This window comes from Nocardiopsis sp. YSL2 (genome assembly GCF_030555055.1).
In the GTDB taxonomy this organism is placed as follows: Bacteria; Actinomycetota; Actinomycetes; order Streptosporangiales; family Streptosporangiaceae; genus Nocardiopsis.
The window spans coordinates 6,007,579-6,065,249 of record NZ_JAMOAO010000001.1 but is presented as its reverse complement, the minus strand read 5'-3'; the positions used below and the strand labels follow the sequence as shown (position 1 = coordinate 6,065,249).

The following is a 57,671-nucleotide window of genomic DNA, read 5'->3' as shown; positions in this document are numbered from 1 at the left end:
ATGAACACCTCCAGGTCCGCCCAGGTCGGCACGATCTTCTCGATCCCGACCACGGAGATCAGCGTCTCGGGCAGGGTCAGGCACATCCGGCCGTTGCCCTCCGACTCCAGGACGACCAGCGTCCCGGAGTCGGCCACCGCGAAGTTCGCGCCCGAGATGGCGGTGCGGGTGCGCAGGAAGCGCTCGCGCAGGTGGACCCGGGCCGCCTCGGCCAGCGCCCGGGGGTCGTCGGTCAGCCCCTCGGGGGCCGCCACGCCCCATTCGGCCATCTGGTCCAGGAAGATCTCCCGGATCTGGGACCGCCCCAGGTGGATGGCGGGGACGAGGATGTGCGAGGGCAGGTCGTCGCCCAGCTGCACGATCAGCTCGGCCAGGTCGGTCTCGTAGGCGGTGATGCCGGCCTCGGCCAGGGCGTTGTTGAGCTCGATCTCCTGGGTGGCCATCGACTTGACCTTGACCACGTCGGTCTCGCCGGTCGCCTGCACCAGCCGGGTGACGATCGCGTTGGCCTCCGCGGCGTCGGCGGCCCAGTGCACGTGGCCGCCCGCGCGCTCGACCGAGGACTCCAACTGCTCCAGGTAGTGGTCGAGGTGGCGCAGCGTGTGGCTCTTGATCGCCGCGCCCTCGGAGCGCAGGCGCTCCCAGTCCTCCTCCAGTTCCGTGACGACGGCGCCGCGCTTGTCGCGGATGGTGTGGGTGGCCTTGCGCAGGTTGTGCCGCAGCCGGGAGTCGTCGACCGCCGCGCGGGCGGCCTCGGGGAAGGGCGGAATGCCCAGGAACGTCGCGCTCATCGGAGGGCGCCCTCCTTCTCGGTACTGGCCAGGATCTCGGCGATGTGCGCCACCCGCAGCCCCGAGCGCTGCCGGGACAGGGTGCCGCCGATGTGCATGAGGCAGGAGTTGTCCACCGCGCACAGGACCTCCGCGCCGGACTCGACCGCGTGGCGCGCCTTGTCGGCACCCATCGCGGAGGAGACGTCGCCGTTCTTGACCGCGAACGTGCCGCCGAACCCGCAGCACTCGGTGGCGCCGGCGAGTTCGACCAGCTCCAGGCCGCGCACGGCGCGCAGCAAGCGGTAGGGCCGGTCGCCCAGGCCGAGCATCCGCAGGCCGTGGCACGTGGGGTGGTAGGCGACCTTGTGCGGGTAGTAGGCGCCCACGTCGGTCACGCCCAGCACGTCCACGAGCAGTTCGGTGAGGTCGTACACGCGCGGGGCCAGGCCGGCGACCTTGCGGGACAGCCGGCTGCCGCTGCCGCCCAGGCGCGGATAGTTGTCGCGGATCATCGCCGCGCACGACCCGGAGGGCACGACCACCGCGTCGGCGTCCTCGAAGGTGCGCACGAACCGCACCGCGAGCTTGGCCGCGGGCCGCCGGTAGCCGGTGTTGTAGTGCATCTGCCCGCAGCAGGTCTGCCCCTCGGGGAAGACGACCTCGTGGCCCAGCCGCTCCAGGAGGCGGACCACGTGCCTGCCGGTGTCGGGGAAGAGCGTGTCGTTGACACAGGTGATGAACAGCGCGATGCGCATGGGCCTCCTTCGTGCACCCGCCGCCGCGGATCGGCGACCATGATCGGCCCGCCTGCGGGCGCCGGGGTGTTCGACGCGCCGCGAAGCACCCGCGCCACGCCAAGTGGTCAGACCACTTTGACATGGTCAGCGGTGTTTCGGCAAGAATGCAGCGAAATTCGACTGCGGAGTCATGCTTGGGAGGAATTGGTATGATGTCTTTGGGTCGGCGGTTGCCGCCCAGGTCACCCGAACACCAGGAGCCACGCGTGCACGAACCCGACGGCGAACGGACCTCCGTCACCCAGCGGGCCGTCGAGAGCGTCAAGGCGATGATCGCCGCGGGCGAGGTCGGCCCGGGGGAGAGACTGCCCACCGAACGCGACCTGTCCGCCCGCCTGGGCGTCTCCCGCAGCTCCATGCGCGAGGCCATCCGCGCCCTGACCACCCTGGGCGTGCTGGAGGCCCGCCACGGCGCGGGGGTCTACGTCACCGCGCTGCGCCCCGCCGACCTCCTGGAGACCTTCTCCGTCCTCGCCGAGGTCTCCCAGGGGCGGACCCTGCTGGAGGTCCTCCAGGTCCGGCGGATGCTCGAACCCGCCGCGACCGCCCTGGCCGCGGCGCGGGCCAGCGACGCCCACCTCGACCGCGTCGGCGCCCTGCTGGAGCGCATGGACGGGGAGGGGGAACAGGACGCCTTCTGCGCCGACACCGTTTCCGCCGACCTCGGCTTCCACCAGGCCATCGTCGAGAGCACCGGCAACGCCACACTGGCGGCGATCAACGCGGGCCTGTCCTCGCGCACCTTCAACGCCCGCGTGTGGGCCGGGCACCGCGAGGCCGGGCTGACCGCCAAGCTCCGCGAGGACCACGTCCTCATCCACGCGGCCCTGGTCGCCCGCGATCCCGACGCCGCCCGGGCCGCGGCCACCACGCACGTCATGCGCGTGGAGCGCTGGCTCGGCGCCGACCTGGCGCGCGACTCCTGACCGCAGCGGCGCTCCCGGGCCGACCCCTGCCGGTCCGTGCCGCCGGCGCCTGGCCCCACCGGCTCGGTCCGGCCGCGCCGGCGCGCGTACCCGATCGCGCCGCACGGCACCGGCCCCGCCGGTGCGGGCCCCGGTGGTCAGGGCTCCCCGCGACGACGGCGGACGCGCTCGGCGAAGTCCTCCGCGCTCAGGAGCCTGGCCAGGTCCTCGCGGTGGCCCGTCACGCCGCCGCCCCAGCCGTCCTCGGACCCCTCCGACTCTTCGGAGCCCTCGGGGTCCTCCTGCGCGAGCTCCGCCCCGATGCCCAGGGCGTCGTGGTCCTCGATCTCGTCGATCCGGTGGCCGTAGGGGAAGTCCAGCAGGTAGCCCGCCACGGCCGTGTCCTGGTCGGCGGCGCCCACGTCGATGACCGCGTCGACGTCGTCGATGTCGGCGGTCTCGTCCGGGTCCCTCTCGAAGTCTTCGGTGCGTTCCGTCACCGGCCGCCCCCTCGCTTTCGCTTCCTCCTTCGATCATGCCTGGTCACGACGAGCGGCGCCAGTAGGGTCCGGGAGGAGCGGTGCCGGAGGTGAAAGGGGTGTCCCCGCCCGGGGATAGGGTTTTGCGCCATCACCCGATCCCCGAACGGAGCCCCCTCACCCGTGACCGCGCGCGACCGGGTCCGGACCATCGTCGACGCCTCCTGGTTCCAGGCCCTCATCATCACCCTGATCCTCGTCAACGCGCTCATCCTGGGCGTGGAGACCTCACCCCGCGTGATGGCCGCCCACGGCGACCTGCTGCACCGCGTGGACGTGGGCATCCTGGGCGTGTTCGTCCTGGAGCTCCTGCTCCGGCTGTTCGCCCACCGGGGGAGCTTCCTGCGCGACCCGTGGAGCTGGTTCGACGTGGTGATCGTGAGCGTGGCCCTGCTCCCGGCCTCCGGTCCCTTCGCCGTGCTGCGCGTCCTGCGGGTGCTCAGGGTCCTGCGCCTGCTGTCGGTCATCCCGACCCTGCGCCACGTCGTCTCGGGCCTGTTCCGGGCCATGCCCGGCATGGTCTCGATCCTGTTCCTGGTGATGCTGCTGCTCTACGTGTCCGCGGTGATGGCCACCCAGCTCTTCCGCGACGTGTCCCCGGAGCACTTCGGCGACCTGCCCACGTCCCTGTTCTCCCTCTTCCAGGTCTCCACGGGCGACAGCTGGGCGAGCATCGCCCACAGCGTCATGGAGCACAAGCCCCTGGCGTGGATCTTCTTCGTCCTGTTCATCCTGGTGTCGACCTTCGTCGCGCTCAACCTCTTCATCGCGGTCGCGGTGGAGGCGCTGGAACAGGACTCCGGCGGCCGCGACGGCGGCGGGGGAGGGACCGCTCACGCCTCCGGCGCCGGCCCCGACGGCGGACCCGCGCACGGGCAGGAGCTCGTCCTGGCCGAGCTGCGCGCCCTGCGCGCCGAGGTGGCGGACCTGCGCCGCGAGCGCGAACGCGAGCGGTCGAACAGCGGCTGACCGCCGTGGCGGTCGCAGCGGCCACCGACGCGGGTGTCTGTGGAAGGCTAGGACCCACAGCCGCACGGCGGGCGCGGCCCGCAAGGACGACGAGGAGCGACCGGATGTCTGGCAGTACCACCACCTCCCGTGCCGACGGCACCGCGGGACCCACCCCCCTGGACCAGCGGGGCGAGTGGACGGCGCTGGGCAAGCACCGCGCCCAGCTGGGCTCCGCCCATCTGCGCGACCTGTTCGCCGACGACCCCGCACGAGCGGAGCGGTACACGGTCGAGGTCGGCGACCTCTACGCCGACTACTCCAAGAACCTGGTGACCGACGAGACCCTGCGCCTGCTCACCGAGCTCGCCCGGTCCTGCGGCGTCGCCGAGCTGCGCGACGCGATGCTGCGCGGCGACCACGTCAACGTCACCGAGGACCGAGCCGTCCTGCACACCGCCCTGCGCGCGCCCCGCAGGGCGGTCATCGCCACCGACGGGCACGACGTCGTCCCCGAGGTGCACGGGGTCCTGGACCGCATGAGCGCCTTCGCCGACCAGGTGCGCTCGCGGTCCTGGCTCGGCCACACCGGCCGCCCGGTACGGCGGATCGTCAACATCGGCATCGGCGGTTCCGACCTCGGGCCCGCCATGGCCTACGAGGCCCTGCGCCCCTACACCGACCGCGGCCTGGAGTTCCGCTTCGTCTCCAACGTCGACGGCGGCGACATGCACGAGGCCCTCGTGGACGCCGACCCCGAGACCACCCTGTTCATCGTCGCCTCCAAGACCTTCACCACGATCGAGACCATCACCAACGCCTCGGTCGCCCGCTCCTGGCTGCTGGACCGGCTCGGCGGCGACGAGTCGGCGATCGCGCGGCACTTCGTGGCGGTGTCCACCAACGCCGACGAGGTCGCCCGCTTCGGTATCGACACGGCGAACATGTTCGGCTTCTGGGACTGGGTCGGCGGCCGCTACTCCTACGACTCGGCCATCGGCCTGTCGCTGATGGTGGCCCTGGGCCCCGACCGCTTCCGGGAGATGCTCGCCGGCTTCCACCTGATGGACGAGCACTTCGCCACCGCACCGCCCGAGCGCAACCTGCCCTTCCTGCTCGGCCTGCTCGGCGTGTGGTACGGCGGCTTCTTCGACGCCCACAGCCACGCGGTGCTGCCCTACAGCCACCACATGTCGAAGTTCACCGCCTACCTCCAACAGCTCGACATGGAGTCCAACGGCAAGTCCACCCAGCGCGACGGGCGCCCCGTCACCTGGCAGACCGGTCCCGTGGTGTGGGGTACGCCGGGCACCAACGGCCAGCACGCCTACTTCCAGCTGCTGCACCAGGGCACCCGGTTCGTCCCGGCCGACCTGATCGGGTTCGCCCGGCCGGTCCCCGAGCTTCCCGGCGCGCTCGTGCCCCAGCACGACCTGCTGATGGCCAACCTGTTCGCGCAGGGGCAGGCGCTGGCCTTCGGCCGGACCGCCGAGGAGGTCGCCGCCGAGGGCGTGGCCGCCGACCTCGTGCCGCACCGCACCTTCGCGGGGAACCGGCCCACCACCACCATCCTGGCCGACCGGCTCACCCCCTCCGTGCTGGGCCAGCTCGTGGCGCTGTACGAGCACAAGGTGTTCGTCCAGGGCGCGGTGTGGAACATCAACTCCTTCGACCAGTGGGGGGTGCAGCTCGGCAAGGTCCTGGCCAAGCGGGTCGAGCCCGCGCTGACCGAGGGCGCCGACGTGCCGGGCCTGGACGCCTCCACCTCGGCCCTGGTCCGGCGCTACCGCTCCCGGCGGGGGCGCTGACCCGGACGAGACCACGAAGACGTGGGCCGGGGACCGGCGGGAGACCGTCGGCCCCGGCCCATCGGCCGCCCGGGCCCGCCCGCGCCGCCGGGCCTCTGCCCGGGGCCCGTGCGCGGCGCGCGACAAAACCCTTGCGCCTCGCGCGTGAGCCCGGTTAGCCTCTTCGACACCATGCGCAACTGACATCGAGACCCACCGCCGAGCGCGCGGAGCTCGCCTTCCGACAGGCTTGAGCGCACATCCCGCTCGGCGCTTCCACGTCCGAACCCGTGGTGCGGTCTCGATGTCGGCGACTCCCGTCGCTCTCCGGACCCACCGCCGCCGCGTGCGTCCGGGCGCATCGAGGCCCGCCCCAGACGAAGGGTGGTTCCCTCTCTTGACTTTCCACACGACCATGCCGACCACGGCGCACGGCTCCCCGCTGCTCAGCGCGCGCGACCTCGCCAAGGCCTACGGCGCCCGCGTGGTCCTGGACGGTGTCAGCCTGGACGCCGCGCCCGGCCAGCGGATCGGCCTCGTGGGGGAGAACGGCTCCGGCAAGTCGACCCTGCTGCGCCTGCTGAGCGGTCAGGAGGAGCCCGACGCCGGGAGCGTCGTGCGGCCTCCGGACACCGGTTTCCTGCGGCAGGAGCTGCCGCACCCCCCTGACACCACCATGGGGGAGGTCCTGGACGAGGCGCTCGCACCCAGCCGCGACGTGGAGCGGCGCCTGACCGCGTGCGCGGCGGCCCTGGACGCGTCGCCCGAGGACCCCGGGGCGCTCGCCGCCTACGGCGAGGTCCTCACCGAGGCCGAACGCCTCGACGTGTGGGACGCCGAGCGCCGCGCGGCGCTGGTCGTGGCCGGCCTGGGCCTGGAGCCGGTCGGCGCCGACCGGCCCGTGGGCAGCATGTCCGGGGGGCAGCGCGCCCGGCTGGGGCTGGCGGCCCTGCTCATCGGCCGCCCCCGCGCCCTGCTGCTGGACGAGCCCACCAACCACCTGGACGACCGCGCGCTGGAGTTCCTGGAGGGGTACCTGCGCGGACTGCCCGGCCTGGTGGTGCTGGCCGGCCACGACCGGGTGTTCCTCGACGCCGTCTGCACCGGCCTGGTCGACCTCGACCCGGCCGTGGACGGACCGGTCCTCTACGGCGGCGCCTACTCCTTCTACCTGCGCGAGAAGCGCCTGGAGCGCGAGCGCTGGCAGCAGCGCCACCGCGAGGAGCAGGACACCATCAAGGCGTTGCGCGAGGCCGTGCGCGGCACCGCCCGACAGGTCGCGCACGGGCGGGCGCCCCGGGACAACGCGAAGATGGCCTACGACTACAAGGGAGGACGCGTGGACAAGCAGGTCTCGCGCCGGGTACGCGATGCCCGGGCGAGGCTGGAGGAGCTGGAGCGCGACCAGGTGCGCAGGCCGCCGCGCCCCCTGTCGTTCACCGCCCCGCTCACGAGCGATCCCGGGCGTGAGGGAGGGGCCGCGGTCTCGGTCCGCGACCTCGTGGTGCCCGGCCGGCTGCGGGTCGACCGCCTGGACGTGCCCCGGGACGGACGACTGCTGGTCACCGGACCCAACGGCGCGGGCAAGTCCACACTGCTGTACGCGATGGGGCACCGGCTGCGCCCGGCCTCGGGCCAGGCGGCCTGGCGGCGCGGGGCGACGGTGGCGCTCCTGGAACAGGACGTGGTGTTCCCCGACCCGGATCGCACGGCGCGCGAGCTCTACGAGGGCCTCAACGGCACCGTGCCCGGTGCGCCGACGCTGACCTCTCTGGGCCTGGTCGCGCCGCGCGACATGGACCGCCCCGTGGGCGTGCTCAGCGTGGGCCAGCGCAGGCGCCTGGCACTGGCGATGCTCGTGGGCCGGGCCCCGGACGTGCTCCTGCTGGACGAGCCGACCAACCACCTGTCCCTGGCCCTGGCCGAGGAACTGGAGGAGGCGCTGGGCACCGCGCCCGGCGCGGTGGTGGTCGCCTCGCACGACCGGTGGCTGCGCCGCCGGTGGCCGTGGGCGGAGCTGCGCCTCGACCGGGGCCGCCCCGTGGCACGTACGGAATCTACGACGTAAAGGTGGCGCCGTCGGGTTCGTTCGTCCGGCGGCCCAGGGCACTCCGCCGAGGGTCTACGCGCCCGCCCGCGCGGAACACAGGGGCGGCCGACGCGCCGGGTCGGGCGCTCCGGCGTTCAGGGGGCGACCGCGGAGCGCCGACACCGCCACGCCGACACCGCGCGCCCGGGTGTGTCGGCCCTTCGGCGCGGACGCTGGAAACCCTCGCGTGCCTCGTGCACTCTTTGGGTAGTCAGATACTCACGGACGGCGATAATGGGGGTCCCTGGTTCATGACCGCGCCGATGGACGTGCCGGAGTCGTCCCAGCACGCCGAGCCGGAGGCGGTGGCCGCGGGAGCCAAGGGCGCCGCGAGCCGATCCCTCCGCCAGATCGCCTGGCAGCGCTTCCGCCGGGACCGGGCCGGCATGGCCGGCGGGATCGTCGTCGTCCTGCTCATCCTCGTCGCACTCCTGGCCCCGCTGCTCACCGCCTGGCTGGGCCAGCCACCCAACCAGTTCCACCAGGACCTCGTGGACCCCCTCACCGGCGGGGTCCTGCGCGACCCCGACGATCCCGCCCAGGGGCTCGACCCCTGGGGCGGCATGAGCGCCGAGCACCTGCTGGGCGTCGAGCCCGTCAACGGACGCGACCTGTTCAGCCGCATCGTCTACGGCGCCCGGACCTCCCTGCTCGTGGCCACCGTCGCCACGGTGCTCTGCGTGGTCATCGGCACCGTCCTGGGCATCGTCGCCGGGTACTTCGGCGGGTGGATCGACACCGTCATCAGCCGGGCGATGGACATCTTCCTGGCCTTCCCGCTCCTGCTCTTCGCCATCGCGCTGGTGGGCGTCATCCCCGACGGCGCGTTCGGACTGACCGGCAACGGGCTGCGCATCGGCGTCCTGGTGTTCATCATCGGCTTCTTCAACTGGCCCTACATCGGCCGGATCGTGCGCGGGCAGACCCTCACCCTCAAGGAGCGCGAGTTCGTCGAGGCCTCGCGCAGCCTGGGGGCGGGCAGCGCCCACATCGTCTTCCGCGAGATCCTGCCCAACCTCGTCACGCCGATCCTGGTCTACTCCACGCTGCTCATCCCCACGAACATCCTGTTCGAAGCGGCGCTGAGCTTCCTGGGCGTGGGCATCAACCCGCCCACGGCCACCTGGGGCGGCATGTTGGAGGGCGCCCTGCGCTTCTACACCACCTCACCGCACTTCGTCATCGTGCCGGGCATGGCCATCTTCGTCACCGTTCTGGCCTTCAACCTCTTCGGCGACGGACTGCGCGACGCGTTCGATCCCCGCTCCTCCGACTGACCCCCCGGTCCCGAACGGCCGCGCGCGGTCCCGGACGACCCTTCCCGGCCCCGGGGCGTGCGCCGCACGGCTCCGACACCGAACCCGATCAGGAGGCATGGTGAGTACACATCACTTCACACGCGCGGGACGGATCCCGCGCACACGCGCGGGACGGATCCCGCGCACGCGCGCGCGGGCGGTCGCTGCCACGGCGGCCGGGGCCGCGGTCGTCCTGCTGCTGTCCGCCTGCGGAGGGGACGGCGGCGGCGGGGGAGAGGTCTCCGACGCCGAGTTCAACGAGGGCGAGAACAGCATCGTCAACCCCTCGGACCAGACGGGCGGAACCCTGCGCTACGCCATCTCGGCGGACTTCGACTCACCCGACCCGGGCAACACCTACTACGCGTTCAGCTGGAACTTCTCCCGCTACTACGCCCGCACCCTGCTGACCTATGCCGAGGAGCCGGGCGAGGGCGGGACCGAACTCCAGCCCGACCTGGCCGAGGAGCTGCCCGAGCCCAACGAGGACGCCACCGAGTGGACCGTGCGGATCAAGCAGGGGCTCACCTACGAGGACGGCTCCCCGATCACCGCCCAGGACATCAAGTACGCGATCGCGCGCAGCAACTTCGGTGACCAGGCGCTGCCCAACGGGCCCAAGTACTTCCAGGACCTGTTGGCCGACAGCGACGACTACGAGGGGCCCTACGCCGACGTCGCCGATCCGCTGGAGGGCTTCGACGGGATCGAGACGCCCGACGACCACACGCTGGTCTTCCACCTCGACAGGAGCTTCGCGGAGTTCCCCTACGTGCTCATCCAGCCGCAGACGGCGCCGGTGCCCGCCGACGCCGACCGGGGCGAGCAGTACCAGAGCCAGGTGGTCTCCTCCGGGCCCTACAAGTTCGAGGGCGAGTACCGGCCCGGGGTGTCGCTGAACCTGGTGCGCAACGACGAGTGGGACCCGGAGACCGACCCCACACGCCGGGCGCTGCCGGACCGTATCGAGGTGCAGATCGGGGTCGACCAGAACGAGATCGACCAGCGGCTGGTCAACGGCGACCTCGACGTCGACCTGGCCGGCTCCGGGGTGGGGCCCGCGATGAAGGGCACGCTGATCTCCGACGAGGAGCAGAAGCGCAACGTCGACAACCCGCAGACCAACACCCTGCGCTATGTCAACGTCAACACGGTCGTGGAGCCGCTCGACGACCTGGCGTGCCGCCAGGCGGTGATGTACGCGGCCGACCGCGACTCGCTGCAGCGGGCCTGGGGCGGTGACACCGGGGGTGACATCGCCACCCAGATCATGCCGGCGGCACTGCCCGGCGCGGACCCGGAGATGGACCTGTACCCGTCGGAGGACGGCGGGGGCGACCTGGACATGGCCCGCCAGAAGCTGGAGGAGTGCGGGGAGCCGGACGGGTTCACCACCTCGATCGGCGCCCGCGCCGACCGGCCCTCGGACGTGAGCACGGCCGAGGCCCTGCAGGCGGCGCTGGCGCGGGTGGGCATCGAGACCGAGATCAAGCAGTACCCGTCGGACACCTACACCAACACCCAGGCGGGGTCCCCGGACTTCGTGCACGAGAACGATCTGGGCCTGACCGTGTACGGGTGGGCGCCGGACTGGGCCAGCGGGTACGGGTTCATGAGCAAGATCCTGGACGGTGACGCCATCCAGAGCGCGGGCAACGCCAACATCTCCGAGCTCGACGACCCGCAGATCAACGACTGGTTCGACGAGGTGGTCACGGTGGAGGACCAGGACGAGCGCGCGGAGATCTACCGCCAGATCGACGAGAGGGCCATGGAACAGGCCGCCATCCTCCCGGCCGTGTTCGAGCGGACGGTGCTGTACCGGCCCGCGAACCTGACCAACGTGTACTACCACGCGGGTTACTCGATGTACGACTACATGTCGCTGGGGACGACGAGGGAGTAGCCCGGCCGCGGGACGGGAGAGGATGAGGACGTGAGAGGGCGGTGACCGGCGAGGGCCGGTCACCGCCCCCGCGTGTGCGCGGCGCCGGTCAGTGGATGCGGACGCTCGTCAGAACGCACGCCGGTGCCCTCGGGGTGCCCTCGGGGGTGGGAGCGGAGGGTGACCCGGTGGCCGGCCGGCGTTCGAACGATCCGCGGGAACGCCGGTCCGGGTCAGAGCACGAACACGATCGCGAAGACGAGGGCGATGACCCAGGCCACACCGATCAGAAGGTACAGGCTGTCGAGGACGGCCCCCTCCCTGGGGCCGAACACGGGCTTGACCTGCAGGGTTTCGGGCACCTCGGGCCAGTGCGCGTCCAGCTCGGCCTGGACCGCCCGGTGCGGGTCGGGAGCGGCGCCGGTCAGCGCGGAGAGGAGCTGCTGGGCGGTGGGGCGCTCGGACTCCCGCGGGCTCAGCGCCGCCGTGACCACCGCGCGCAGGTCCTCGGGCACGGCCGACAGGGAGAGCGCCTGGAACTCACCGCTGTCCAGGAAGGTGCGCAGGAACCGGCGGAACCGCTGGTCCGTCTCGGCGCGCAGGTCCTCGTCCTCCGCCAGCCGCAGGAACTCCGCGCTGGAGACGCTGCCGTCCTCCTCCCGGGCGATGCGGGCGTCGAGGTGCTCGGCGTCCTCCCGCATCCACCGCAGGATCTCCCCGTCGGGGGCGGTGCCGTCCCCGACGGGGGTGCCGGGCGACGGGTCCCCTTCACCGGGGGCGATCAGGGAGGAGGCGTGCAGCACCAGCAGGCCCCAGGAGAACACGTCGCAGGCGGGCGTGGCCGGGTCGCCGGGGCCGATCTCCGTCGGGAGCCGCGGGTCGGTGGTGTGGACGTCGCGGGGCAGGGCGGGCCCCTCCACGACGTCGCCGACGACCGGTCCCTGCCGGGTGAGGTAGACGTTGTCCGGGTTCAGGTTGCCGTGGACCAGGCCCGCTCTGTGGACGACCACGAGCGCCTCGGCCACACCGGTCGCGAGCATCCGGACCAGGGACGCCGGGAACCGGACTCCCATGTAGGCGTGCAGGCTGAGCGGTGCTCCGTCCGCCATGGGGGCGACCGTCCAGGGCCTGTCCGCCGTCAGATCCATCGCGGCCACCGACTGGATGCGCGGCGATTCCACTGCCGCGATCAGGCGTGCCCGCTCCCGGACCGCCTCCACGCACCAGGAGGAGAGCGGTCCGGCCTCGTCGAGGCGGCGGGCGATGTACCAGGCGCCGTCCTGGTCGGTCACGCAGTAGTCGAGTTCGTTCGAGCCGACGACCGGCAGCACGCGCCGACAGGTGTAGCCGCCGAAGGAGGCGGGGTCCTGGCGGCGGCGCGGTTCGGAGAACACGGGGACATGGGAGCCGGCGGTCTTGGGGGAGGGCTGCATCGGTGTCGATTCCGGTGGGGACGTGCTCGGGGACGCTGTCCCTTCTACCAGTACCGTTGACCGGACCTGCCACGGGAGTGGTGGTCCGCGGGCCGCTCCCCGCGCGGCTCACCGGCGCGGCGGCCGGGAGGCCGGCCGCGGTGGGAGTGCTCTGGCGCGCCGGTCAGGCCCGGTGGTCGAGGCCCTCGGCGTGGTGGCAGACCGGGCAGGTGATGTGCCGGGCCGGATAGGGCAGCTCGCTCTGCCCGGGATTCGCGGGCCGGCGGACGTCCACCGGGGTCTCGTGCGCGTGCTCGGTGCACACCCCGGCGCCGCACCTGATGCACACCGCGACGGCGGGAGCGGCCCGCTCCTGCCGGGCGCAGTCGTAGCACTCCACGTCGGTCACCTCCCCATCTTCCGTCACCTGTGCGACGGAAACCCCTCTTGTCTCGCGTGCCCCGCCAGCACCGGCTCACACCTCGTGGGGGAGATGCGGTCGATCGGCCGCCGCACGGTGTCATGCCCGGCGATGACCGGCCGTGCCGTCAGGGCTGAACGGCACGGACCGCGCTCCGCTGGTGTGCCCGGGGACCGTGTCCGCGTCGGGCGCGCCGTTCTGCGCACGGGACCGTGCGTCTCCGGCATGCCGGTCCACGGGAGCAGGGCGATCGAGTCCGCCACGATGGGGCCGGGTACACGCCGGGAGGGATGAGCGTGACCGATTGATTGCGCTGGGTTACCGTTTGTGCTCAGGCGGGCACGGCTCGCCGAACGGTCCCCGACACCAGGGCCGCCCCCGTCGACAGGAAGACGCGCCTTGCTGACCTACATCCTGCGCCGACTCGGCGCCGGCCTGCTGCTTCTGGCCGTGGTCACGATGGTCACCTTCGCCATCTTCTACGTGGTGCCGCGGTGGGCGGGGCGGACCACCGAGCAGTTGGCGACGATGTACGTGGGGCGCGCTCCCACCCCGGAGGCGATCCAGGCCACCATCGACCGGCTGGGGCTCGACAAGCCCATCGCCGTGCAGTTCTTCGAGTTCGTGCGCGGAATCTTCTTCGGGGCCGAGTACCGGTTCGGCCGGGAGACGATCGAGTGCGCGGCGCCGTGCTTCGGCTACTCGTTCCAGACCTATCAGGAGGTCTTTCCCGAGATCGTGGCGCGGCTGCCGGTGACGGTGTCCCTGGCGGTCGGTGCCGGGATCATCTGGCTGGTCGGCGGGATCGCCGTGGGCGTGGTCTCCGCTGTGTGGAAGGGCAGCCTGTTCGACCGTCTGGCGATGGGTGTCGCGCTGGCCGGGGTGTCGCTGCCGATCTTCTTCACGGGTCTGCTGTCCCTGGCCTTCCTCGTGCACTCCTGGGGCCTGTTCTCCACCCCGGTGTACGTCCCCTTCGTCGAGGATCCGGCGCGGTGGGCCGAGGGCCTGGTCCTGCCGTGGCTGACGCTGGCGTTCCTGCACGCGGCGATGTACGCCCGGCAGACCCGGGCGGGGATGCTGGAGACGCTGGGCGAGGACTACATCCGTACCGCCCGGGCCAAGGGCCTGAGCGAGACCAGGGTGGTGCTCAAGCACGCGCTGCGTCCGACGCTCACGCCGATCGTGACGATCTTCGGCCTGGATCTGGGGCTGGTGCTGGGCGGCGCGGTCCTGACCGAGCAGGTCTTCTCTCTGAACGGGATCGGCCGGTACGCCGTGCAGGCCATCACCCAGAGCGATCTTCCGGTGATCCTGGGGGTGACGCTCTTCGGCGCGTTCTTCATCGTCATCAGCAATCTGATCGTGGACCTGGTGTATCCGCTGATCGACCCCCGCGTCCGCATCCACGGTTGACGGGCCCCGCGGCCCAGAGAGCAGAGGCGTCCCCTATGAGCGAGTCCGCGGCTTCCACCGACACCGTCGTCCGGGTGGACGACCTGCGGGTGGCGTTCCCGACCATGGACGGCGACGTCCACGCGGTGAACGGGTTGTCCTTCGAGGTGCCGGCGGGCGGCGCCCTCGGCATCGTGGGCGAGTCGGGCTCGGGCAAGAGCGTGACCTCGCTGGCTCTGATGGGCCTGCACCGCGGTAGCCGGGCCCGGATCACGGGCGCGATCGAGGTCGTGGGCAAGAACGTGGTCACGGCCTCGGACAAGGAGCTGCGCCGGATGCGCGGCAACGACATCGCGATGGTCTTCCAGGACCCGATGCAGTCGCTGCACCCGCAGTTCACGATCGGCAACCAGCTGGTGGAGGCCTACCGGATCCACCACCCCAAGGCCTCCAAGGCCCACGCTGTGAAGAAGGCCGTGGAGTCGCTGGAGCGGGTGGGGATCCCCGAGCCGGGCACGCGGATCAACTCCTACCCGCACGAGTTCTCCGGGGGTATGCGCCAGCGGGTGGTGATCGCGATGGGGCTGATGTGCGATCCCAAGGTCTTGTTGGCCGATGAGCCGACCACCGCGTTGGACGTGACGGTGCAGGCCCAGGTGCTGGATCTGCTGGACGAGCTGCGCCGGGACCTGGGGATGGGTCTGATCCTGGTCTCGCACGACCTGGCGGTGGTGGCGGGGTCGGTGGACGAGGTCGTGGTGATGCGCAAGGGCGTGGCGGTGGAGCACGGGGACGTGCGCACGGTGCTGTCCTCGCCGGAGCACCCGTACACGCAGGCGCTGCTGGACGCGGTGCCGCGGGTGGAGGTCTCCCGCGCCCAACGCCGCGCCAGCGACCGGGCGGACCGGGCGGAGCGGGCCGAGCGGGAGCGTCGGCGCGGGCGCCCGGGGGAGGCGCCGGCCGCGGAGGGGGCGGCCGGGCAGGACGTGGAGGGGGCGGCCGGAAGGCGGGCCGGACCGGACGCCGTCGCACCGGACCTGGGCGGGACCCTGTTGCGGGTGGAGGATGTGGCGCAGCGGTTCAGGGTGCGTGGGGGCCTGTGGGGGCGTTCCACGGACTTCTGGGCGGTCAGGGGTGTGTCCTTCGAGCTGCGCCAGGGCGAGACGCTGGGTGTGGTGGGCGAGTCGGGGTCGGGTAAGTCGACGCTGTCGCGGATGGTCATGCGCCTGTTGGAGCCCACCCGGGGCCGGGTGGAGTTCGAGGGCCGTGACATCACGCACCTGTCCGACCGGGAGCTGCGCCCGTTGCGCCGGGACGTGCAGATGGTGTTCCAGAACCCGTACTCGTCGCTGAACCCGCGGGTGACGGTGGGGGACGCGATCGGGACGGCGTTGAAGGTGCAGGGCGAGCGCGATGGCAGGAAGGTGCGCGCGCGGGTGCAGGAGCTGTTGGAGCGGGTGGGGTTGGAGCCGGGGCACTACAACCGGTTCCCGCACGCGTTCTCCGGTGGTCAGCGCCAGCGGATCGCGATCGCGCGGGCGCTGATCCTGAAGCCGAAGCTGATCATCTGTGACGAGCCGGTCTCGGCTTTGGACGTGTCGACGCAGGACCAGGTGCTGCGGTTGCTCTCGGAGTTGCAGGACGATTTCGGGTTGACCTATATCTTCGTGGCGCATGACCTGGCGGTGGTGCGCCAGGTCTCGGACCGGGTCGCGGTGATGAGGAAGGGCGAGATCGTGGAGATGGGTGACAGTGACAGTGTGTATGAGTCGCCGCAGAGCGAGTACACGCGTCAGTTGTTGACGGCGGCGCCGTTGCTGGACCCGGACGAGGCGCGGCGGCACCGCGCCGAACGCGAAGCCGCCAGAGGCGGGGCGACCTGACCCGGCGGGGTCCGGGGCGCGCCCCCGCGCGCCCCGGCCCCCGGAGCGTCACAGCCAGCCGCGCTGACCCGCGATCGAGTCGATCCAGTGGTGCAGGTAGCCCGTCCAGTCCTGGGCCTCGCCGCCGTGGGCGATGCTGAACTGGTGGAAGGTGTCCCTGCCCTCGCTGAAGAGCAGCCCCGGCTTCTTGTCCAGCTCCAGGACGACGTCGATCCCCCGCTCGTCGGTGACGAAGGACAGCTCCAGGTTGTTCAGGCCCTGGTAGCGGCTCGGCGCCCGGTACTCGATCTCCTGGTAGAAGGGCAGCTGCTGGCGGGTGCCTCGGAGGCGGCCCTTCTCCATGTCGGCCTGTTGGAAGCGGAAGCCCAGGGAGTCCAGGGCGTCCAGGATCGCCCGTTGGGCCGGGAGCGGGTCCACGCGCACGGGGTCCAGGTCGCCGGGGTCGATGGCCCCCGCCACGTGCAGGCGGGTGTTGACCCCCAGCTTCATCTTGTGCAGGTACTGGCCCTGGTAGGTCGTGATGGGGGTCTCCCACGGTGTGGGGATCTCGAACGGCACCTGGATCTGCTGGCCCGGCTGCAGGTGCAGTTCACCACCGAGCTGGACCCGGTGGAAGTCCATGTTCTGGTGCCCTTCGCTGTCGTCGAACTCGACTTCGACCCGGGCCTGGTAGCCGACGGTGAGCTGTTCGACCCGCTGGTCGACCTCGCCGCCCTGGATGTGGACGGTGCCGCGGACCGAGCCTCCCGGCCAGGTGGGGGAGCCGTCCAACTGGGTTTCGACAGACGCTCCGCCGAATCCGACGCCGGCGAGCAGACGCTTGAGAACCATGCTTCGCTTCCTCAGCCCTCCGGCCGTGAAGGGGCTCCTGGCCGGGGGAATGTGTGGTGTGGGTGATCGGCGCCCCTGCTGTTCGGACGCACGCAACGAACGTTCGGTTGCGTTCGGCGCCGATCGGCTTCGACCCGCCCCGGCCAACGCACCAGGACCGGGGCCCGGGTGGACCGGTGCCCGGAGCCGGTGGTCGGGACCCGCCGACGCGGGCCCGCCCTCGGCCGTCAGCGCTCATCCCCCCGCCGACTCACACCAGCCCCGCCAGCAGCGCCCGCAGACCGAAGCGGAAGCGGGCGTGGGCCTCGGCCGCGTCAGGTGCGTCCTCTTCCTGTTGGTGGCGGACCTGGTGCACGACCGCGCCCAGGCAGTAGGAGTACAGGGCGTCCGCCGCGCGGTCGGTGTCGGGGCCGCTCAGCCCGGCCTCACCCAGGGCGCCGCGGACGAGCGCGTGCGTGGTGAGGCTGTTGGGGGTCCGGGGCGCGCGGTGCGCCAGGAGCGACAGGGCACCCGAGTACTCCAGCAGCCGTGCGCGGTAGGCCTCGGCCCAGGCGGTGATCCGCTCGTCCCAGGGGTCGGGCTCGGCGTCCCCGGGCTCCTGCTGGGCGGCCGACGCCGCTTCCTCGGTGTCCGGCTCGTCCAGGGCGCCGCCCCCGGGCCCGGGGGAGGTGACGTAGGCGGCGATGGCGTTGAACAGCTGTTCCTTGCCCAGGGGGAAGTGGTGGTAGATCGCCATCGCCTCCACCTCCAGGGCGTCGCCCAACCGGCGCATGGACAGCCCGCCCAGGCCGCGGCCCGCGATGATGTGCAACGCCTCGATGATGATGCGTTCGCGGCTCAGGCCCGCGTAGTTCCTGCTCACGCTTGTCCCTTCGGATCTCGGCACCGGTCGACGCGGTACCTCGGACGCGCGGCGGCCGGGACCGCGTGCGGCCAGGGTCGCCGGGTGGTCTTCCGCGACGATTCTCGCGCGAAGGACCGGGCCTGCGACGTGGGGATCGTCGGCCGGCCCGCCCGCTCGGCCCGGCTCCACAGAGTACGCCGACGCGAATCCCCTGGTGCGGCCCAACACTCCGCCCCGGGTTCGTTGGCGTGTTCGACGGTGAAGCCGGGCCGAGCGGGGCTCGGGACGTCCACCTCCCGATTCCGGCCTTCCGTCGACCGGGCGGGCCCCTCCCCGCAGGCCCATGGGCTTCAGCCACGGGGGGTTGACCTCTAGAGTGGCCTTGACCGACGGTACGCGGGTACGGAGCGCACACATGGGACTTGCCAAGCAGAGCATCACACAGGCGCGTGAGAGCCTGGCACATGACCGGGAACTGGCCGACCGCCTGCCCGAGCTGTTGCGGTCGGTGGCCGAGGCCGAGAACGCTCTCGACACCGCCCAGGAGAGCGACGCCTCCGACGAGGAGCTGCGCCGCTGCGGGCTCGCTCTCGACGCCGCCCTGACCGAGGCCATGCGCGCCGCCTACGCCAAGGAGCGGGTGCTGGTGGGGCTGAAGGGTTACACCGACCGGATCTATCGCCGCAAGGTCTCGGCCCGGCCGAAGGTCCGTGCGGCGACGCTGGACGCGGAGCAGCTCCTGACCGCCCGGGAAGCCCACCGTCTGCACGGCATCAAGCGGACGCCGCAGAGGGTGGTCTGAGTCCGGTGCCGGGCCCGCCTCGTCCGCGTTGCGCGGCGCGGCGGGCCCGGCCGCTCCCGCCTGCCCGACACGGTCCGGGACGCCGCGACCCCTGCCGGGCCCCGTGGGGACGGTAGGTTGGTGTTCATCCGGTCGAAGACCGCGCTCGCGACCGCGGGGGCGGACCACTTGGTGGGGAGCGCAGTAGGAGATGGCGGATTTCATCCGCGTGGATCCGACGTCGAAGGTACCGCCCTACGAGCAGATCAGGACGCTGGTGGCGATCGCGGCGGCCAACGGCGACCTGCCGGTCGGATACCGGTTGCCGACGGTTCGGGCGCTGGCGAGCGAGTTGTCGGTGGCGGTGAACACCGTGGCCCGCGCCTACCGCGAACTGGAGCAGGCCGGGGTCGTGGAGACGCGTGGCCGGTCGGGTACGTTCGTGGCCGCCACCGGTGACGACCAGCGCGCCGAGGCTCTGGCGGCCGCCCGTGCCTACGCCGAGGTGATCTCGCGGGTGGGGCTCGACCACGACGAGGCCGTCGAGATCCTGCGAGCCGCGCTCAAGGGCTGAACGGGGCCGCCGGCGGGTGTTCGGCGGCAGGATGCTGAGGGCGTGGTTCCCGAATGGCCGCATGCGGCCGGGATCCCGAGTGGGGCGTCCACGCCGCTGTCCCGATCGTTAGTGTCATAGGGCGTCGCCCTCTTGGCGGCGCCAACGGTCGAAGGAGGCGCTCCATGGGCAAGGCAACCGGCGGAGGACGTTCGGCGGGCGGCGCGGGCGGCGGATCCAAGGGTCGGCCCGGAGGCGGTGCGGGACGGCCCGGCGCGGGGGCCGGGGGCCGGTCCGGTGGGGATTCCGGTGCCGGGCGCGGCGGCCGTGAGGGGGCGGCATCCCGGCCGGGATCCGCGAACCGCGGCCCGGGCGCCTCACGTGCGTCGGGCGGTGCGCCGCGGGACCGGCAGGAGGAGCGGCGGCGCTGGTCGCGGGCCCACCACCGGCACTACCACAACGAGCTCAGCTACCACGGCGACGGCGATTTCCGGCCGCGGCGCAGTAACACCCAGACGTTCTTCGTCCTCGCCGTGTTCGGGCTCATCCTGCTCGGACTGCTGTGGCTGGTGCTCCTGGTGTTCTTCTAGAACCGACCTCGCACGGCCCCCCTCCCGTCGCCCGCCATCGGCCGGGGGACGGGGTCCGGGGGCCTTCCTCCCTCAACGGACGCCTACCGGCGCAGCCCCAGTACGGAGATGGTGTAGAAGAGGACGAGTCCGGCCCAGACGATCGGTACCGCCGCGCCGCCGACCAGGGAGGCGGTGATCGCGGTGAGCGGGATGCTGACCCCCAGGCACACCAGCGACAGTACGAACCGCACGGTGTTGGAGGGCATCCCCGTCCTGGCGGGTGCGGCCTGGGCGGTGGTGTGGGCGATGTGGTGGCGGACGCGTTCCTCGATGGTGTCGTCGATGCGTTCGACGAGGGAGGCCGCCACGGCGTCGTCGTATTCCGGACCGAGCTCGCGGCCGGCCCGTAGAGCTGCGGAGACCTCGTCCGTACGGCGAGATGAGGGAGATGCGGTCATGACGCCATGATCGCACCGCTGCGGGTGGGCTCGGGCACTCTGTATCCGAAACCAGGGAAAACTCCGGGTTTCCCCTGACACGGGGCGAAACCTGCCGGTGGCGGGCATGACGACGGGGCCGCCACCGTGCTCTGCGGTGGCGGCCCCGTCCCGTCTCGGCCGTGCCTAGCTCGCGAAGTCCAGCAGCTGCTGGGCGCGGCTGGGGTGGCGCAGCTTGGACAGCGACTGCTTCTCGAGCTGACGGATGCGCTCTCGCGTCAGGCCCAGGTGCTTGCCGATCTCGTCGAGCGTGCGCGGCCGCCCGTCCATCAGGCCGAAGCGCAGGGACATGATGGTCGCCTCGCGCGGCTCCAGGTCCGAGAGCGCGTTGCGCAGCTGGTCGGCCATGAGCTGGCGGTCGACCACCTCGGAGGCCTCCGAGGCGTCCACGTCCTCGATGAGGTCGCCGATCCGGGTCTCGCCGTCCTCACCGATCGTGGAGTCCAGGCTGATCGGCTGTCGGGTGACGCGCAGCAGCTCCTCGATCTGGGCCGGGGTCTTGTCCAGCTCCAGGCCCAGTTCCTCGGGGGTGGGCTCGCGTCCCAGCGCCTGGTGCATGTCGCGTTCCAGGCGGCTGACCTTGCTGAGCAGTTCCAGCACGTGCACCGGCAGGCGGATGGTGCGGGCGGAGTCGGCGAACCCGCGCTGGATGGCCTGGCGGATCCACCACATGGCGTAGGTGGAGAACTTGAAGCCCTTGGAGTAGTCGAACTTCTCCACGGCGCGGATGAGGCCCAGGTTGCCCTCCTGGACCACGTCCAGCAGGGACATGCCGCGGTCGCTGTACTTCTTGGCGACCGACACCACCAGGCGCAGGTTGGCCTCGAGCATGTGGGACTTGGCCAGGCGGCCGTCCTCGGCCACCCACTCCAGTTCCTCGACCTCGGCCTCGGCCATCTCGAAGGAGTCGTCGACGGCGCCGTGCCGGCCCAGGCGGTACTCCGCGTAGAGTCCGGCCTCGACCCGCTTGGCGAGGTCGACCTCCTGCTCGGCCGTGAGCAGCTGCCGCCGCCCGATGGCCTTGAGGTAGGTGTGGACCGAGTCGCCCATGGCGGGGGACTGGTCGTCCAGGTCCACCTCGCCGGTGTCCGGGTCGGTGGTCTGGGTGGTCTCGGTCTTCTTGGTGCGCCGCGTGGTGCGGGGCTTCCTCCGGGAGGCGGAGGGGCCCTTGCGGGCCGTGACCTTGCCGGTTGCGGCCTTGGGTGCCTCGTCGGTCTCGGGCACCGTCGCGATGAGAGTGTTTTCCAGCACGTCGTCCTCGGCGTCAGGATCGGCCACCAGCACGGAGTCCTCGCCCCCGTTGGCGAGTCGGACACCGTTCTCGGTGAGTTCACGCAGGATGGTGCGGCCGTCAGCAGAGGTGACTCCGGCCGCGGAGAAAGCGGTACGTAGTTCGGAGAGTGACAGGTGTCCCTGAGAGCGACCGCGTTCGAGCAGGTCGGACAGAGCGCCGTCCGCGGTGCCCTCCTGGTGCGGAGCGGTCCCTGTGGATTCGGGTACCGAAGCGGCTAGGGCAGTGCTCGTCATCGGGGCACCTCCCTCCCTTCCAAGACGTGTGGCACGTGGCGGAGGGTTCCCGCCGACTGGACGCGCCAATATGTCCAACGTGTCGCCAGGTCAAATGTTCCCTGTCTCGATCTGATATCAGCGAGAGTGGCGTAAATCACGGTGTGGGAAGTGGCCGGGCGCGGAGTCGAGCGGGTAAAGGGCGCCGTCCGCTGCCGCGTGCGCGGCCCGCGCTGGGAACCGGCCGCGGCGGAGGGCGCAGGGCCTGGTGCGAGTGGACCGATGGCTGTCGCCAACTGCGGACCTCCTTGGGAAGAGGGGCCGAAGGACCGGATACACAAGTAGACGTCGGGGACCTTCCGGAAGTTCCCCGCCTACCGGACACGGCTCGGGGCGACCGTGGCCCGACACCGCCGCCAAGGGCGCGGGGCCCCCAGCTCACACGTGATTCCGGCAGTGCCGGCGGAGGTGACCGCGACACCTGTAGCCGACAGGGTCCCACGGGAACGGAGTGCACCGGTAAACGCCGATTCGCGTGGTGGCGCCCCCCGCGTCCGCGACAGGGGTGGACGGGCCGGACGTGGCGGGCCCGCGGATCGCCCCGCGGGCCGGGCGGATCCCCGCCGGCCGGGACGGGTCGTGCTCAGTCCTTGGGTGTGCGCAGCGCCACCAGGTCCGGCTTGCCCGACGCCAGGAGCGGCAGGCGTTCGCGGACCTCCAGCTCGCGCGGCGCCGCGTAGGCGGGCAACCGCTCGCGCACCCAGTCGCGCAGCTCCTGCAGCGACGGCGGCCGACGCGGGTCGGTCGGTACCACCACGGCGCTGACCCGCTCCCCCCACTCCGGGTCCGCGCGGCCCACGACCACCGACTCGGCGACCGCCGGGTGTTCGGCCACCAGCGCGTTGACCTGGCCGGGGACCACCTTGTGCCCGCCCGAGTTGACCACGTCGTCCATCCGGCCCAGGACCGACAGGCGCCCGTCGGCCTCCCAGCACCCCAGGTCGTTGGTGCGCAGCCAGGTCACACCGTCCCCGTCGCGCTCCAGCGCTCCGGGGGCGCGGGTGCCGGGCGGCATCCGGTACCCGCTCAACAGCACCGGCCCGGCCACCAGGATCCGGCCCGGTTCCCCGGGCGAGTCCGACTCCAGCCGCACCCGTACCCCGTCCAGGGGAACACCGTCGTAGACACAGCCCCCGCACGTCTCGCTCATGCCGTAGGTGGTCACCACCCGCGCCCCGGCCCGGCGGGCCCGCTCCAGCAGGTCGGGTTCGGCGGCGGCGCCGCCGAGCAGGACGGTGCCCAGGTCCGCGAGGTCGGTGCCGGCGGCCAGCAGGCGCCGCAGCTGGGTGGGGACCAGGGACACGTGCGGACCCAGTTCGCGCGCCAGCTCCGCCACACCCTGCGTGTCGAAGTCGGCGTGCACCGCCTCGGTCCCGGTGACCAGTGCCCGGATGATCACCTGCAGGCCGGAGATGTGCCCCGCGGGCAGGACGCACAGCCACCGATCGCCCGGCGCCGCGCCCACGCGCTCCACCGAGGCCAGCGCGGAGGCGCGCAGCGCGGCCGCGGACAGCTCCACGCCCTTGGGCAGGCCGGTGGAACCGGAGGTGGTGATGACCAGCGCGGTGTCGGTGAGCGCGGGCACGCCGCCCTTCAGGGCCGTGACGCCCTGGGGCGTGCGCACCGACTCCGGGCGCATCGCGGCGAGCAGGTCCCGCACCCGCGCCTGGGGCGTGCCGGCGGGGACGGGCAGCAGGGCCGGGCCCCGGCCCCGCAGGGCCCGGGCCACGCGGCGGCCGATCTCGTCGGGCGCCAGCCCGACGAGTGCCTGGAGGGGGCGTCCCGGACCGGGGCCGGGCGCCTGTGATTCCACCGCGTCTGCTGCTCTCACACGTGCCACGGGGACAGGGTATGCCCCTCCCTGCTCCGCGGGAGCTCGGGCCTCGGTGGGCGGGGGCATGCCGTGCGCGGCCACCCCGCCTGGCAGAATGCGTAGGGTTGACGCTTGGACGCGGCCTCGCGGCCGCGTCCGCGCCGTCCCCAGTGTCCCCGTGAGGAGAAGCAGAAGCCGTGAGCAGCGTGATCGACTGGCAGCGGTCGGGCGAGTATTCCGACATCATCTACGAGACCGCGGAGGGCATCGCCAAGATCACGATCAACCGGCCGGAGCGGCACAACGCCTTCCGGCCGCAGACCTTGTTCGAGCTCCAGCAGGCGTTCAACATCGCCCGCGACGACTCCGAGGTCGGTGTGATCATCTTCACCGGTGCGGGCGACCAGGCCTTCTGCTCGGGCGGCGACCAGAAGATCCGCGGCGATGACGGCTACATGGGTGACGACGCCGTCGCCAAGCAGGGCATCGGCCGCCTCAACGTGCTGGACCTGCAGGTGCAGATCCGCCGCCTGCCCAAGCCGGTCATCTGCATGGTCGCCGGGTGGTCCATCGGCGGCGGCAACGTGCTCCAGGTCTGCTGTGACCTGACCATCGCCGCCGACAACGCCAAGTTCGGGCAGACCGGTCCCAAGGTCGGCTCCTTCGACGGCGGGTACGGCTCCTGGCTGCTGGCCGAGACCGTCGGCCTGAAGAAGGCCCGCGAGATCTGGTACCTGTGCCGCCAGTACAGCGCCCAGGAGGCGCAGGACATGGGCATGGTCAACACCGTCGTGCCGCTGGCGGACCTGGAGAAGGAGACCGTGCAGTGGGCGCGTGAGCTCCTGGAGAAGTCCCCGCTGGCCCTGCGCATGCTCAAGGGCGCCATCAACGCCGTCAGCGACGGCGCCGCCGGGATGCAGCAGTTCGCCGGCGACGCCACGATGCTCTACTACATGAGCGAGGAGGCCCAGGAGGGGCGCGACGCCTTCAAGGAGAAGCGCCGTCCGGAGTTCGACCAGTTCCCGCGCCGCCCGTGACCTGGCCCGCCGCCGACCCGGCGGGGTCTCTCGCCGGGTCCCGGGCGTTCGCGGTGGGCCTGCGCAACCGGTTCCGCGGCATCACCGTCCGCGAGGGCCTGCTCGTGCGCGGGCCGGCCGGGTGGGGCGAGTTCTCCCCCTTCGCCGAGTACGGTCCGCGCGAGTCCTCGCGCTGGTGGGCGGCCTGCCATGAGGCGGCCCACCAGGGCTGGCCCGAGCCGGTCCGCGACCGGGTGCCGGTCAACGTCACGGTCCCCGCGGTCGGCCCGGAGGGGGCCGCGCGGATCGTGGCCGCCGGGGGGTGCGCGACCGCCAAGGTGAAGGTCGCCGAACGCGGACAGGACCCGGGGCAGGACATCGCCCGGGTGGAGGCCGTCCGCCAGGCCCTGGGCCCCTCGGGCCGGGTGCGCGTGGACGCCAACGGCGGTTGGGACGTCGACACCGCGGTGCGCATGGTGCGCGAGTTGGACCGGTTCGACCTGGAGTACGTCGAGCAGCCGTGCGCGAGCCTGGAGGACTTGGCTCTGGTCCGGCGCCGCGTCGATGTCCCGGTGGCCGCCGACGAGTCGATCCGCAAGGCGGAGGACCCGCTGAGGGTCAGTGCCGCGGGCGCCGCCGACATCGTGGTGCTCAAGGTGCAGCCGCTGGGCGGTGTGCGCGCCGCGCTGCGCGTGGCCGAGGCGTGCGGTCTGCCGGTGGTGGTCTCCAGCGCCGTGGAGTCCTCGGTGGGTCTGGCGGCGGGTGTGGCCCTGGCCGCGGCTCTGCCTGACCTGCCCTACGCGTGCGGTCTGGCGACCGCGCAGATGCTCACCGCCGACGTCACGGCCGATCCGCTGCTGCCCCGGGAGGGGTTCCTGCCGGTCCGGGCGGTAGAGGTCGACGAGGAACGGCTGCGCGGGGTCGAGATCGACGCCGCCGCCTGGCGGGTGCGGGCCGAGCAGGCCCGCGAGGCGGGTCGGGAGTAGTCCGAGGCGGGGTGACCGGCCCCGCTCGGGTGCTGACCAGGGGTGTGAACGGAGGCGCGGGACACGCCCGGGTGTGCGCGGACCGACATCCGCCGGTGCTCGCCAGCGGCGGTATGAGCGGGTTGACTGGTACGTGGTGCGACGGTGGAGCGGGCGTGGCGTGGTCTTGGCCGTGCCGATACCGGCGGCGGGACCGGCCCGCGCGGCGGTGGCGCGGCGCCATCGCGCCCCCGTGACCGGGTGGGGGCCGGAGCGGGGCCGTCCCTGCCGGAGCGGGGCCCGTGCGCGGGTCCGCCATCGCGCGGGGATACTTGGTGCACACCACGACGAATGAAAGCGTGTTCATGAATCCGTCTACCGCCCTGGCGCGGGTCCTCGTCGACGAACTGGCCCGTTGCGGGCTGTCCGAGGCCGTGGTCTCGCCGGGGTCGCGCTCGACGCCCCTCGCGCTGGCCCTGGTCGCCCACCCCGAGGTCCGCGTCCACGTGCGCGTGGACGAGCGTTCGGCGTCCTTCCTCGCGCTGGGCCTGGCCCGTGTGTCCCGGCGGCCCGTGGCGGTGGTGTGCACGTCCGGTACGGCCGCGGCGAACTTCCATCCCGCGGTGATGGAGGCGAGCGAGAGCGGGGTGCCGCTGCTGGTGCTGACCGCCGACCGCCCGCCGGAGCTGCGCGGGACCGGCGCCAACCAGACGGCGGACCAGATCGGCCTGTACGGCGGTGCGGTGCGCATGTTCGCCGAGGTCGGCACTCCCGACCCGGTGCCGGGGATGGTCGCCTACTGGCGTTCGCTGTCGTGTCGCGCCTGGGCCGCGGCCCTGGGCGGCCGTCCTGGTCCGGTCCACCTGAACGTGGCCTTCCGCGACCCCTTGACCCCCGACGAACCGGGCACCGGCGCTCCGGCCTGGACCGAGCCGTTGGAGGGCCGGGACCTGGGCCGCCCGTGGATCGGCCGTCCGGGCCCGTGCGCGGAGCCCGTGCCCTTCACCCTGCCCGCGGTCGAGCGCGGCGTCATCGTGTGCGGTGACGGCGACTACGACCCGGTGCCGTTCCTGGCGCTGGCCGAGCTCACGGGGTGGCCGCTGCTGGCCGAACCCACCTCCAACGCCCGCCGGGCGGGAGCGGTCTCCACCTACCGGCAGCTGCTGGCCTCGCCGGGCTTCGCGGCCGGGCCCGCGCCGGAGCTGGTCGTGAGCGTGGGGCGGCCCAACCTGTCCCGGCAGATCCTGGCCTACCTGCGCCGTGCCGAGCGCCACGTGGTCGTGACCGCCGGGGCGATCGGCGATCCCTCGGCCTCGCTGGCCAACGCCTTCTCCGACCCCGCGCGCACCGCCACCGACGTGGTGGCCGCCGTCGCCGCCCCCGGGGGACTGGACCTGGACGGGCCGGTGGGAACGGACTGGTCGCGGTGGTGGTTCCGTGCCGAGGCGGCGGCGCGTACCGCCGTGGACACGGTCCTGGACGCCGACGAGGCGCTCAGTGAGATGCGGCTCGCCCGCGACCTCGTCTCGCACGTGTCGGCCGGGTCGCTGCTGTTCGCCGGTTCCAGCATGCCCATCCGCGACCTGGACGCGACCATGCGGGCGCGGTGCGGTGTGCGCCTGGTGGGCAACCGGGGTGTGAGCGGGATCGACGGTACGGTCTCCGCCGCGATCGGTGCCGCGTTGGCGCACCAGGCCGATGGCACGGGCGGGCAGGCCTATGCCCTGTTGGGCGACCTGGCGATGCTGCACGACCAGAACGGGCTGGTGATCGGACCGGGCGAACCGCGCCCCGACCTGGCCGTGGTCGTCGTCAACAACGACGGCGGCGGGATCTTCTCCGGCCTGGAGCAGGCGGGCCACCCCGACTTCGAGCGGGTCTTCGGTACCCCGCACGGGGTGTCGATGGAGCGGGTGGCCGCGGTCGCGGACCTGCCCTACACCCGTTTGGAGTGGGCGACGGACCTGCCCAAGGCCCTGTTGGGGGAGGGGCTGCGGGTGATCGAGGTGCAGACCGCGCGCACCGACAGCGCGGTGCTGCGCCGCCGGGTCCAGGCGGCGGTGGACGAGGCGGTCGAGGGCGTGCTGTGAGCCCGACCACCTGATCGTCCGGGTTGCGGTGCCTCACCCAGGGGAAGGACGTGTCCAAGGGGACCGGTGCGGTCGCCGCGTCCCGTGGTGCACACGCAGTGAGGTGAGCGGTCGTGAACTACGTGCTGCACATGACGGAGCTGGCCCGCTGGCGGACCGGTACCGGTGATCTGGAGCCCGACAGTCTGCACACCGACGGGTTCGTGCACGCCTCGCCCAACGAGCACACGGTGCTGGCGGTGGCCAATTCCCTCTACAGCAAGGCAAGCGAGCCCTACTGCGTGCTCGTGGTGGACACCGTGCGCCTGGGCCGGGAGGTGCGCTGGGAGCCGGCGGCACCCGCCCGGGGGCAGGGCGTGCTGGAGGGTGTGGACGCGTCGGTGCTCTTCCCGCACATCTACGGGCCCATCCCGCGTGAGGCCGTGGTGGGCGTGCGCTACCTGCGCCGCGAGCCGCCGGGGGTGTTCACCGCGGTCGACCAGCGCGGTCCCACGGCCGAGGCGCTGGACCTGCTCCCGCATCCTGAGGGCGGGTGGTTCAAGGTCACCTGGCGCAGTGGTGTGACCGTGCACCCGGAGGGCTATGACGGCCCGCGCGAGACGGCTTCGGGTCTGCAGTTCCTGCTCAACCGGGGGGACCGGTGCCGGTGGCACCGGCTGCGTTCGGCGCAGTTGTGGTCCTTCGACCGGGGCGGTCCGGTGCTCATCGAACTGGGGGGCGCGGGGCCCGAGCCGGAGGTGGAGCAGCGCTTCACCCTGGGGCCGCACATCGAGGCGGGCCAGCACCTGCAGGTGCTGGTTCCGGCGGGTACCTGGCAGACCTCCCGCCCCCTGACGGGTGAGGAGAACCTGTCCACGTGCGTGACCTCTCCGGCGTTCGACTTCGCCGACGTGGAGGTCGCCGACGAGGGCGGCACCCTGCGCTTCCCCCGGATGCTGTGAGCGCGGCGCCTCGGGCGGGGCGCTCGGGTCGGGCCGGTCGGCCCGAAGGGCGCGAGGGCGGGTGCCGAGGGGGCACGGGCCTATCCTGGGGGCCATGGCCGAACACTCGCGTCGGGCCCCGTTGAGCGGTGAGATCGCCCAGCGCGTGGTCGACCTCATCGCCCCGACGATCAGCCACAACATCAACGTGATGGACGAGCACGGCACGATCATCGCCTGCCTGGATCCCTCCCGGATCGGCACACTGCACAGGGGCGCCCAGCGGGTGATCGCCGAGGGGCGCGGTGTGCTCGTCACCTCCCGCGGGCGGGAGGGCTCCGACCGGCCCGGCGCCAACGAGCCCCTGGTCATCGACGGTGAGCTGTGCGGGGTCGTCGGGGTGACGGGGGACCCCCGCGAGGTCGCGCCCCTGGCCAGGGTCGTCGCGCTGACCGTCCAGCTCCTGGTCGTCCAGAGCCGTGACCAGGACGCGGTGACCCGCCGCCACACCGAGGCCCGCGACCTGATCGCGGCCCTGACCTCGGGCACGGCCGAGCGGGGGGCCGCCCGGGCCAGGCTGGCCGCCGCCGGGCTGGCTCCGCCCTGGTCGCTGGCCCTGTGGGCGGCCGCCGAGGCGCGCGCGGACGGCTCCGCCGCGCCGCCGGAGTCCTCCGAGAGGGCTGCGGCCCGGATCAACGCCGACGCCGGCCACCGGGCGGCCGTCCTGCACGGCGCCCTGTGGGCGGTCGGGTCCGGCGCCGTGCCCGCATCCCGCGCGCTCGGCCTGCCAGAGGAGGGCCGCCACACCCGGACCGAGCCCACGAGCGAGGTCGACGTGCTGTTGGCCGACGCGGAGGAGTCGCGGGCGCTGTGCCGGTACGCCGGGCTGATCCCGGCGGCGGGGGAGACCGGGCCGTGGTCGCGGGCCGTCGCCGTGGCCGTCGCCCACCTGCCCGCGCGCAGTCTCGCCCGCCTGGCCGGGCGGGTCGTGCTCCTGAACGGGGCGCAGCGGCGCACCGTCCTGGCCGCGGCCTCGACGACGTCCATGCAGGCGGCGGCCGACGCGCTCTACGTCCACCGCAACACCCTGCTCCAGCGGGTGGAGAGGATCCGGGCGGTGACGGGGCTGGACCCGCGCCGCCCCGACCACCTGACCACGCTGCAGATGGCGATGTACGCTCGCGACGCACTGGGCGGTTCGCACATAGAGTGACCGCTGATCCCCAGGAACCTTGGGCAGTTCACTGTCGAATCGCACGGTCGGCGTGTTTAGGATCGGCTGCATGTCGCACGTACCGCACACCACCGACGAGGTACCACGGGTCCGCGTCGCCGTCGTCCCGGACTCCTTCAAGGGCAGCGCCCGCGCCGTGGAGGTGGCGGCCGCGATGGCCCAGGGGGCCGAGGAGGCCTTCACGGGGCTCGGCATGAAGGCCGACATCGACGTCCTGCCGTTCGCCGACGGCGGTGAGGGCACCCTCGACGCGCTGCTCGGCGCCTGGGGCACCGGCGCGCACACCGTGGAGACCACCGACGCGCTGGGCCGTCCCGTGCGCGCCCGCTACGGGTTGTCCCCCGACGGCCGGACCGGTGTCATCGAGGCCGCGGAGGCCAACGGGCTGCCCCTGGTGGACGACGTGCCCCTGCGGCCGCTGACCGCGAGCACCCGTGGTCTGGGTCCGCTGGTCACGGCCCTGCTGGACGCGGGCGTGGCGGAGATCCTGCTGTGTATCGGCGGCTCGGCGACCACCGACGGCGGCGCCGGCCTGCTCGCGGCGCTGGGGGCACGCCTGCTGGCGCGGGACGGTTCGGAGCTGCCCGAGGGCGGGGGGAGCCTCAGCGAGCTGGACCGCCTGGACCTGTCGGGCCTGGACCGGCGCGCGCGCTCGGTGCGCTGGCGGATCGCCTGCGACGTCACCAACCCCCTGGTCGGGGAACGGGGCGCGGCGGCCGTCTTCGGGCCGCAGAAGGGCGCCACCCCGCAGGACGTGCGTGTGCTGGACGCGGGGCTGGGCCGTCTGGCCGACGTGCTCGCCCAGGTGAGCGGGACCGACGTGCGCGATCTGGCGGGGGCGGGGGCCGCCGGGGGGCTGCCCGCGCCGCTGGCGGCGCTGTTGGGCGCCGAGCTCGTGCCCGGCTCGCGGATGGTGGCCGAGGTGCTGGGCGCCGAGGAGCTGCTCTCCCGGGCCGACCTGGTCCTCACCGGTGAGGGTTCCTTCGACAGCCAGTCCCTGGCGGGCAAGGTGGTCGACGCCGTACGGCGCCTCACCCCCGCCGACCGCCCCGTGGTGGTCATCGCCGGACGTGTCTCGGTCCCGGCGGAGGAGCTCGCGGCCGCGGGGATCACCGCGGCCGTGTCCATCGCGCGGGGGCCGGCCACCCTGGACCGGCTGCGCGAGGAGGTGCTGCCCGGGATCACCTGGGCGGCGTTCACCAGCTGCCGCCTCCTCGCGCACGGACCGGTCGGCTCTCGCGGCTAGCCGCGCACGTGCAGCCCGAAGCCCGTGCGGCCGGCGGGCTCCAGTCCCTCCCTCAGGCGCAGGGAGGGGATCTCGTAGTCGCCGTGGTTCTGCGGCCGGAACGCGATGGGCTCGGTCGTCCCCAGGGTGAGCAGGCGCTGTCGCCAGCCCTCGGCGGCGTCCGAGTAGTCCTGGGCCGTCATCCGGTCGGCGCCGTAGACCACGAACGGCGGCAGCACGTCCATGCCCGGGTGGTAGAGGACGCCGTGGTGGAGGGGGAAGAGCAGGTCGTCCATGGGGCCGTTGATCCCGCGCGCGGCGTAGTGCGACTCCGGTCCCCCGGCGGTCACCGACAGCAGGGCCCGGCGGCCGGCGAGGGTGCCCTCGCCGAAGCGGTCGCCGTACCTGGTGCCGCTGTGTTCGCCCACGCCGTAGGCGAAGCGGTGGGTGAACACCCGGTCCACCCAGCCCTTGAGGATCGCGGGCACGGTGTACCACCACAGCGGGAACTGGAAGAGGACGGTGTCGGCCCACAGCAGCTTCTCCTGCTCGGCGCGTACGTCGGGGGTGAGTGTTCCGGTGTCGAAGGCGCGGCCGGAGTCCCGGGCGACCTTGAGCGGGCGGGAGGCGGCGGTGCCGTAGTCCGCGGCGTCCGCCGACGCCTTCCAGTCCATCGCGTACAGGTCGCTCACCCGCACCTGGTGTCCGGCGCCCTCCAGGGTGGAGACCGCGAGGTCCTTCAGTGAGCCGTTGAGCGACCGCGGCTCCGGGTGGGCGTAGACGATCAGCGTCTTCATGGGAACTCCTTCGGATCGGGTGCCTTCGATCCTGGGTGCCGCGGGCCCCGGTGTTCAGGGGCGCCCCGTCCGTCGGACGGGACTTCCTGGTACCGGCAGGGCCACCCTGCCGGGCGCGGCCGAGGCCATACTGGGGGCATGGACGATCTCGCGGGTTTCCTGCGGACCCGGCGCTCCCGGGTCGATCCGGCGTCCGTGGGCATCCCCACCGACAGCCGGCGCCGGGTGGCGGGGCTGCGCCGTGAGGAGGTCGCGCACCTGTCCGGTGTGAGCGTGGACTACTACGTGCGCCTGGAGCAGGGCCGTGCGAAGCAGCCCTCCGAGCAGGTGCTGGACGCGCTCGCGCGGGTGCTGGGACTGGACGAGACCGAACGCGGGCACGTCCACCGGCTCGCCCGGCAGGGCCGGCGCCGGGTGAGCGCGCCGGGCGGGCGGCGGGTCCGGCCGGAGCTGTTGCGCGTCCTCGCCCTGGTCGCCGACGCACCCGCGCTGATCACGAACCACCGTCTGGACGTGCTCGCCGGGAACCGCCTGGCGGGGCTCCTCTACGGCCGACCGGTGGCGGGGTTGAACACCGCCCGGCACATCTTCCTGGAGGAGGCCGAGCGCGGCCTGTACGCGGACTGGGAGCAGTGCACCCTCGACGTGGTCGGGCACCTGCGCCTGGCCGCCGGCAAGTACCCCGACGACCCCCGCCTGGCCTCGCTCGTGGGGGAGCTGGCGATGGGCAGCGAACGCTTCCGCCGCCTGTGGGCCCGTGCGGAAGTGCGCGCCCGCGCGCACGGACGCAAGGCGTACCGGCACCCGCTGGTCGGACTGCTGGAACTGCACCAGGAGAACTTCGCGCTGCCGGACGGGTCGGGCATGGAGCTGCTGGTGCTGTCCGCGCCCGAGGGCAGTCCCTCCGAGGACGCCCTGCGCCTGCTCGCGGGCCTGGGCGCGGACGGCGCCGACGCGCACGCGGAGGCGCGGGCCCCGGTCCGCGAGTAGGGGGCCCGGCCCCGGTCGCCGCGGGCCGCGCCGCCGTGGAGCGGGGCGTGTCCGCCGCGCCCCGGCCGGTGGACGAAGACGGGCGTGGGGTCTGGCGTCGGGCGCACGGGCGCGTCATCATCGCGATCGAGGGCGACGGTGAGTGCTCAGGCGGCGATGACGTGTGACCGTGTGAGGGATGTGTCGGAGTTGTCGGTGCGTTCACCCTGGTTTCACCCCTGCGTGTGAAACCTCGGCCAAGGTCAGGATCGGCTGGTGGAACCCTCTGCCGGCCGATCACCCGCACGCCCCGACCCGGCCACCCGTACCCGGTGGGCGCGTGGGAGCAGTCACGATCCCCAAGGAGTATCGCGTGCCCGAATCCGCGCCCCAACGTCGCCTCCTGCCGCTCCTGGGCCAGGTCGGCGGTGGCCGATCCCGCGCGACGTGTCACTACCGCTGCGGCGACGCCTGTTTCCACCCGGCTCCCAACACCAGCGGCAACGCCTACTTCGGTGACATCTTCCAGAAGGCCCTCTCGCGCCGTTCCGCGCTGCGCACCGGAGCCGTGACCGCCGGGGCGGGCGCGCTGGGGCTGTCGGCCCTGGCCCCGGCCATGGCCGACCGCCGACCGAACCGCCCCCACCCCTCGCCCCGCCTGACGTTCCGCAACGTCCTGCCCAACAACGAGGACGCGCTCACCGTCCCCCGCGGATACGAGCAGCACGTCATCGTGCGCTGGGGCGACCCGGTCCTGCCCGGCGCCCCGGAGTTCGACGTCAACGCCCAGACCGCCGAGGCCCAGGCCCAGCAGTTCGGGTACAACTGCGACTACGTCGGCCTGCACCAGCTCGACGACGACCACGGCCTGCTGTGGGTGAACCACGAGTACACCAACGAGCGCATCATGTTCGCCGGGTACACCGGTGGCGCCGACGCCGACCCGGAGCAGATCCGGGTCACCATGGCCGCGCACGGCGGCTCCCTGGTGGAGATCGAGCGGGTGGGCCGCAGCGGGCAGTGGAAGCTCTCCGAGGGCGAGCGCGCCTTCAACCGGCGCATCCACACCGGCACCCCCTTCGTCCTCTCCGGTCCCGCCGCCGGCCACGACCTGCTCAAGACCGAGGCCGACCCGTCGGGTACCGAGGTCCTGGGCATGCTCAACAACTGCTCGGGCGGCATGACGCCCTGGGGCACCTTCCTCAGCGGTGAGGAGAACTTCAACCAGTACTTCGGCCACGCGCCCGGCACCCCCGAGACCAACCGCTACGGTCTGCGCACCGGTGCCTCCAGCCGCCGCTGGGACCGGGTCGAGGAGCGCTTCGACCTGTCCAAGCACCCCAACGAGGCCAACCGCTTCGGCTACGTCGTCGAGATCGACCCGCTCGACCCCCAGGCCGCGCCGGTCAAGCGCACCATGCTGGGCCGCTTCAAGCACGAGGGCGCCAACACCATCCTGGCGGCCGACGACCGGGTCGTGGTCTACCTGGGCGACGACGAGCGCTTCGACTACATGTACAAGTTCGTCAGCGACGGCCGGTACGTCGAGGGTTCGCGCCGGCACAACATGACCCTGCTCGACTCGGGCACGCTCTACGTCGCCAAGCTCACCGGCAACAGCCCGGCCGAGGAGTTCGACGGCTCCGGCACGCTGCCCTCCGACGGTGAGTTCGACGGCACCGGCGAGTGGATCGCCCTGTGCAACGCCACCGAGAGCTTCGTGGACGGCTTCAGCGTCGCCGAGGTGCTGGTGTACACCCGCCTGGCCGCCGATGCCGCGGGCGCCACCAAGATGGACCGTCCCGAGGACTTCGAGCCCAGCCCGGTCACCGGCAAGGTCTACTGCGCGCTGACCAACAACTCCGCCCGTGAGCCCGGCCAGGCCGACGAGCCCAACCCGCGCGGCCCCAACCGCTACGGCCACATCCTGGAGATCGTCGAGGAGGGCGGGGACAACGCGGCCACCGCCTTCGGCTGGAACGTGCCGCTGGTGTGCGGCGACCCCGAGGACGACGACACCTACTACGCGGGTTTCGACAAGTCCAAGGTCATGGCGATCTCGGCGCCGGACAACCTGGCCTTCGACAAGCACGGCAACCTGTGGATCTCCACCGACGGCCAGCCCGGCTCCCTGGGCACGGCCGACGCCTTGCACGTCATGCCGGTCGAGGGCCGCTTCCGCGGTGAGCTGAAGACGTTCGCCACGGTGCCGCACCGTGCCGAGGCCTGCGGCCCCTTCATCACCGGGGACAACAAGACCGTCTTCCTCGCCCCGCAGCACCCGGGCGACGACGGCACCTTCGAGTCGCCCACCAGCGTGTGGCCCGACGGGGACTTCCCGCGCCCGTCGGTGGCCTGCATCTGGCACAGGGCCGGCCGCGACATCGGCCAGTAGGCGGCCGCTGCCAACCGGTGCGTCCCGTGCGTGGCACGGGACGCACCGGGCCGGTTCCGGGGGGCGGGGGTCACACGCCCGGAACCGGCCCGTGCGCGCTCCCGCGCGTCAGAGGATCCGTTCGAAGCACAGCGACGACGGTTCGTCGGCGTAGGCGCCGAACGGAGGGATCGGCGTGTAACCGGACCGGGTGTAGAACCGCACGGCGTCGGGCTGGCGGTCGCCGGTCTCCAGGCGCAGCGCCTTCCAGCCCCGCTCGCGGGCCCAGTCCTCCAGCGCCGCCAGGATCAGGGGCGCGGCGCCCGAGCCGCGCCGCTCGGGGCGCACGTACATGCGCTTGATCTCGCCACCGGCCCCGTCCAGCCGGCGCAGACCGCCGCAGCCCACCGCGGTGCCGTCGGCCTCGCGGGCCAGGACGAACAGCGCGATGTCCGCGGCCGAGGGCGCGGCACCGGGCTCGGAGTCGGGCGTGCCGTAGCGCTCGGCGATCTCGGTGCGCTGCAGGGCGCGCAGGGCCTGGGCGTCGGGGTCGTCCCAGCGGGCGTGTTCGATGCGCATGGCGTGAGGGTAGCGGGGCGGGGTTTCCGTCGTGTGACAGGGGGTGCGCGCTCAGTCGGCCGGGTCGGTGAGCGCCTCGCGCATGACCCGGAACTTCGACTCTGTCTCGGCCGCCTCCGACTCCGGATCGGACCCGGCGACGATGCCGCATCCGGCGAAGAGGCGGGCCCGCGCGCCCTCCAGACGCGCCGAGCGCAGCGCGATGCCCCATTCGGCGTTGCCCGCGCCGTCGAGCCAGCCCACGGGGCCGGCGTAGCCGACCCGGTCCATGCCCTCCACGTCGGCGATCAGCCGCATCGCCGCCGCGGTGGGTGTTCCGCCGACCGCAGCGGTGGGGTGCAGGGCCGCCACCGCGTCCAGCGCCGAGACCCCGGGGGACAGGCGCGCGTGGGCGCGGGTGGCCAGGTGCTGCACGTTGGCCAGCTGCAGCAGGTGCGGCCAGGCGGGGACGGACAGCTCCTCGCTGAGCGGCTCCAGGGCCGTGCGCAGCGAGTCCACCGCCAGGCCGTGCTCCTCCACGTCCTTGGCCGAGGACATCAGGTCCTCGGCCAGGGCGCGGTCGGAGTTCGGGTCCTCTCCGCGCGGGCGGGTTCCGGCCAGCACCAGTGAGGTGAACCGGTCGCCTTCCAGGCGCAGCAGCAGTTCGGGGGTGGCGCCCACCATGCCGTCCACGGAGAAGGTGAAGCAGCTGGGGAAGCGGCGGCGCAGCCGTTCCAGCAGTGTGCGCACGTCGATGGCGGAGGCGGCCTCGGCGACGGCGTCGCGGGCCAGGACCGCCTTGTCCATGTCGCCGGTCCTGATGCGTTCGACGGTGTCGGCCACCACCGACTTCCACTCCTCGCGGCCCAGTGAACCCTCGGTCCAGGTCAACGGGCCGATCGGGCGCGGCTCCGGGGTGGGGTGCAGCAGCTCCGGCGGGTGGGCGCCGGGCGTGTCGGTGACGGTGGTCAGCCAGGTGCGCCCGTCGCGCCGCCCGATGAGGACGCGGGGGACCACGAGGGCGGAGCCGTCGGAGGAGGGGGTGAAGGTGAAGGTGCCGAAGGTGACCAGGCCCGTTCCGGGCAGGGCGACCTCGTCCTCGACCACGGCCTTGGCGGTCAGGGCCTCGGTCCAGCGCGCGGCGTCGGTGAAGCGGGAGGTGTCGGTGGGGTCCGCGGCGTCGGGCCGCCCCGGCAGGTCCAGCCGTGCCGCCCGGCCCCAGGCCACGAGGCCGTCCTCGCCGGTCAGCCAGGCCAGGGGCGCCCCGGCGGGCAGGTGGCGGACCAGGCTGTCGGTGTCGGAGCGCAGGGCGACGGTGCGGACGTGCAGTGCGGGCGGGCTGAGGTCGGCGTTCACGGGTACCGAGTCTAGAACGTCGCTCGACCGGGACGCCCTCGGGTTCCGGAAACGTGCATCCGTACCCAGACGACCTCAAAACGACTCGCTGCTGCGATTTCCATAGTTTGCCGGAATCGTGTCCGAAACTTGACATCTTGCCTTACTCTGGTTCGCGGTGCGCCGCCCCAGGCGCGCCGCGAACCGGCCCTGGAGGAAGCAGTCTTGATGCGATCAGTCGCACGCGTGGTGACCCCGTCCACCACGGCGGCACGGTGGACGGCGATCGCCGCGGCGACCGCCGTCCTGGCCTCCGGCTGCACCCTGTCCGGCGGCGGTGGCGGCGGTGAGGAGGCCGCGGACGGGGCGGTGGGCACCGCGCCCGTCCAGTGCGGGACCGACGGCGACAAGCAGAGGATGCGCGGCGCCTGGCTCACCACCGTCCGCAACATCGACTGGCCCTCCGAGCCCGGGCTGTCGGGCCGCGAACAGCGCGAGGAGCTGGACGCCTACCTCGACGACGCCGTGGACATGGGGCTCAACGCCGTGTTCCTGCACACCCGGCCCACCGCGGACGCCGTCTACGAGTCCGACCTGGAGCCCTGGGCCCGCTACCTCACCGGGGAGCAGGGCGGCGACCCCGGCTACGACCCCCTGCGGTACGCGGTCGAGGAGGCCCACCGGCGCGGGCTGGAACTGCACGCCTGGTTCAACCCCTACCGCGTCGGCTTCCAGGACCCCGACATCGAGAACCTCTCCGAGGACCACCCGGTCAAGGAGAACCCCGACTGGCTGGTCGACTACGGCGACGAGGGCTACCTCGATCCCGGCATCCCCGAGGTCCGCGAGTGGGTGACGGCCGTGATCATGGACGTCGTCGACCGCTACGACGTCGACGGCGTGCACTTCGACGACTTCTTCTACCCCTACCCCAAGGACGGCGGGGACTTCGACGACGACGCCAGCTGGGAGGAGCACGGCGGCGACTTCGACTCCCGGGCCGACTGGCGCCGCGACAACGTCGACCAGCTCATGCGGGACGTGCACTTCCAGATCCAGCAGTCCAAGCCCTGGGTGAGCTTCGGGGTCTCCCCGTTCGGCATCTGGCGCAACGACTCCACCGACGGCAGCGGCTCGCCGACCTCGGGCCTGGAGTCCTACGACGCCCAGTACGCCGACACCCGCACCTGGATCCAGGAGGGCACCGTCGACTACGTCGCGCCGCAGCTGTACTGGGAGCGCGGGTTCGACAACGCCGACTACGAGGCCCTGGCCGACTGGTGGGCGCACGAGGTCGAGGGCACCGGCGTGGACCTCTACGTCGGCCAGGCCGCCTACCGCCTGGGCGAGGACGGCTGGACCGGGGCGGACGCGCTGAGCCGCCAGCTCGACTACTCCGGTGCCCTGGACCAGGTCGCCGGGGACGTGTTCTTCTCCATCAAGAGCCTGCGCGAGAACGCCGAGGCCGTCGAGGGCCTGCGCGAGGCCCACTACACCCGCCCCGCGCTGCCGGTCCGCGTCGACTCCGCCGAGGGCCTGCTCACCGGCGCCGTCGAGGGCGTGAGCGCGCAGGAGGACAAGGACCGGGTCGAGGTCACCTGGCAGGCCCGCGACGACGCCCGCTTCTACGCCGTCTACCGCCTTCCCGAGGGCGGCCTGGACGGGCTCGACCCCGCCTCGGAGGAGGCCCACTGCGCCGCGGTCGCGCCCGGGAACCTGGTCGGGGTGACGGGGGAGAGCGCCCTGACCGACACCGCCCCGGTGGCGGACGGCGCCGGATACGTGGTCACCGCCCTGGACGCCTACCGTGCCGAGGGCCCGATCAGCGAGGTCGCCGACCCTCGCAGCTGACCTGAGCGCCTCCACGCGGGTCCCCCGGGGTCCGCGCCCACCGCCAGAGCCCACGGCGGCGGGCGCGGGCCCCTTCCTGTGTGTTCCTGGCATATCCGACGAAGACGCGGCGCTATGCTTATGATCTGCTAGGCAAAAGACCATCGTTCCATCGCAACTGCGAAGAGTAGGTTGTTCCCATGCCCACCTTCCAGATCGGTGAGGCCGCCGACCTCCTCGGTGTCAGCGCGGACACCGTGCGGCGCTGGGTGGACGCCGGACGCCTGGCCGCCGACCGCGACGGCTCCGGCCACCGTCACCTCGATGGCGCCGAACTCGCCGCCTTCATGCGTGCCGGAGCCGACGAGGACCCCGGGCTGCGGCTCTCCTCGGCTCGCAACCGCTTCCGGGGGCTGGTCACCAACGTGGTGCGCGACCAGGTCATGGCCAGTGTCGAGATCCAGGCCGGACCGCACCGGGTGGTCTCCCTGATGAGCAGGGAGGCCGCCGACGAACTCGGTCTGGAGGAGGGCAGCCTGGCCACGGCGGTGGTCAAGTCCACCAACGTCATCATCGAAACGGCCGGAGACCACCATGCGTGAGACCGCCCCCCGACGCGCCCGGCCCGTGCGCCCCGCCCGCGGTGTGCTCGCCGTGCCGGCCGCCGCACTGCTGGGCCTGACCGCCTGTGGGGCCCAGGACACCGCCGGTACCGGCGACGGGCTCAGCGGAGAACTCACCGTGCTGGCCGCCGCCTCCCTCACCGACGTCTTCACCGGGATCGCCGGGAGCTTCGAGGAAGAGCACCCCGGAGTCGACGTCACCCTCAGCTTCGCGGGCAGCAGTGAGCTGGCCCAGCAGATCAACTCCGGGGCGCCCGCGGACGTGTTCGCCTCCGCCAACACCTCCACCATGGCCCAGGTCGTGCAGGGCGAGGGACTGGACTCCGCCTGGGCGGCCGAACACGGCGAGAACGGACTGGTCTTCGCCACCAACACCCTGCGCATCGCCGTGCCTCCCGACAACCCCGCCGGGATCGGGAGCGTGGCCGACCTGGCCGAGGACGGCGTCCAGGTGGCCTTCTGCGCGGAGGACGTGCCCTGCGGGGCGGCGACCCGGACCGCGATGGAGGCGTCCGGAGTCCAGGTCACCCCGGTCACCCTGGAGGAGGACGTCCGGGCGGTCCTGACCAAGGTCGAGCTGGGCGAGGTGGACGCCGGTCTGGTCTACGCCAGCGACGTCATCGCCGCCGACGGCCGGGTCGAGGGGCTGGACTTCCCGGAGGCGGAGGAAGCCGTCAACGACTACCCGATCGGCGTCCCGGCCACCTCCGAGGCCCCCGGACTGGCCGCGGCCTTCATCGATGCGGTCACCTCCCAGACCGGATCGGCCGTCCTGGACGACGCCGGCTTCGGTACGCCGTGACCACCGTGACGCCCCGCCGGGGCTGGCGCGTGCGGCGCGTCCGTTCCGGACGCACCCCCTGGATCCTCGTCGTCCCCGCGGTGGTCGGCGTGCTCTTCCTGGTCCTGCCCTTCGCCGGGCTCCTGGTCCGAGCCCCCTGGCCCACCATGGGCGCGCGCGTCACCGACCCCGCCGTGCTCTCCGCACTGTGGCTGTCGCTGTCCACCGCCAGCGCCGCCACCGCGGTCTCCCTGCTGTTCGGCGTCCCCCTGGCCTGGCTGCTGGCGCGCACGCGGTTCCCCGGGCGCCGCTTCGTGCGGGCGCTGGTGACCGTCCCCCTGGTGATCCCGCCCGTGGTGGGCGGCGTCGCGCTGCTGCTGGTGCTGGGCCGCAACGGGCTGGTCGGTCGGTACCTGGACGCCTGGTTCGGGCTGACCCTCCCCTTCACTCCGACCGCGGTCGTCATCGCCCAGGTGTTCGTCGCCATGCCCTTCCTGGTCATCAGTGTCGAGGGTGCCCTGCGCGGGGCCGACCGCCGCTACGAGGAGGCCGCCGCCACCCTGGGTGCGAGCCGCGCCACCGTCTTCGCCCGGGTCACCCTGCCGATGGTCCTGCCCGGGATCGCGGCCGGGGCCGCTCTGTGCTGGGCGCGGGCCCTGGGCGAGTTCGGCGCCACCATCACCTTCGCCGGGAACTTCCCCGGCACCACCCAGACCATGCCGCTGGCGGTGTACATCGCCATGCAGCGCGACCCGGAGGCCGCCATCGTGCTGAGCCTGGTGCTGCTCCTGGTGTCCCTGGCCGTGCTGGTCACGTTGCGCGAGAGGTGGGTGAACGCCCGATGAGCCGGGAGGTATCCGCCGGGAAGCCCGGACCCGGCCCGTCCCCGGCGGCCACCCCGGGGCGGGCGGCGCACGGGCTCGACGCCGCGCTGCGCGCGCGCCTGGGCGGCTTCACCCTCGACGTGCGCCTGACGGCGGCGCCGGGGGAGGTCCTGGCGCTGCTGGGGCCCAACGGCGCGGGCAAGTCCTCCGTGCTGCGCGCTCTGGCGGGCCTGGTGCCCCTCACCGGCGGACACGTGCGCCTCGACGGCCGCGACGAGACCTCCACCGCCGTCGAAGACCGCCCGATCGGCATGGTCTTCCAGGACTACCTGCTCTTCGAGCACATGAACGCGCTGGACAACGTCGCCTTCGGGCCGCGCTGCCAGGGGGCGACCAAGGCGCAGGCACGCGCCCGCGCCGCCGCGCTGCTCGGCGACATGGGCCTGTCCGAGTACGCGCACAGCCGTCCCCGGCACCTCTCCGGCGGCCAGGCACAGCGGGTCGCCCTGGCCCGCGCCCTGGCGGTGCGGCCGCGGATGCTGCTGCTGGACGAGCCGATGGCCGCGCTGGACGCCAGCACGCGCATCGGCGTCCGGTCCCGGCTGCGCCACCTTCTGGAGGGATTCGACGGAGTGACGGTTCTGGTCACCCACGACCCGCTGGAGGCCATGGTGCTCGCCGACCGCATCGCGGTGATCGAGTCGGGCCGGGCCGTGCAGGAGGGGGCGCCCTCCGAGGTGGCCCGGCGTCCGCGCACCGCCTACGTGGCCCGGCTGGTGGGCCTGAACCTCTTCCGCGGCCGGGGCGAGGGGGAGGCGGTCGTCCTGGACGGCCGGGACGGGCACGGCGACGGCGGCGGGCCGACCCGGGTGGCGGTCCGGGAGCCGTGCGGGGGCCCGGCCCTGGTGGCCTTCCCGCCGCGCGCGGTGGCCCTGTACCGGGAACACCCCCACGGCAGTACGCGCAACGTGTGGCGCTCCACGGTGGACGGGATCGAGCGCTTCGGCGACCAGGTGCGCGTCCACCTGGCGGGGCCGCCCGCGCTGGCCGCCGACATCACCCCCGCGGCGCTGGCCGACCTCGGGCTGACCCACGGTGACACGGTCTGGGCGGGGGTCAAGGCCTCCGAGGTCGAGTGCTACCCGCAATGAGGACCAAGGTCCTTGCGGGAGGTGACACAGGCCTCCGACATGCTGGAACGCCTCCGGGACGATGGTCACTCCCGACCGAATCCGCACCCGAAATCCGCTCGACTCCTGGATATCTGGGCCCCGGCCGGGGGAGACTGTACAACACCCGGTGATGACAGTCCTTCCCCCGGCGGCTGAGGAGGGTGCCATGTCCCTGAGAGAGCATGAGCGGAGGATCCTCGCGGAGATCGAGCGGCAGCTCTCCGAGGAGGAACCGGCCCTTGCCGGACGCCTGGAGGCCTTCGGCTCGGACGATCCCGACGCTCCCGTCGATCCCGGCCTCAACAGCTGGAAACCATGGGTGGCGTGCGCGTTGATCGCCGCGGTCACGGCCGGGCTGCTGGTCCTGCTGTTCGTCCTCACACCCAGCGCGCCGCAGCCCTCCACGACACCGAGCCCGGCGGGAACGTCGCAGACCACGGATCCGGGCGGAGCGGATCCCGCCACCGGCGATCCGCCCGCGAACGAGCCGGTGGACACCGCGCCCGGCGGCATCGCCCCGGTCGAGGCCGACCCGGAGGACGGCGCCCCGGCCGACGGCGGGTAGGCGCCGACCACCGGGGACATGGGACCGTCGCGGTCGGCGGCGCCGCTCGTGGTGCGCGCCGCCGACCGCGTGGATCACAGGGCGTTGGTGAACGCGGCGGCCAGCGGGCCGGCCACGGAACCGCCGCCGCCACCGCCCTCCACCACGATCGCGAAGGCGACGTCGCCCTTGTAGCCGACCATCCAGGCGTGGGTGGGCAGCTCGTCGTCCTCGCCCTCGGGCGTGCCGAACTCGGCGCTGCCCGTCTTGCCGTACACCTCACCCTGGAACCCGGCGTTCTTGGCGGTGCCGTCGGTGACCACCGAGCGCATCATCGGCCGGATGGCCTCCGCGTTGGCGATGGGCGTGGGCGCGGGAAGGCCTTCGCTCGCCGGCTCGGTCACCAGGACCGGATGGCGCCAGGAGCCGTCGGCGATCGCGGCGGGCACCGTGGCCATGTGCAGCGGCGAGCTCAGGACCTGGCCCTGGCCGATGCTCTGCGCGCCCAGCATGGTGGAGCTGTCCACGGCCGGGAAGCTCGGTTCGAGGGCGGGCACGCCGATGTCCATCGGCGCGTTCATGCCGAACTGCTCGGCGCTGGCCTTCAGGGTGTCCGACGACAGCCGCTGCCCGACCTGGTCGACCAGGGCTGTGTTGCACGAGGTCGCGAACGCCTCGGTCACCGTCTGGGCGCCGTACTCGCCCTCGCCAGCGTTGACGAAGTTCCAGCCGCCCAGGTCGTACTCCTTGGGGCAGTTCATGGTGGTGCCCGTCGTCATGCCGTTGTCCAGCAGCGAGCTGTAGGTGATGATCTTGAACGATGACCCCGGCGGGTACTGGCCCTCGAAGGCCCGGTTGAAGCCGCCGGGTACGTTCGCCAGGGCGAGGATCTCGCCGGTGGACGGGCGCAGGGCCACCATGCCCACGTCGTCACTGGATTCGATGACGGCGTTGGCCGCGGCGTTCTGGACGCCCATGTCGATGCTCGTGACGATGTCCTCGCCGTCGGAGCCGTCGAGGGTCGTGACGGTGTTCTCCTCGGTGGCCTCCACCGAGTCGGGGTCCTCGGCCTGCTCGGCGTCGACCATCACGATGGTCGTGGCGGCCTCGCCCGCGAGCTGTTCCTCGTAGGTGCGCTGTAGCCCGGAGGCGCCGACGGTGTCGCCGACCTTGTAGGCCGGGCCGAGCCGCTCGACGTCCTCCGCGGTGGCCTCGCCCAGGGAGCCCGCGATCATCTGCAGGGACCCGGAGGCCTCGTCCAGGCGGGTGCCGTCGGCGGCCAGGATCCGTCCGCGCTCGCCCCACACCGTGGTGCGGGCCAGTACCTGGCCCTCGCCCAGGCCGGGATAGGCGGCTTCGGGGGAGAACTCCACCAGCCACTCGCCGTCCTGGCGGACCAGGGGCAGCTCGCCCTCCCAGCCCCAGTCGTCGGCGTTGGCCAGGGAGACCGTCACCTCGTAGGGGGCCGTGCCGGTGTCGCCCTCGGCGGTCGGCTCCCCGACGGTGACGTCCACGCCCTCGACGCCCAGGCCGGCGTCGATGCCGCCCAGGATCTCGGCGGGGTCGTCGCCCGTGGTGACGGCGGCCATGCGCTCGTAGTCCCGCTCGTTCCAGGCGGCGGCGTACTCGGCCGTGGCCTCACCGGGCTCGGGCATGCTCAGCACGAACCAGGAGACCCCGCCGCCGATGAGGACCAGGACGACCACGGCGGCGACGGCGCCGATGATCAGACCGCGCCGCGAGCGGGCCGGCGGGCCGGGCGGGAGGCCCGGGTGTGCGACATCGTCGGGACCCCCCGGACCTCCGGGACCGCCGGGGCCCTGGGGGCCGCCGGGGCCTCCGGGACCCCCCGGACCGCTGTAGAGGTACTCGAAGCCGTCGGATCCGGGGCGCTCGCCGGGCGCGGCGGCCGCGGCGTGCTGGTACGGACCGCGGTCGGGCACGGGCTCGCCGAAGGGCTGGGGAGGGCTGCCGGGATAGGGGGTCTGGCCCTGGTGGACGGGTTGGCCCGGGTAGGGGTCGTCCCAGGACTCGGCCGGGGGGCCCTCGTTCTGCGAGGGGGCGCTCCAGGACTCGCCCGGGGGCAGGGCGCCGTCGGGCCCGCTCGCGGCCGGGACGGGGACCTCCCAGGCGTCGTCGGCGTCGGGACCGCCGTAGGGCGCGGGAGCGGTGTGCTGTCCGGGTGCCCCGTCGCCGCCGGGGTGCTGTCCTCCGGACGCGTGGGGCTGTGCGGGTGCCCCGTGCCCGCCGGGGCCGGGGTATCCGCCGGAGGCCTGGGGCTGTGCGGGTGCTGCGTAGCCGGCCGGGTCCTGTCGGCCGAACGCGGGGGGCTGTGCGGGTGCCTCGTCGCGGCCGGGGTGCTGCCCGCCGGACGCGTGGGACTGTCCGGACGCATGGGACCGTGTGGGGCTTGCGTGCTCACCGGGGCCGTCGGTGTGGTCGGCGGAGCCGTCCTGGTCGGGGCGCGGCTCCCACGACTGCGGCTGTGCGGGGGCGTCGGGAACGGACGGGGCAGGGTCCGCGGAGCGCGGGTGCGCGTAGCCGGGCCCTCCGGCGCCGGTGGGGCGGGCGCTCTCGGGGGGCTGGGGAATGCGGTAGGGGTTCTCCGGGCGCGTGCCGGATCTCGGGGGCTCACCCGATCCGGGGATCGGCCCGGAGGAATCCGGCTGCCGGGGGGACCGTTCGTCCACGCCTGACCGTCCTTCGTAGAGATCCATGGAGAGACCAGAATGCCCCACTCCCACCGCGGTGGGAATGGGGCATCAGGTCGAGGGCCGGCGTGGCGGTCGCCTCTCGGCGCGGGGCACAACGGGGCTCCTGGCCGTACGGTCGACCACCTCGGGAGGTGATCGCCGGACGCGGTATTCCGCGAAGGCAATAGTTGAGGCCCGGGGGACACTTGCTACCACACCGACCAACAGTGACTCTAACTCATTCGGCCGGGCCGTTGTTCCGGTGCCGGGAGGTAAGTCGCATGCGCAATCTCACGGTGGATTCGCGCGCCCGTCGGGGAACACGCGAAGGCCGGTCCCGCAGAGGGGCGCGGGACCGGCCGGGAAGCACGCGCGCCGGACTAGTCCTGGCGTGCGATGCTGGTCTGTTCTTCGCGGCTGCGCAGTTTCAGGCGCTTGCGGCCGCGCTCGGCGCCGAGCTCCTCCTCCTTGGCCTCGATCCGCTGCCATCCCTCCCAGGTCGTGTAGCCCACGCCCCGCTCGGAGAGCAGGGACCGGAAGGCGACGGGGTCGGGCTCGGCCGCGGGAGTGAAGGACTCGCGGTCGGCCACCAGGTTGGTGACGGTCTCCAGGGCATCGCCCTTGGTGTGGCCGATGAGGCCCACGGGGCCGCGCTTGATCCACCCGGTCGCGTAGACGCCGTCGACCGGTTCCTCGTCCAGGTCCAGGACCCGGCCCTCGGAGTTGGGGACGACCCCGCGCTCCTCGTCGAAGGGCAGGTCGGCCAGGGGCGAGCCCAGGTAGCCGATGGCGCGGTAGACGGCCTGGACCTCGTGGTCAATGTACTCGCCGGTGCCGCGGACGGACCCGTCCCCGGCCAGCTCCATGCGCTCGGTGCGCAGCCCGGTGACGCGGTCCTCGCCGAGGATCTCCACGGGGCTGTGCAGGAAGTGCAGGTGCAGACGGCGCTCGGCGCCCCGCGGGTCGCGGATGGCCCAGTTCTGCAGGACCTTGACGTTGGTCTTGACCTGGTTGGACTCATCGCAGGCCTGGAGGCTGCCCTCGTCCATCTCGAAGTCCTCGGGATAGACGATGACCTCGACGCCGGGCTGCTTGTCCAGCTCGCGCAGCTCCATCGGGGTGGCCTTGCACTGGGCGATGCCGCGCCGGGCGAACACGTGGACGTCGGTGATCTGCTTGGCGCGCAGGGCCTCGTAGACGTTGTCGGTGATGTCGGTCTGCAGGAGGTCGTCGGCGTCCTTGGCCAGGATGCGCGCGACGTCGACGGCGACGTTGCCCGCGCCGATGACGGCGACGCTGGTGCCCTCGACGTGCCAGGACGGCGAGACGTCGGGGTGGGAGTCGTACCAGAAGACGAAGTCGGCGGCGCCGTGGCTGCCGTGCAGGTCGACACCGGGGATGTCCAGCGGCCGGTCGCGGTCGCTGCCGGTGGCGAAGATGACGGCGTCGTAGTGGCGGCGCAGGTCCTCCAGCTTGAGGTCCACGCCGTACTCGACGTTGCCGTAGAAGGTGATCTCCGGCTTGTCCAGGATCTTGTGGAGGGCTCCCTGGATCTGCTTGATCCGCGGGTGGTCCGGGGCCACGCCGTAGCGGACCAGACCGTAGGGGGCGGGCAGCTTGTCGAGGATGTCGATGCTGACGGACGTGCCGCACGCGGACAGGGTCTCGTCCTTGGTGAGCAGGTCCGCGGCGTAGATTCCCGCGGGGCCCGCACCCACGATTCCCACTCGCAGTGGTCGCGTCATCGCACAGCTCCAAGTCTTCGCGCCAGAGTCGGACGCCATTGGTAAGGCTTGCCTAATCTATCCGGTGCTGCCACCGGGAAAACCTACTATAATGGTAGGCAATCCCGGGGCCGACCCCAGGGGGACGGATCGGGGCCGCGGTCGGCGTCCGCGGCGGTTTCCCAGGTGGCGCCGGTGGTCCGGCTGCCCTGAGAGGCCCTGCGCGGACCCTCACGCAGGGGTCAACGCTCTGTCACGGACGATTCAGGCCCGAGTTCGCTGTGGGGAAAGTCACCGTCATCGCGGGGCCGTCCGCCCCGTGGCGGACGCTAGCCCTGCTCCAACTCGGCCTTGACCGAGGCCGCGAAGCGGGGGACCTGCTCCTGGCCGGAGAGCTCGGCGATCGCCGACATGACGGCGTCGGTGGCCTCGCGGCGGGGACGCGCCTTGTGCGCCAGGCCCTTCCAGGGCGACAGGTCCACGGGTTCGCCGAAGCGCACGCCCACGCGGTTGAGCGAGGGGACCCGGCGCCCGGGGGGAAGGATCCGCTCGGTCCCGGCCAGCGCCACCGGCACCACCGGGGCGCCCGAGGTCAGCGCCAGCCACGCCAGTCCGGTCTGGCCCCGGTACAGGCGGCCGTCGGGCGAGCGCGTGCCCTCCGGGAAGATCCCGAAGACCTCTCCGCTGTCGAGGACCGCCAGGCTGTTGTCCATCGCCTCCTGTGCGCTCTGGCCGGGTCGGCGGTCCACGGCCAGCTGGCCGAAGGAGCGCAGGAGGGCGGTCAGGGCCCGTTTGGGCAGCGTCGCCTCGTCGAACAGCTCCTGCTTGGCGATGAAGCGGACCTGGCGGGGGCAGGCGACGCCGATGAAGAGCGGGTCGATCAGCGCCAGGTGGTTGGCGGCCAGGATGACCGGCCCCCGGAGCGGGACGTGGTGCGCGCCCTCGACCCGCTGGGGCCAGACCAGGCGGCTCGCCGGCGCGACCACGACCTTGGCTGCTCCGTACAGTGTCACGATGCTTCGCCCCTTCTTCTCGGGTGGTCCGTGGGTGATGCGGACTCCCGGGGCTCATCCGTGGTCCGTCGACACCGAGCTTATCGGGGCCGGGGCGCGGGTGGCCGGGTCGAGGTCCGGCGGATCTCCTTCGCCGGAACACTGCCGTGACGTGGGCCACACGCGATAGTCTTCTGGTCTAGACCTTTGGCGCGGGTCAGAGGTCCTCATCACGCGCTCCGAAGCGAGGAAGAACGTCAGCCATGGGCAAACTCGTCGACGTCAGCCACCAAGTCAGCGATGGGATGATCACGTACCCGGGCATCCCCGAACCGGCGATCGAAGAGGGTTCGACTGTGCCCGGCGCCGCACCGGGCCTCGGTGCGAGCAGCGGCCGGGTCGAGATGGTCGGAGCCACCGGCACCTACGTGGACATGCCCGCGCACCGATACCGGGACGGCGCGGACCCGGCCGACCTGGACCTGGAACGCGTCGCCGACCTGCCCGGGACCGTGGTCGCCGCCACCTCCTCCCGGCAGATCGGCCCCGAGGTCTTCGCCGGCCTCGACCTGCGCGGTCGCGCGGTCCTGATCCGCACGGGGTGGGACCGCAACTGGCGGACCGACGCCTACGGCGGCGATGACCACCCGCACCTGACCGAACTCGCGGCCAAGACGCTGGTCGAGAGCGGAGCGGTGCTCGTGGGCATCGATGGGGTGGGGGTGGACGACACCTCGCCGTCGGCCGAGGGCGCGCGCCCCGCGCTGGCCGTGCTCCTGACGGCGGGCATCCCGGTCGTCTCGCACCTGTGCCTGCTCGACCAGCTGCCCGAGGACGGCTTCCGGTTCTTCGCGGTTCCGGCCAAGATCCGCGGCATGGCGGCCTTCCCGGTGCGGGCCTTCGCCGTGGTCGACTGACCGCGCGGGCTTCGAGGGCACCGCGGATTCCGTCTCCGGCCCCGTCTCCGGCCCAGTGTCGGCCGGGGCCGGGACGCCCCTGGACCCCGGGGCGGTCAGGTGGCCTGAGCCGCATCCCCGCGGGCCTGTCGGGGGAGGAGAGCCCTCCGGGAGGCCCCCTTCGGGGAGGGGCGCGGTCAGAGGTCGGCGTCGACGTCGCCCTGGGCCCGCCGCCGCTCACGCTGGGCCCGGCGCTCGGCCTCCAGCCGCGCGGAGCGCTCGTCCTGGGCGACCGCGCTGGTCATCGCGTTGGACAGGGCGTGCAGCTCCATGTTGATCCGCGGGTAGGCGGTCAGCCGGGGCAGCGCGCCCAGGCGCGGGGTGCGCCGCTCCTCCATCGAGGCGGCCAGTTCCCGCAGGGCCAGGTCGACCCGCTGCAGGGTGATCGTGCCGACCTCCGCGGGCCGGTCCAGGGCCAGGGCCGACAGCGCCAGGTAGCCCGTGCGCTGTGTGGCCACCACCACCGGCCACAGTGGCTGGGTCGAGGAGCTCCGGGGCACGTCCCCCAGCGCGCTCTCGTACACCCCGCGCAGGTTCACCAGGGCGGCCCGCATGTCCCGGCGCAACCGGTAGCGGCGCTCGGGGCCGATGCTCACCTCCTGGTCCAGGACGGCCACCATGCACTCGCGCGCGGTCTCCAGCACCGCGACGATCGCCTGCGGCAGCCGCGTGGCCGAGGCCTTGCGCCACAGCAGCAGGGCGCCGGCCAGGCCGAAGGCCGATCCCACCAGGGTGTCGATGATCCGCGCCCCGGCCAGTTCCTGCAGCGCCTGGGGTGCGGCGGTGTAGGACAGCAGCAGCGCCATCGGGGTGATGAGGATGGAGGCGTAGAAGAAGTTGCGTCCCACCACGAGCTGGGTGAGCCCCATGAACAGCCCGGCCAGGAGCACCACACCGCTCAGGGGGAGGCCGAGGGTGAGCAGGAAGGCACCGCCCAGGACACCGATGAGGGTGCCCAGGGAGCGCTGGAGTGAACGGTTCAGGGCCAGGACCACGGTCCCGCCCTGCAGCACGGCGGTAGCGGTGATCGCCACCCAGTAGTAGTGGTCCAGCCCCAGCCACAGCCCGAACGCTCCCGCGGCCGTCACGGTGATCCACATCCGCAGCGCGGTCGGCCGCACGAGCGACTCCCCGCTCATGCTGAAGCGCAGCGCGTCCCACAGGGCCGGGTACCGGGTGTCGTGCAGGGTGTCGGCGCGCTCGTCGTCGGCGTTCTCTCCCGTGCGGCGGGCCGCGTGGGCGGCCCGGGCCAGGAGCCCGTACAGGCGCGACTCCAGCGAGCGCGGGCGCAGGCCCCGGCGGAGTTCGTCGAGCTCGTCCGGTTCGGGCGCGCGGTCGGGGACGGGGACCGCCAGGGCCATCCGGTCGGCGAAGTCGGCGGCGGCCTCGGGCAGGGGCGTGGGCCGGGCCAGGCACACCTGGGTCGTGGCCAGGTGGATGTCGGACACCCAGCGCAGTAGCGCGCGCAGCCGGGCGGCCTCGGGCGTGGCGCGGTAGCCGCGCGTCTGGGCCAGCAGGACGATGCGCCAGGCCTCGGCGACCGCCACCGACGCCTGGTGCTGGGCGTGGTCCAGTTCGGGGCGTCCCACCGCCCGCAGCAGCGCGGCCAGTTGCTTGAAGGCTCCCGACACGGCCCGGTACTCGGGGTGGCGGGCCCGCACGGGTGCTCCGGACATCGACACCGACCAGCCCACGGCCGCGCCGAGCGCGGCCAGGGCGGCGTGCAGGGGGACGTCGGCCCATCCGCCCGGGGCGATGGTGGAGATCGCGCCCACCAGGACGAAGAAGAGCGGGCCCGGCTTGTCCACGCGCCAGGCGGCGCAGACCCAGGTGGCCACGCCCGCGGTGAGGCCGATGGAGACGACCGAGGCCCACACCGACAGCGACGAGGCCAGCGAGCCGAAGGCCACGCTCGCCACGAAGCCGAGGCCGACCAGGGCCAGGGCGGCGGAGCGGTAGGCGTAGGGCGTCTTCTTCTCGTAGAGCACGGTCATGGAGCCCAGTGCTGCCAGCGTGCCCAGTTGCGGGGTGAACAGCCAGGCCGCCAGGCCGAACGACAGCGCCATCGCGATGCTGGCCTGGACGGCCGTGGTCCACGCCCACTGGCCGGACTCCAACCCGAAGACCGCCTTGAGGTCGACCCGGGGCTGGGGCCGCTGAGCCACCTGTACGCGCTCGGGTCCTTCGTCGGCGGAGCCGCCCATCCTCATCGGGCCGGTCTCACCAGTGGTTCCCAGATCTCGCACGCTCACCATCCTAGACCTGGACGAACGGGGAGGTAGGGGACCAGGGGGCGGGTGCTACGTCGTCTCGGCGGCGGGGGAGGGGGTGGCGCCGCGGTCGGACTCGGCGCGCTCGGCCCGCTCCTCGGCCCGGATCCGTGCCTGCTCGGCCACCGCCAGCCGGGCGGCGGCGGCCTCACGCGCTTCGGCCAGCGTGGTCTCGGCGTGTCGGCGCTGGGCATCGAGTTCGCTGGTCAGGCGCTCGCGGTCGGCGACCGAGCGCGCGAGCTCGGCGGTGAGTCGCTCGCGTTCGGCCGCGGCGGCCTCGCGGTCGGACTCCAGATGCTGCCGGGCGCGTTCGGCCTCGGCGGCGAAGCGCTCCCGCTCGGCGGTGAGTGTGTCCAGTGCCTCGCCCGCCCGCGCCTCGGCGCGGTCGGCCCGGGCCGCCTCCCGCTCGGCGGACAGGACGGCCTCGTCGCGGGCCCGGGCGGTCGCGGCGGCCTCGGCGCGCACCCGCTCGGCCAGGGCGCGCAGCTCCTCGGTCTCCGCACGCAGCTGCTCGGCCTCGGCCCTGGCGTGCTGGAGCCGTCGCGCGGCCTCGGCCCGGTCGCGTTCGCGGTCGGCGCGCGCACGGTCCTCGGTCTCGGAGACGCGGCGGTCGGCGGCGGCCAGCCCGGCGTGGGCCTCGGCGACGGCGGCGTCGCGCTCGGCCTGGGCCCGCTCGGCCTCGGCCTCCCGGCGGTCGCGCTCGGCCTCGGCGGCGTCCCGGCGCTCCACGGCCTCCTCGGCCATCCGCTCGGCCGCCTGCGTGGCGGCGACGGCGGAGGCGGCGGCGCTCTCGGCGGCGCGTCGGGCGGCCTCGGCCTCACGGCGGCGGTTCTCGGCCTCCAGACGGGCCGCGTCGGCCTCGGCGGCGCGCCGTGCCCCGGACAGCCGTGCGGCCTCGACCTGCGCCTCGGCGGCCGCCGGGTCGGTCATGGTGGTGAAGGCCTCGGTGGCGGCTCGCAGGGTGGCGCTGAGCTGTTCGCTCTGTACCGCGAACCTGGTGAGGAGGTCGTCGGCGCGCAGCCGGGCGGCCGTGACGGGTTCGGCCGCGGGCGCGGTGCCGGGGGCGGCGGTGTCCGCGTCCTCCTGGGCCGCCCGCGACTCCCCCTCGAGGCGTTCGGCCTCCTGGGCCTGGCGCTGGCGCTCCTTCCAGGCGCGCCAGCGCGTGTGCTCTGGCAGGTCGCAGTACTGGGGCGGGCGTCCGGGGGAGGTGCCGCGCGGGACCGGCCGGTCGCAGCCGGGGAAGGTACAGGTGCTGGAGTCGGAGGTGGCCACGGGGCGAGCGTAGCGGTTCGCCGCTGCGGGGGCGTGTCCGGTGGAGGCCGCGCGTCGCGCGCCAGGGCGGGTGTCGCGGACACGGGCTCCGGGAGGCGCTCGGCGGGTCACCGCGGGACCGGTACCGCACACGCGGGCGCCCCCGCACCGAACGGTGCGGGGGCGCCGGGGGGATGTGCGCGGGAGCGTCAGTCCTGCGCGCCGAACCCGTCCACGCGGCAGACCATGGTGGTCACGAAGGGCCGGAAGCCCTCCTGCTCGAGGAAGCGGATGTCCTCGGCGCTGGTGGCCAGCGCGGAGAACTCGATGTCGCGGATGCCCATCGAGGCGATCTGGCGCCGCACCTCCTCCAGGAGCTTGGAACCCACTCCGGTGCCGGTGTACTCCGGGTCGATCGCGAAGGTCTGCACGACCGCGACGCGGTCACCGCGGTCCCAGCTGCCCTGGGCGTTCTCGCGGACGGTCACCATCGCGTACCCGGCCAGGTCGCCCTCCTTCTCGGCGAGGACGGCCATGGTGTCGGGGTCGGCCAGCCAGGCCATGTACTGGGCCCGGCGGCGCCGCCAGGACTCGTCCAGGCTGACGGCGCTGATGATGTCCGCGAGGTGGGGGGCGGTCACGGTGTGCTGCTCGTGGAGGGCGCCCCACAGGTCGGCCAGCTCGTCTACCTCGTGCGCGCCCAGGTAGCGAAAGCCAAGAACGCCGACGTCAGACGGTCGCGGTTTGGTCATCAGCGAAGTTTGCATTTTCTTCTCACCCGTTCCGCCAGCATGGGGTCATCACCCCCAGGAGTCCGATGAGCTCGGACCAGTGGTTGAGCTGTGATTCCGACTGTACGTTCCGGTACGGCCCAGAACATGCACGACACGACGAAAGAGATGGCCGAGATCCTCTTCGGAGAATTTCGTTGATTCTTTCCTGTGGTGGCGGGGCCGCGGGGTGCTGGCCGGCCGTGTTGGACGATGTGCACGGAATCACGCCACGAACTCGGTCGATCAGGCTGAAACACCCAAGAAACATGGGCGTTCTGCCATAAATTGGTGGACATGATCGACGTTCGGCGGTTGCAGCTCCTGCAGGCACTCGACCACCACCACACGGTGGCGGCCACGGCGGAGGCGCTCAACGTCACACCCTCGGCAGTCTCCCAGCAGCTCTCCGTCCTGGCCAAGGAGGCCGGGGTCCCCCTCGTGGAGCGCAAGGGCCGCCGCTTCCTGCTCACCGGGGCCGCCCGGGTCCTGCTGCAGCGGGCGCACGTCATCTTCGCGGAGATGGAGCGCGCCACCGCCGAGCTCGCCGAGTACGCAGGCGGCGACCGCGGCGTCATCCGCGTCGGCTCCTTCTCCACCGGCATCAGCGACCTGATCGCGCCCGCCCTGGCGCGGCTGCGCTCCAGCCACCCCGGATGGTCCTTCGAGGTCGTACAGGCCGAGCCCGAGGAGAGCACCGAGATGGTGCGCTCGGGCCGCCTGGACGTCGCCCTGACCATGTCCACCGCCGACCTGCCCGCGCACGGCGACCCGGACTTTCGCACCGACCCGGTGATGGTCGAACTCTTCGACGCGATCCTGCCCTACCAGCACCCGCTGGCCGCGCACACCTCCCTCGACCTGGCCGCGGACCTGGCCGACCAGGACTGGATCATGTCCGCCCCCGGCACCGCCTGGCACTCCTGCGTGACCGCCGCGTGCAACCAGGCCGGATTCCAGCCGCGCGTGGTCCACACCGTGGACGACTTCAGCGCCGTCTTCGCCCTCGTCCAGGCGGGACTGGGCGTGGCGCTCATGCCCCGGCTCGCCTGGACCGGGCTGAACACGCCGCAGATCGTGGTGCGGGGAGTCCGCGAGACCGCGCGCCGCCACATCGTGTCCCTGTGCCGGGCCGGAGCCAGCCCCGAACCGCTGCTCACCGCCGTGCGCGAGGCCGCCAGCAAGGTGCCCGTGCCCTCGGTCGGGCCCTTCGCCATCGCGGGCTGACCCACGCCCGGCCGGTCGTCGCGGGCGGCGGCCGTACCCGGTGCCCGTCCGGGCACGGCCGCCCCGGTGCTCCCCCTGCCCGGGCCGGTCACAGGGCCGGGACGTCCTCCGGCCGGAGCGCCGTGAAGTCCTCGCGCGTGGCCCCCGCCCCGGCACCCACCAGCCGGCCGGCCTGGCGCGTGATCATCCGCTCCAGCACCTGGCGCGCGTAGCGGGCGTTGCCGAAGTTCGCGTCGCGCGTCACCCCCGCGAAGTGCTCGGCGAGCGCGGTGAGCGTGTCCCGCCCGCACGCGTAGCCCGAGTCCGCCGCCATTCGCTCCACGATCGTGACCAGTTCGGCGTCGGAGTAGTCGGGGAACTCCACCCGGTGGTTGAACCGGGAGGCCAGGCCCGGGTTGGAGTCCAGGAAGCGCTGCATCTCCCGCGTGTAGCCGGCGACGATGACCACGACCTCCTCGCGGTGGTCCTCCATCAGCTTGACCAGCGTGTCGATCGCCTCCTGGCCGAAGTCCGACCCGCCGGCGCCCCGGGGCGAGAGGGCGTAGGCCTCGTCGACGAACAGCACGCCGCCCTTGGCCCGCTCGAACACCTCCGCCGTCATCTGCGCGGTGTGGCCGACGTAGCGCCCCACGAGGTCGGAGCGGGCCGTCTCCACGACCTGTCCGCCGGGCAGCACGCCCAGCGTGTGCAGGAGCCGCCCGTACAGCCGCGCCACGGTCGTCTTACCCGTGCCGGGAGGACCCGCGAACACCAGGTGGTGGCTCATCGGGGCCACGGGCAGACCCATGCTCCGGCGCTGCTCGGACATCACCAGCAGGTTGGCCAGGTCGTTCACCGTGTCCTTGACCTCGCTCAGGCCGATCATCGCGTCCAGCTCCGCGCGCAGCGCCGCCACGTCGTCGGCCGAGGTGGAGGGCTCCGCCGCCGCCTCGATCTCCGGACCGAGGTCGACCGGCAGCAGCCGCGCCATCTCGGCCGGGTCGTCCGGGGCGTCCCCGCCCAGCCGGTAGGCCTGCCGGTCGATCATCGTCTCGAAGACCCTGCGCGCCTCGCGGCCGTTGCCGAAGGCCGGACCCTTGGGTACCTGGTCGAAGTGGGCCCGCAGCACCCCCGTCGTGGACTCGTCCATCAGGTAGCTGTGCGCCTCGCACATCCGGCGCACGATCTCCACGAGCTCGTCCACCGCGTAGTTCTCGAACTCGATCGTCTTGCTGAACCGGGAGGCCAGACCCGGGTTGGCCGACAGGAAGCCCTCCATGTCGGCGGTGTAGCCGGCGACGATGACCACGACCTCGTCGCGGTGGTCCTCCATCAGCTTGACCAGCGTGTCGATGGCCTCCCGGCCGAAGTCGGGGCCGCTTCCGCCGCCCTCCTTGCCGCCGGAGAGGGTGTAGGCCTCGTCGACGAACAGCACGCCGCCCTTGGCCCGCTCGAACACCTCGGTGGTCTTGATGGCCGTGCCGCCGACGTACTGCGACACCAGGTCGGCACGGGCCACCTCGACCACGTGCCCGTACCGCAGCACGTCGAGTTCGGCCAGGATCTGTCCGTACAGCCGCGCCACAGTGGTCTTGCCCGTGCCGGGCGCGCCGCCGAAGACCAGGTGGCGGCTCATCGGCGGTGTGGGCAGGCCCATCTCGGCCCGCCGCTTGGCCATCTGGTTGCGCTTGATGAGCGTCTTGACCTCGTGTTTGACGTTGCCCAGACCCACGAGCGCGTCCAGTTCGGCCAGCGGACCGCCGGATTCCACGGCCTCCTCGGCCTCCGGGTCCGCGGCGGCCCGCGACTCCGGAGCGGGCAGGGCCGCCCCCGCCTGCTCTCCGAAGGCGTCGGGAGCGCCGTTGCCGTGGCTCAGCAGCTCCTGGGCCCGGACCCGCTCGCTCGGCACGGTCTGACGCAGGCCCGAGCGTGTGTTGTCGCGCACCGAGCAGTCCTCGAGCAGGACGTCCTCGCGGGAGTGCACCAGAACGCCGTCGCCCTTGTTGCCGAAGACCTCGCACCGGCGCAGCACCGCGGTCGCTCCCGAGGCGACGAGCACGCCGTTGCGCCGGCCGTCGTAGACCCGGGAGCGCAGCACCGACAGCGCGCCCCCGTTCTGCACCGAGATCCCGTCGCCCGTGCACGCCGAGACGTCGCAGTCGCGCAGCTCGGCCCGGGCGCCCGTGCCCACGGTGAGACCGGTGTCGCGGCTCTCGCTGATCTGCAGCCCGCTCAGCAGCGGGCGCGAGCTCCCCGTGACCGAGACCGCGGCCTTGCCGGTCCGCTCCAGGGTCACGTCGTCGAGGCGCCCGTGGCCCTCGCCCAGGAACTCCACGCCCTGGCCGCGGGTGTCGGTGACGGCGACTCCGCGCAGGAAGGGCGCGCAGTCCTCGATGACCACCCCGGGCCCCGTGCTGCCCGTGAGCAGTCCCCGGTCGAACTCGACCGTGCTCCCGTCGCCGAGCCGCACCCCGCCGCCGCCCCGCACGGTGAGGCCGACGAACGTGGTGGCCGCCCGCTCGACGGCCCGCACCGACTCGCCCCCGGCGTCGGTGACCTCGCACTCGGCGAACCGGCCCCGCGCCCGGCCGGACAGGTCGATGCCCGCCCCAGCCGAACGGGCCACCGTGACGCGGGACAACTGCGGGTCGGAGCCGCTCTGCACGGCCACGCCCCGCCCGCCCACGTCCTCGATGACGCAGTCCTCGACCACGGGTCGGGCACGGCTGGAGACGGTCAGCCCGTCACCTCCGGTCCGGTGCACCCGGGTGCCCCGCACACTCGTGGCCGCGTCCTCCTCCAGGGCGATCGCGGGCTTGGCGGTGTCAGTGACCTCGCAGCCCTCGACCACCCCGGCCGCCTGGCCGCTGGCGAAGACCCCGTTGCCGCCGGTGCCCCGCAGCACACAGGAGCGGACGGTCGGGCGGCCCCGTTCGCCGATGACCAGCGCGCTCGTGCCCACGTCC

At 72.9% G+C, this 57,671-nt stretch carries 47 protein-coding genes (2 of these 47 only partly in view); 27 read left to right on the top strand and 20 right to left on the bottom strand.

Annotated elements, in window-relative coordinates; all coding sequences use genetic code 11:
- Nucleotides 1-791, bottom strand: partial view of a lactate utilization protein B gene (locus M1P99_RS26725; RefSeq protein ID WP_304455350.1) — the 5' portion only. The gene continues 637 nt to the left of window position 1, outside the view; the window shows 791 of its 1,428 coding nt (coding positions 1-791); it begins with the start codon at nt 789-791; the stop codon falls past the left edge of the window.
- A complete protein-coding gene (locus M1P99_RS26720) occupies nt 788-1,528 on the bottom strand; it encodes a (Fe-S)-binding protein (protein ID WP_304455349.1) in 741 nt (246 codons plus the stop codon). Before M1P99_RS26720 ends, M1P99_RS26725 begins: the two co-directional genes overlap by 4 nt.
- Before the next feature lie 248 nt (nt 1,529-1,776).
- Here M1P99_RS26720 and M1P99_RS26715 point away from each other — a divergent pair, with 248 nt between their 5' ends.
- Entirely contained in the window at nt 1,777-2,496 is a 720-nt protein-coding gene (locus M1P99_RS26715; protein ID WP_304455348.1) for a FadR/GntR family transcriptional regulator, read from the top strand.
- A gap of 137 nt (nt 2,497-2,633) precedes the next feature.
- On the opposite strand, the gene M1P99_RS26710 is transcribed toward M1P99_RS26715, so the two are convergent.
- A complete protein-coding gene (locus tag M1P99_RS26710; RefSeq protein ID WP_304455347.1) occupies nt 2,634-2,975 on the bottom strand; it encodes a hypothetical protein in 342 nt (113 codons plus the stop codon).
- A gap of 162 nt (nt 2,976-3,137) precedes the next feature.
- On the opposite strand from M1P99_RS26710, the gene M1P99_RS26705 reads away from it, so the two are divergent.
- The 5 genes from M1P99_RS26705 (at nt 3,138) to M1P99_RS26685 (ending at nt 11,042) form a co-directional block, all read left to right on the top strand.
- On the top strand, nt 3,138-3,983 hold the full coding sequence (locus M1P99_RS26705) for an ion transporter (RefSeq protein WP_304455346.1): 846 nt from the start codon (nt 3,138-3,140) through the stop codon (nt 3,981-3,983).
- 104 nt (nt 3,984-4,087) lie between these two features.
- Nucleotides 4,088-5,770: a glucose-6-phosphate isomerase gene (gene pgi, locus M1P99_RS26700; RefSeq protein ID WP_304455345.1), complete on the top strand. Its 1,683-nt coding sequence runs from the start codon at nt 4,088-4,090 to the stop codon at nt 5,768-5,770.
- Nucleotides 5,771-6,164: 394 nt separating this feature from the next.
- Nucleotides 6,165-7,817, top strand: a complete 1,653-nt coding sequence (locus M1P99_RS26695; protein ID WP_304455840.1) for an ABC-F family ATP-binding cassette domain-containing protein — start codon at nt 6,165-6,167, stop codon at nt 7,815-7,817.
- A 272-nt stretch (nt 7,818-8,089) separates the two neighbouring features.
- Nucleotides 8,090-9,115, top strand: a complete 1,026-nt coding sequence (locus M1P99_RS26690) for an ABC transporter permease (RefSeq protein WP_304455344.1) — start codon at nt 8,090-8,092, stop codon at nt 9,113-9,115.
- A 157-nt stretch (nt 9,116-9,272) separates the two neighbouring features.
- Nucleotides 9,273-11,042, top strand: coding sequence for an ABC transporter substrate-binding protein (locus tag M1P99_RS26685; RefSeq protein WP_304455839.1), 1,770 nt, complete (start codon nt 9,273-9,275; stop codon nt 11,040-11,042).
- Nucleotides 11,043-11,254: 212 nt separating this feature from the next.
- Here M1P99_RS26685 and M1P99_RS26680 read toward each other — a convergent pair whose 3' ends face one another.
- On the bottom strand, nt 11,255-12,415 hold the full coding sequence (locus M1P99_RS26680) for a hypothetical protein (protein ID WP_304455343.1): 1,161 nt from the start codon (nt 12,413-12,415) through the stop codon (nt 11,255-11,257).
- A gap of 202 nt (nt 12,416-12,617) precedes the next feature.
- Nucleotides 12,618-12,842 carry a DUF2180 family protein gene (locus M1P99_RS26675; RefSeq protein WP_304455342.1) on the bottom strand — a complete coding sequence of 75 codons (225 nt, stop codon included), beginning with the start codon at nt 12,840-12,842 and terminating at the stop codon, nt 12,618-12,620.
- 411 nt (nt 12,843-13,253) lie between these two features.
- Between M1P99_RS26675 and M1P99_RS26670 the strand changes: the two genes are divergently transcribed.
- A complete protein-coding gene (locus M1P99_RS26670) occupies nt 13,254-14,267 on the top strand; it encodes an ABC transporter permease (protein WP_304455341.1) in 1,014 nt (337 codons plus the stop codon).
- A gap of 35 nt (nt 14,268-14,302) precedes the next feature.
- On the top strand, nt 14,303-16,129 hold the full coding sequence (locus M1P99_RS26665; RefSeq protein WP_304455340.1) for an ABC transporter ATP-binding protein: 1,827 nt from the start codon (nt 14,303-14,305) through the stop codon (nt 16,127-16,129).
- A 48-nt stretch (nt 16,130-16,177) separates the two neighbouring features.
- On the opposite strand, the gene M1P99_RS26660 is transcribed toward M1P99_RS26665, so the two are convergent.
- Both M1P99_RS26660 and M1P99_RS26655 read right to left on the bottom strand, forming a co-directional pair.
- Entirely contained in the window at nt 16,178-16,960 is a 783-nt protein-coding gene (locus tag M1P99_RS26660) for a sporulation protein (RefSeq protein ID WP_304455339.1), read from the bottom strand.
- Between the two features lie 250 nt (nt 16,961-17,210).
- Nucleotides 17,211-17,822 (bottom strand): TetR/AcrR family transcriptional regulator, encoded by a 612-nt coding sequence (locus M1P99_RS26655; RefSeq protein WP_304455338.1) that lies wholly within the window; start codon nt 17,820-17,822, stop codon nt 17,211-17,213.
- A 397-nt stretch (nt 17,823-18,219) separates the two neighbouring features.
- Between M1P99_RS26655 and M1P99_RS26650 the strand changes: the two genes are divergently transcribed.
- The 3 genes from M1P99_RS26650 (at nt 18,220) to M1P99_RS26640 (ending at nt 19,728) form a co-directional block, all read left to right on the top strand.
- A complete protein-coding gene (locus M1P99_RS26650; RefSeq protein WP_304455337.1) occupies nt 18,220-18,606 on the top strand; it encodes a hypothetical protein in 387 nt (128 codons plus the stop codon).
- A gap of 190 nt (nt 18,607-18,796) precedes the next feature.
- Nucleotides 18,797-19,159 (top strand): GntR family transcriptional regulator, encoded by a 363-nt coding sequence (locus tag M1P99_RS26645; protein ID WP_121183505.1) that lies wholly within the window; start codon nt 18,797-18,799, stop codon nt 19,157-19,159.
- Nucleotides 19,160-19,323: 164 nt separating this feature from the next.
- Nucleotides 19,324-19,728 (top strand): hypothetical protein, encoded by a 405-nt coding sequence (locus tag M1P99_RS26640; RefSeq protein ID WP_304455336.1) that lies wholly within the window; start codon nt 19,324-19,326, stop codon nt 19,726-19,728.
- 83 nt (nt 19,729-19,811) lie between these two features.
- Here M1P99_RS26640 and M1P99_RS26635 read toward each other — a convergent pair whose 3' ends face one another.
- From M1P99_RS26635 to M1P99_RS26625, 3 genes are all read right to left on the bottom strand, one after another.
- Nucleotides 19,812-20,168, bottom strand: a complete 357-nt coding sequence (locus tag M1P99_RS26635) for a hypothetical protein (RefSeq protein WP_304455335.1) — start codon at nt 20,166-20,168, stop codon at nt 19,812-19,814.
- Nucleotides 20,169-20,333: 165 nt separating this feature from the next.
- Nucleotides 20,334-21,734: a sigma-70 family RNA polymerase sigma factor gene (locus tag M1P99_RS26630; protein ID WP_304455334.1), complete on the bottom strand. Its 1,401-nt coding sequence runs from the start codon at nt 21,732-21,734 to the stop codon at nt 20,334-20,336.
- Between the two features lie 622 nt (nt 21,735-22,356).
- Nucleotides 22,357-23,529: an AMP-binding protein gene (locus M1P99_RS26625; protein ID WP_304455838.1), complete on the bottom strand. Its 1,173-nt coding sequence runs from the start codon at nt 23,527-23,529 to the stop codon at nt 22,357-22,359.
- Between the two features lie 254 nt (nt 23,530-23,783).
- Here M1P99_RS26625 and menB point away from each other — a divergent pair, with 254 nt between their 5' ends.
- From menB to M1P99_RS26595, 6 genes are all read left to right on the top strand, one after another.
- Entirely contained in the window at nt 23,784-24,623 is an 840-nt protein-coding gene (menB, locus tag M1P99_RS26620) for a 1,4-dihydroxy-2-naphthoyl-CoA synthase (RefSeq protein WP_304455333.1), read from the top strand.
- Complete coding sequence (locus M1P99_RS26615) at nt 24,620-25,588, top strand: o-succinylbenzoate synthase (protein ID WP_304455332.1); 969 nt, start codon at nt 24,620-24,622, stop codon at nt 25,586-25,588. The genes menB and M1P99_RS26615 overlap by 4 nt, the downstream gene beginning before the upstream one ends.
- A 344-nt stretch (nt 25,589-25,932) precedes the next feature.
- Nucleotides 25,933-27,657: a 2-succinyl-5-enolpyruvyl-6-hydroxy-3-cyclohexene-1-carboxylic-acid synthase gene (gene menD, locus M1P99_RS26610; protein WP_304455331.1), complete on the top strand. Its 1,725-nt coding sequence runs from the start codon at nt 25,933-25,935 to the stop codon at nt 27,655-27,657.
- A 113-nt stretch (nt 27,658-27,770) separates the two neighbouring features.
- Nucleotides 27,771-28,598: a cupin domain-containing protein gene (locus M1P99_RS26605; protein ID WP_304455330.1), complete on the top strand. Its 828-nt coding sequence runs from the start codon at nt 27,771-27,773 to the stop codon at nt 28,596-28,598.
- Nucleotides 28,599-28,692: 94 nt separating this feature from the next.
- On the top strand, nt 28,693-29,790 hold the full coding sequence (locus M1P99_RS26600) for a sugar diacid recognition domain-containing protein (protein WP_304455329.1): 1,098 nt from the start codon (nt 28,693-28,695) through the stop codon (nt 29,788-29,790).
- A gap of 70 nt (nt 29,791-29,860) precedes the next feature.
- A complete protein-coding gene (locus M1P99_RS26595) occupies nt 29,861-31,057 on the top strand; it encodes a glycerate kinase (protein WP_304455328.1) in 1,197 nt (398 codons plus the stop codon).
- On the opposite strand, the gene M1P99_RS26590 is transcribed toward M1P99_RS26595, so the two are convergent.
- The gene (locus M1P99_RS26590) at nt 31,054-31,833 is read right to left on the bottom strand and encodes an NAD(P)H-dependent oxidoreductase (RefSeq protein ID WP_304455327.1); all 780 of its coding nucleotides are present in this window, start codon (nt 31,831-31,833) and stop codon (nt 31,054-31,056) included. The two genes, M1P99_RS26595 and M1P99_RS26590, sit on opposite strands and share 4 nt — an antisense overlap.
- A gap of 138 nt (nt 31,834-31,971) precedes the next feature.
- Here M1P99_RS26590 and M1P99_RS26585 point away from each other — a divergent pair, with 138 nt between their 5' ends.
- Together M1P99_RS26585 and M1P99_RS26580 are read left to right on the top strand one after the other, a co-directional pair.
- Entirely contained in the window at nt 31,972-32,823 is an 852-nt protein-coding gene (locus M1P99_RS26585; protein WP_304455326.1) for a helix-turn-helix transcriptional regulator, read from the top strand.
- Nucleotides 32,824-33,175: 352 nt separating this feature from the next.
- A complete protein-coding gene (locus tag M1P99_RS26580) occupies nt 33,176-35,197 on the top strand; it encodes a PhoX family phosphatase (protein WP_304455325.1) in 2,022 nt (673 codons plus the stop codon).
- 108 nt (nt 35,198-35,305) lie between these two features.
- On the opposite strand, the gene M1P99_RS26575 is transcribed toward M1P99_RS26580, so the two are convergent.
- Nucleotides 35,306-35,755, bottom strand: coding sequence for a GNAT family N-acetyltransferase (locus tag M1P99_RS26575; RefSeq protein WP_304455324.1), 450 nt, complete (start codon nt 35,753-35,755; stop codon nt 35,306-35,308).
- A 51-nt stretch (nt 35,756-35,806) separates the two neighbouring features.
- Entirely contained in the window at nt 35,807-37,090 is a 1,284-nt protein-coding gene (locus M1P99_RS26570) for an isochorismate synthase MenF (RefSeq protein WP_304455323.1), read from the bottom strand.
- A gap of 207 nt (nt 37,091-37,297) precedes the next feature.
- Between M1P99_RS26570 and M1P99_RS26565 the strand changes: the two genes are divergently transcribed.
- The 6 genes from M1P99_RS26565 (at nt 37,298) to M1P99_RS26540 (ending at nt 42,864) form a co-directional block, all read left to right on the top strand.
- On the top strand, nt 37,298-38,920 hold the full coding sequence (locus M1P99_RS26565) for a glycoside hydrolase family 10 protein (RefSeq protein WP_304455322.1): 1,623 nt from the start codon (nt 37,298-37,300) through the stop codon (nt 38,918-38,920).
- A 179-nt stretch (nt 38,921-39,099) separates the two neighbouring features.
- Entirely contained in the window at nt 39,100-39,501 is a 402-nt protein-coding gene (locus M1P99_RS26560) for a molybdopterin-binding protein (protein ID WP_304455321.1), read from the top strand.
- Nucleotides 39,494-40,324 carry a molybdate ABC transporter substrate-binding protein gene (gene modA / locus M1P99_RS26555; RefSeq protein ID WP_304455320.1) on the top strand — a complete coding sequence of 277 codons (831 nt, stop codon included), beginning with the start codon at nt 39,494-39,496 and terminating at the stop codon, nt 40,322-40,324. The genes M1P99_RS26560 and modA overlap by 8 nt, the downstream gene beginning before the upstream one ends.
- Nucleotides 40,321-41,148, top strand: a complete 828-nt coding sequence (locus tag M1P99_RS26550) for an ABC transporter permease (protein WP_304455319.1) — start codon at nt 40,321-40,323, stop codon at nt 41,146-41,148. Before modA ends, M1P99_RS26550 begins: the two co-directional genes overlap by 4 nt.
- Nucleotides 41,145-42,278 carry a sulfate/molybdate ABC transporter ATP-binding protein gene (locus M1P99_RS26545; protein ID WP_304455318.1) on the top strand — a complete coding sequence of 378 codons (1,134 nt, stop codon included), beginning with the start codon at nt 41,145-41,147 and terminating at the stop codon, nt 42,276-42,278. The genes M1P99_RS26550 and M1P99_RS26545 overlap by 4 nt, the downstream gene beginning before the upstream one ends.
- A gap of 187 nt (nt 42,279-42,465) precedes the next feature.
- On the top strand, nt 42,466-42,864 hold the full coding sequence (locus tag M1P99_RS26540; RefSeq protein ID WP_304455317.1) for a DUF3040 domain-containing protein: 399 nt from the start codon (nt 42,466-42,468) through the stop codon (nt 42,862-42,864).
- Between the two features lie 74 nt (nt 42,865-42,938).
- On the opposite strand, the gene M1P99_RS26535 is transcribed toward M1P99_RS26540, so the two are convergent.
- From M1P99_RS26535 to M1P99_RS26525, 3 genes are all read right to left on the bottom strand, one after another.
- Complete coding sequence (locus tag M1P99_RS26535) at nt 42,939-45,533, bottom strand: penicillin-binding transpeptidase domain-containing protein (RefSeq protein ID WP_304455316.1); 2,595 nt, start codon at nt 45,531-45,533, stop codon at nt 42,939-42,941.
- 383 nt (nt 45,534-45,916) lie between these two features.
- Nucleotides 45,917-47,263, bottom strand: coding sequence for an FAD-dependent oxidoreductase (locus M1P99_RS26530; protein WP_304455837.1), 1,347 nt, complete (start codon nt 47,261-47,263; stop codon nt 45,917-45,919).
- Nucleotides 47,264-47,589: 326 nt separating this feature from the next.
- Nucleotides 47,590-48,273, bottom strand: coding sequence for a 1-acyl-sn-glycerol-3-phosphate acyltransferase (locus M1P99_RS26525; RefSeq protein ID WP_304455315.1), 684 nt, complete (start codon nt 48,271-48,273; stop codon nt 47,590-47,592).
- Nucleotides 48,274-48,515: 242 nt separating this feature from the next.
- Here M1P99_RS26525 and M1P99_RS26520 point away from each other — a divergent pair, with 242 nt between their 5' ends.
- Nucleotides 48,516-49,169 (top strand): cyclase family protein, encoded by a 654-nt coding sequence (locus M1P99_RS26520; protein ID WP_304455314.1) that lies wholly within the window; start codon nt 48,516-48,518, stop codon nt 49,167-49,169.
- Nucleotides 49,170-49,345: 176 nt separating this feature from the next.
- On the opposite strand, the gene M1P99_RS26515 is transcribed toward M1P99_RS26520, so the two are convergent.
- The 3 genes from M1P99_RS26515 to M1P99_RS26505 all read right to left on the bottom strand — a co-directional run bounded on the left by M1P99_RS26515 (nt 49,346) and on the right by M1P99_RS26505 (nt 53,481).
- Nucleotides 49,346-51,418, bottom strand: a complete 2,073-nt coding sequence (locus tag M1P99_RS26515; RefSeq protein ID WP_304455836.1) for an FUSC family protein — start codon at nt 51,416-51,418, stop codon at nt 49,346-49,348.
- A gap of 90 nt (nt 51,419-51,508) precedes the next feature.
- A complete protein-coding gene (locus M1P99_RS26510; protein WP_304455313.1) occupies nt 51,509-52,750 on the bottom strand; it encodes a hypothetical protein in 1,242 nt (413 codons plus the stop codon).
- A gap of 188 nt (nt 52,751-52,938) precedes the next feature.
- On the bottom strand, nt 52,939-53,481 hold the full coding sequence (locus M1P99_RS26505) for a GNAT family N-acetyltransferase (RefSeq protein WP_304455312.1): 543 nt from the start codon (nt 53,479-53,481) through the stop codon (nt 52,939-52,941).
- A 315-nt stretch (nt 53,482-53,796) separates the two neighbouring features.
- Between M1P99_RS26505 and M1P99_RS26500 the strand changes: the two genes are divergently transcribed.
- Nucleotides 53,797-54,726: a LysR family transcriptional regulator gene (locus M1P99_RS26500; protein ID WP_304455311.1), complete on the top strand. Its 930-nt coding sequence runs from the start codon at nt 53,797-53,799 to the stop codon at nt 54,724-54,726.
- Nucleotides 54,727-54,814: 88 nt separating this feature from the next.
- On the opposite strand, the gene M1P99_RS26495 is transcribed toward M1P99_RS26500, so the two are convergent.
- Nucleotides 54,815-57,671: the 3' portion of a right-handed parallel beta-helix repeat-containing protein gene (locus M1P99_RS26495; RefSeq protein ID WP_304455310.1), read on the bottom strand. The gene runs 464 nt beyond the window's last position; 2,857 of the gene's 3,321 nt are visible here — the last part of the coding sequence; its start codon lies beyond the right edge, outside the window; the stop codon is at nt 54,815-54,817.

Excerpts from the sequence above, each read along its gene's own strand:
- M1P99_RS26515 (WP_304455836.1), bottom strand. The coding sequence starts at position 51,418 with ATGAGGATGGGCGGCTCCGCCGACGAAGGACCCGAGCGCGTACAGGTG.
- M1P99_RS26595 (WP_304455328.1), top strand. The coding sequence starts at position 29,861 with ATGTCGCACGTACCGCACACCACCGACGAGGTACCACGGGTCCGCGTC.
- M1P99_RS26695 (WP_304455840.1), top strand. The coding sequence starts at position 6,165 with ATGCCGACCACGGCGCACGGCTCCCCGCTGCTCAGCGCGCGCGACCTC.
- M1P99_RS26645 (WP_121183505.1), top strand. The coding sequence starts at position 18,797 with ATGGCGGATTTCATCCGCGTGGATCCGACGTCGAAGGTACCGCCCTAC.
- M1P99_RS26520 (WP_304455314.1), top strand. The coding sequence starts at position 48,516 with ATGGGCAAACTCGTCGACGTCAGCCACCAAGTCAGCGATGGGATGATC.
- M1P99_RS26565 (WP_304455322.1), top strand. The coding sequence starts at position 37,298 with ATGCGATCAGTCGCACGCGTGGTGACCCCGTCCACCACGGCGGCACGG.
- M1P99_RS26660 (WP_304455339.1), bottom strand. The coding sequence starts at position 16,960 with ATGGTTCTCAAGCGTCTGCTCGCCGGCGTCGGATTCGGCGGAGCGTCT.
- M1P99_RS26650 (WP_304455337.1), top strand. The coding sequence starts at position 18,220 with ATGGGACTTGCCAAGCAGAGCATCACACAGGCGCGTGAGAGCCTGGCA.
- M1P99_RS26575 (WP_304455324.1), bottom strand. The coding sequence starts at position 35,755 with ATGCGCATCGAACACGCCCGCTGGGACGACCCCGACGCCCAGGCCCTG.
- modA (WP_304455320.1), top strand. The coding sequence starts at position 39,494 with ATGCGTGAGACCGCCCCCCGACGCGCCCGGCCCGTGCGCCCCGCCCGC.
- M1P99_RS26630 (WP_304455334.1), bottom strand. The coding sequence starts at position 21,734 with ATGACGAGCACTGCCCTAGCCGCTTCGGTACCCGAATCCACAGGGACC.
- M1P99_RS26590 (WP_304455327.1), bottom strand. The coding sequence starts at position 31,833 with ATGAAGACGCTGATCGTCTACGCCCACCCGGAGCCGCGGTCGCTCAAC.
- M1P99_RS26545 (WP_304455318.1), top strand. The coding sequence starts at position 41,145 with ATGAGCCGGGAGGTATCCGCCGGGAAGCCCGGACCCGGCCCGTCCCCG.
- M1P99_RS26665 (WP_304455340.1), top strand. The coding sequence starts at position 14,303 with ATGAGCGAGTCCGCGGCTTCCACCGACACCGTCGTCCGGGTGGACGAC.
- M1P99_RS26690 (WP_304455344.1), top strand. The coding sequence starts at position 8,090 with ATGACCGCGCCGATGGACGTGCCGGAGTCGTCCCAGCACGCCGAGCCG.
- pgi (WP_304455345.1), top strand. The coding sequence starts at position 4,088 with ATGTCTGGCAGTACCACCACCTCCCGTGCCGACGGCACCGCGGGACCC.
- M1P99_RS26505 (WP_304455312.1), bottom strand. The coding sequence starts at position 53,481 with ATGACCAAACCGCGACCGTCTGACGTCGGCGTTCTTGGCTTTCGCTAC.
- M1P99_RS26560 (WP_304455321.1), top strand. The coding sequence starts at position 39,100 with ATGCCCACCTTCCAGATCGGTGAGGCCGCCGACCTCCTCGGTGTCAGC.
- menD (WP_304455331.1), top strand. The coding sequence starts at position 25,933 with ATGAATCCGTCTACCGCCCTGGCGCGGGTCCTCGTCGACGAACTGGCC.
- M1P99_RS26600 (WP_304455329.1), top strand. The coding sequence starts at position 28,693 with ATGGCCGAACACTCGCGTCGGGCCCCGTTGAGCGGTGAGATCGCCCAG.
- M1P99_RS26720 (WP_304455349.1), bottom strand. The coding sequence starts at position 1,528 with ATGCGCATCGCGCTGTTCATCACCTGTGTCAACGACACGCTCTTCCCC.
- M1P99_RS26635 (WP_304455335.1), bottom strand. The coding sequence starts at position 20,168 with ATGACCGCATCTCCCTCATCTCGCCGTACGGACGAGGTCTCCGCAGCT.
- M1P99_RS26500 (WP_304455311.1), top strand. The coding sequence starts at position 53,797 with ATGATCGACGTTCGGCGGTTGCAGCTCCTGCAGGCACTCGACCACCAC.
- M1P99_RS26585 (WP_304455326.1), top strand. The coding sequence starts at position 31,972 with ATGGACGATCTCGCGGGTTTCCTGCGGACCCGGCGCTCCCGGGTCGAT.
- M1P99_RS26640 (WP_304455336.1), top strand. The coding sequence starts at position 19,324 with ATGGGCAAGGCAACCGGCGGAGGACGTTCGGCGGGCGGCGCGGGCGGC.
- M1P99_RS26540 (WP_304455317.1), top strand. The coding sequence starts at position 42,466 with ATGTCCCTGAGAGAGCATGAGCGGAGGATCCTCGCGGAGATCGAGCGG.